This window comes from Bartonella sp. AP150HLJHH (assembly GCF_042196385.1).
Classification (GTDB): Bacteria; Pseudomonadota; Alphaproteobacteria; order Rhizobiales; family Rhizobiaceae; genus Bartonella.
In genome coordinates this window covers 57,672-115,342 of the sequence record NZ_JBHIQC010000004.1, presented here as the reverse complement: position 1 = coordinate 115,342, position 57,671 = coordinate 57,672, and the positions used below count along the sequence as shown (strand labels likewise).

Below are 57,671 nucleotides of genomic sequence, written 5' to 3'. Positions count from 1 at the left end.
GCAAGGTAATTTTCTAGCCAGTGAATATTATAATTACCATCAGCAACATCTTGATTATTAATAAGATCGCGAAAAAGAGGTAGTGTAGTTTTTATCCCATCGACGACAAATTCATCTAAAGCACGCCGTAAACGCATCATACATTCTAAACGGGTACGTCCATGAACAATTAGCTTTCCAATCATGCTATCATAGTAAGGAGGGATACGATAACCTGAATAAGCGCCTGAATCAACACGAATCCCTAAACCTCCAGGTGTATGAAAATGTGTAATGGTTCCAGGTGATGGCGTAAAGTTAATGGGATCTTCTGCATTAATACGGCATTCAATGGCATGACCAGAAAAACAGACTTCATCTTGTGTTACTGAAAGTTTACAGCCTGATGCAATATGGATTTGTTCGTGGACTAAATCTATACCTGTAATTGCTTCAGTTACAGGATGCTCGACTTGTAAACGTGTATTCATTTCAATAAAATAAAATTCGCCATTTTCATAAAGAAATTCAATAGTACCAGCTCCACGATATCTAAGTTGGGCACAGGCATTTGCAACAATATTTCCAATTTTTTTCCGTTCAGTTTCATTAAGTGCAGGTGACGTAGCTTCTTCCCATACTTTTTGATGCCGTCGTTGAAGTGAACAATCGCGTTCTCCTAAATGAATAGCATTTCCCGCACCATCACCTATGACTTGAATTTCAATATGACGGGGTTTTTCTAAATATTTTTCTATGTAAACAGCGTCATCACCAAAAGCAGCTTTCGCTTCTGAACGCGTTGTTTTGAGAGCTATAGAAAATTCTTGTTCAGAATGAACGACTTTCATACCACGTCCGCCACCACCGGCAGAAGCTTTTATAATAACTGGATAACCAATTTCACGAGCAGTGCGTAAAGCATCTGATTCTTCAGTGACTGCTCCATCTGAACCTGGAACTACAGGAATACCAAGTTTTTTGGCGGTTTTCTTTGCTTCGATTTTATCGCCCATGATGCGGATATGAGTAGCTGTTGGACCGATGAATGTAATATCATGGGCTTCTAGAACATCTGCAAATTTTGCATTTTCAGAAAGAAAGCCATAACCTGGATGAACAGCATCCGCTCCTGTAATTTCACAAGCAGCAATAATTTGCTGAATACTCAAATAAGAATCACGAGCGGGAGGAGGGCCAATACAAACACTTTCGTCAGCAAGACGAACATGCATTGCATCTGCATCAGCGGTAGAGTGAACAGCCACGGTTTTTATGCCAAGTTCTTTACATGCACGTAAAACGCGAAGAGCAATTTCTCCTCGATTAGCAATGAGGATTTTTCGAATCATGGTTGCCCCTCGCTTTATTCAACAATAATAAGTGGTTCACCAAATTCAACAGGTTGGCCATCTTTGACAAGAACAGTGGTTACCGTACCGGAGCGTGGTGATGAAATTTGATTCATTGTTTTCATGGCTTCAATAATAAGTAATGTCTCTCCTTCAGAAACATTTTGTCCTACTTCTACAAAAGGTTGTGCACCTGGTGAAGGTGCAAGATAAGCTGTTCCAACCATTGGAGAGGTTATTGTGTTTTTGGATTTATCTTCTTGGATAGATTGTATGGGAGATTCGGTTGTTGGGACCGGAGAAGATGTTACAGAAAAAGTAGGAGTAGAAACAGGAGCATAGATTGCTTGCTCAGAAGAAGTTAAGGTATTTTGGCGTGAGACACAAATACGAAGCTCCCCTTGTTCAACTTCAATGTTCGTTAAATTGGTATCATTCAAAATTTCAGCAAGATCACGAATAATTTTCGTATCAATTGCGGTTTTTGCCGAATCCATTTTTTTTGTTGCCATTTTATTTCTAACTCCTTGATCAATGAAGATCGTCATTATCTCATTTTATGACCGAATATCTCTAGATTAGGGATGAGATCTTTTGAGGCTTTAAAGATTTTTATTTCCTTTAAATCATTATAGTTTGCAATTTAAACTCGTATCTGCTTTACGTAAAATTGCACTTATAAGCCTGTTATCAAAAAAGAGAAAGCATAAAATTACCTCATTTACAGTATTCTTCCTAAAACGGATCAGGTATTCACTGTGTATTATCTATCGCTTGTTTTAGAATATCTTGTCTGGCTGCGCCGATGAATATTTTATCACCAATGATGTAAGAAGGTGTTCCCGTAATATGAAGTGCAGAGGCAATTTGAATGTTTTCTTTAAAAGCGTTTTGCAGAGTGGGATCTTTTATTGCATTATGTAGTTTTTTTTCATCTGCTCCTAATGAAACAGCTACTTTAATAGCTTTAGCTTCATTTGCACGACCCTGATACATTAAAAGCGTTTTGTGAAACTGAGGATATTTCTCTGGAAATTGTTTTCGAAATGCGTAGGCAACAGTATGGGCTGCCATAGAATCAGAGCTTAAAATTGGTAAGTCCTTGATAATAACCTTTAAATCTGGATATTCTTTTATCAAGTCTTCTATATTTGAATAGGAAATTTTACAATAACCACAGTTGTAATCAAAAAAATTGACAAGCACTCTTTTACCATTTGGGTTTCCCAAAACAGCGTCATGAGGAGAATGAAAAATCTCTTTTTCTAATGAATGAATGACAGAAGTTTGTTTTTGGTTTTCGTATTCATTCTGTTTTTCCAGCTTATCTTGAAGAATAAGCTGCATTTCAATCATAATTTCTGGATGAGTAAGAAGATACTCTCTGACGATTTGTTGAATATGATGAGAATCAGTATGTGGTATCATTTTTTCTTTAAGCTTAGATAAAAAGCTAGAATCTTCCAAAAGTTGTGATTTAAGCTTTTCTAAGCTTAAATCATTTACTGTTTTTGAGTGTGATGTTGCGTTTGATAAAGAAGGTAAAAAGATTAAAATACTCGACATAACTATGACTAAAATTTTTGAAAAAAGTGTTATTTTCGAGTTTTGAGAGTGATAATTCATTTGTATACCTTCACATTTTTTAGGGTGTCATTGAGTGAACTATATGAAAAGCGCTATCTATGTGCAATGAAGCGTTTAGTTATAGTGTATCTTTAAGAATGAGAAAAAACATCAATTTTTCTCTAAAAAGATTTCATATGATAAACCTTGGCTTGGTAAGGATTATGTTTTGTAAAAGATAAAAAAATTCTCTTTAATTTGTCAAATGTTGTTTTGATGTATAAGGGTATCAAAAGCTTTTTGTGCGTGTTTATTTTAGGAAAAAGTACGTTGATAATACAATGAAGAACATTTGTATTATTTTTTCCTGTTGCTTTATTGAGTACTGAGAAACAAAATTAAATAATGAAAAGTGAAATTATGAAAACCACAACACATTATGATCTGTTTATCATTGGAGGAGGGATAAACGGCTGTGGATTGGCAAGAGATGCAGCAGGACGCGGATTTAAAGTGGGATTGGCTGAAATGAACGATCTTGCATCTGGGACCTCAAGTGCGTCAACAAAGCTTATTCATGGTGGGCTTCGTTATCTTGAACACTATGAGTTCAAACTTGTTCGTGAAGCATTGAAAGAACGCGAGATTATTTTACGTATGGCTCCACATATTGTGCGTCCTTTGCGTTTTCTCCTTCCTTATCATAAAGAATTGCGCCCTGCTTGGATGTTGCGTTTTGGACTTTTTATTTATGATTATTTAGGGACTTGGAATCAGAAATTGTGGCGCAGTAAAACGATTAATTTTTCACAAAAATTTTGCTCTACACTGAAGAAAGAATATCAGAGAGGTTTTGAATATTCTGATGCAAGAGTAGATGATGCGCGTTTAGTTATTGGCAATGCTCGTGATGCAGAAAAGTGGGGAGCTGATATAAAAGTACGAACAGAAGTTCTCTCTTTAAAAAAAGAAGACAATAAATGGCGTATCTTTCTTCAAGACAAGTTAAGTAGCAAAGAATATAGTGTCACAGCTTCTTATGTCGCGAATATGACAGGTCCTTGGATTGATCATGTTTTAGCAAGCATATTAGATTGTAAAGAACATCCACCAGTACGGCTTGTTAGAGGTTCTCATATTTTAGTTCCCAAGCTTTATACTCATGATCGTGCTTATATTTTTCAAAATGGTGATGGGCGTATTATATTTGCTATTCCGTATCAAGAAGAGTTTACCTTACTTGGAACAACAGATTGTAATTATCAAGGAGATCCGGCTGACGTTCATATTACTGATACAGAAATTGATTATATTTGTGCAGCAGCCAGTGAATATTTCATACAACCAGTGTTGCCTGAAACGATTGTCTGGTCTTACTCTGGAGTTCGTCCACTCTATGATGATGGAGCTTCAAAAGCACAGGAAATTACGCGCGATTATGTTTTAAAAGAAATGGGAACAGGAACGACACCAAAGATACTTAATCTTTATGGTGGAAAGATTACAACTTATCGTAAGTTGGCTGAAGATGCGATGAAATTTGTTGAAAAAGAGCTTGGTAAAAAGGGAGCATCATGGACGGCTAAGGCAGTACTTCCAGGGGGTGATTTTCCCTATAACAAATTAGATACAATCGAAAATAGGATTGCTCTTTTAATGCCAGATTTAGATGCTTTTACACATCGCAGGCTTGCACGCTCCTACGGTACGGAAGCATTGGTGATCTTTGCACATGGTAAGGCAAATAAAGGAAAAAATTTTGGACATGGGCTTTATGAAGTAGAAGTAAAATGGTTGATGGAAAAAGAATGGGCTAAAGTATGTGAAGATGTGTTATGGCGTCGTTCAAAACTGGGGCTCCTATTTAATGAACAAGAGGTTGATACTCTTTCTTCCTATATGCAAAGCCAACAAGAGATTGAACAACGTTTATGATCATTTCATTTTACAGATTGTATCTGCAATATTGTAAAATATTTTCCTTCGAGAGATACTGATATTAGTTATAGATATTAAAAAGGCAATGGTTGTCTATACCCTGATTTTAGTTTTTTTTGCAAGAATCACAAAATGGCAAAATTAGATAGAATATTTAAGATGAAATTTGTCTATCTTATAAAGTGAAATCTAAGAATATTACCAAAAAGAACTCATTGATAAAAAATAATTTATAATTAGATTCGTGTGAAATAAGGTTTTTTTCTTCTTTAAGAGAAGATAAAAGCTACTTTCTGTATCGTTTATTTGCACAATGAGTTAAAAAAATCTAAAGAAAATTAAATCGATCATGAAAAATTCTATAATGTGTTAGTTTAGCATTTATTATCTTAAATGCTGTACTAAATCATGTAAGGGAAGAGGCTTGAAGAGCGTAATAAGAAGAACTTATAAATGAGTTTTTTATATTATAGTAAAAATCTTCTTTTTTCATGTTTATATACCTGAACACTAATCTATGAGAAATGCGATATTGTGTTGTGGCATGATTGATTGTAGTAAACCTTGATATCAATTGAAAATAATGAGCTGTTATTATACTCATGATAGTATAAGAGAATAAAATTTTCCGTAAACTAAAAGTAAGTATTTTTTTATGTATAAAGAGAGAGCTATAGGGACATGAGAGTAATACCCTCATGATATTTTACAACCTTCCATCGCCTATAAAATTTGCAGTAGCACCAATGTTGGACTGGACAGACCGACATTGTAGATTTTTTTATCGTCTTTTAACGAAAAAAGCTCTCCTTTATACGGAAATGATGGTAGCAGATGCTGTCATTCATGGTGTTCGCGAACAATTGTTGGCTTTTAGCGACAAAGAATGTCCAGTTGCATTACAATTAGGGGGCGCAGATCCGAAAAAGTTAGCAGAAGCTGCACGAATTGCTGAGGATTTTGGCTACAACGAAATAAATCTCAATGTTGGTTGCCCATCAAATCGTGTTCAAGCAGGTGTCTTTGGAGCTTGTTTGATGCTACATCCAGACATTGTGGCAAATGCCGTAGAAGCAATGAAACGAGAGGTTACTATACCTGTAACTGTCAAATGTCGGATTGGAGTGGACGAACAAGATGAAGAGTTAGCGTTAGATCTTTTGGCTAATCAGGTTTGGAATGCTGGATGTGATGCGCTTTGGATACATGCACGCAAGGCATGGCTACAAGGATTGAGTCCGAAAGAAAATCGCAATATTCCGCCCCTTAATTATGAAAGGGTTTACAAATTAAAACGTCAATATCCTCATAAATTCATTGGGATAAATGGTGGAATTAAATCGATTGATGAGATCAAAGAACACTTAACTTTCTGTGATGCTGTCATGGTTGGTCGCCAAGTTTATCATGATCCAACTTTGTTAAAACATATTGATTTTGAACTCTATGGTGAGTCGCAGAATAGTCTAAGTGAGAGTGATCTTATTGAGGTTATGTGTGATTATGCGGCTCGACATATTGCATCGGGGGGGCGGCTTTCTCATGTGACGCGTCACATGATTGGTTTATTTCATGGGCGGGGTGGGGCACGTCGATGGCGGCAAATACTATCAAATGATGCGACAAAACCAAACGCAGATATATGTACTTTAAAAGAAGCTTTTTATGCTCTCATTTAATAACAGTCAGACAATTAACATATATTAAAGTTGAGATCCTTTGCGTTTTGATTTCTTTGCGATAATTTTGATCCTTTTAATTTTATAAGTTTTTGAAAGTTTATAACTTTTATTATGAATAAGAATGTTAGAATTTATATATTAAACGGCATGCTGATTATACCTATTAAATAAAAAATAACTTAAGGGTATCACTGTAAAGGTAGTCATAAGATATTAATAACATTTTGAATCTTGCACGTTTGTTATTGGGGTAGAAAATAGAATATAGAAATTATTGCCTTCATAGTATTTAACTTTTTTAAAGCACTGTTAAAAAAACAATAAATTATTTATATCCTGTATATATGACGTGATTTTCATAAACATTGTAGATTTTAAAAGGTATCCTTATGATCGCTAGTCCATTTGATGATTTTCGTGCTTTGCTTACAAATTTACCTGTTGCTGATGAGTTTTCTATAATTTTGGCAAAAAAACGGCAAAAAAACTTAACAAAAGAGCAAGGAACATTGGGAAAACTAGGAGATATTGCTGTTTGGTATGCGGGGTGGAGGGGTACAGAAAAACCTATCGTAACGCGACCTTTGGTTGCTATTTTTTCTGGAAACCATGGTATTGTAGAGGAGAATATTACACCATTTCCACAATCTATGACACAAAAAATGGTAGAAAATTTTGCATCTGGTGGAGCTGCTATCAATCAAATTTGTATTGCGTATGATCTTGGATTAAAAATTTTTGATTTAGCATTGGAATATCCAACAATGAATATTACGAAGGATGCCGCAATGGATGAGCGGAGTGCGGCTGCTACAATGGCATTTGGAATGGAATCCATTGCGGGTGGGACAGATCTTTTATGTATTGGAGAAATGGGAATTGGAAACACAACAATAGCTTCAGCTTTATGCTTAGCATTGTTTGGAGGGGAAGTGGAAGAATGGACAGGAAATGGTATGGAATCAGAAGGTGATTTTTATCAGCGTAAAATTGCAGCGGTTAAGACAGCCATTTCTTTGCATAAGGATTATTTTAATGATCCTTTTGAGATAATGCGTCGCTTAGGAGGACGTGAGATTGCTGCTATGGTTGGTGCTATTTTAGCAGCAAGAATAGAAAAAATACCCGTTATTTTAGATGGTTTTGTGGCAACAGTAGCTGCAGCGGTTCTTTATAAAATGCATCCAAAAGCTCTTGATCATACCCTTGTTGGACATGTTTCTTCTGAGACAGCTCATCGTAAACTTTTAAAAAAAATTGGCAAAGAACCACTTCTAGATTTGGGGATGCGTCTTGGTGAAGGGACAGGAGCAGCTATGGCAGCTGGTATCGTCAAAGCCGCTGTTTTAACACATGCACAAATGGCAGTTTTGGAACAAGAAAGTTTGAATGCCTAAAAGATCATAAGACGGGTATAAAAAATCTTAAGAGCTTTGTTCATGCGTCTTGTCGTGTAATTTAATATAATTCAGCGGAAGTTCCGTTGTATATTTAATCTGTTCCATTGCGAAAGAAGATGAGACATCACGGATATCAATTTTAGAAATTAATTTTTTATAAAAAAGATCATAAGCTTCAATGTTGGGCACAACAACACGCAATAAATAGTCAATATCTCCGCTCATTCGATAAAATTCAATGACTTCACGGAATTCTTGCACAATTTTTGAAAAACGCTTAAACCATTCATGACTATGTGTATTTGTGCGAATAGACACAAAAACAGTGACGTGTGCGTTTACTTTTTCTGGAGAAAGAACAGCAACACGACGCTGAATGACGCCATCTTCTTCAAGTTTTTGAATTCTACGCCAGCAAGGAGTGGTCGAAAGTCCCACTTTTTTAGCAATATCAGCAACAGAAAGTGTCGCATTTTCTTGCAAAAGATGTAAAATTTTTCGGTCAAGACGATCCATATTTTTTCTCAATATTTTAATTTATAAAAATTTACGCACTAAACAACGCAGATATACAATAAGCTCATCGTTAAACCATGGGTTTTTCTGTAACCAAGAAGTATTTCGCCATGACGGATGAGGCAAAGGCATAACATTATAGCCTCGAGGTTGAGGAATGGAAAGAATATTTCTCCAATCACCAACAGTTGCAGAAACGGTTTTATGTTTTAATTCTGTAATGTGCCACTTTTGCGCATAACTGCCAATAGCAAGAACAAGCTTTATTTGAGGCATTGCCTGAAATATCTTTTCATGCCATATTTCTCGACATTCACGTCTTGGTGGTAAATCAGCTTTATTTTTGTCATAACCTGGAAAACAAAATCCCATAGGAACAATAGCAAAGAGAGATTTATTATAAAATTCTTCTTTCGTGACACCCAGCCAATTACGCAATTTTTCACCAGAGCGATCATTAAAAGGGATAGACGTTTCATGGACACGCAACCCTGGTGCTTGGCCTGCAATTGCAATCGAAGCAGTATCGGATAAATAAACGACAGGGTTTGGTTCATGAGGAAGAGGAGGAAAATAATGGGGTTGTTGGACGCAAACACGACAGGAATAGATCTCTTTTTCAAGTTTGATAATTGGGCTACATTGTTTCATTAGTAAATAAAATTAAAAAATATTTTTTTTATTCTGTGCGAGGATTTGCTTTGCGCCATTCTTTTGGTCGTTGAAAACTTGATGCCCATATTCCTTTCTTTTTCTTTCTAGCTTCTTGCTCTTCTTTGGGGTATTCATAATAATTTACAGCCCAACCATTATGTACAAGTGTTGCGTTGATATTGCTAACTTGTTTTGTTTTACATGTTGCAAGAATACGGCGATATTTATCTGTTTTTTTCCAGTGACATGTAACAGTTTGATTTTTTAATAGTTGTTCTAAATATTTTTTTGCCTCAAGCCCACAAGGGTAGCGCGCTTCCTTTTTTCCACAAAATTGGTGGAGTTCAGGAGCATCAATTCCAGCTAGTCGAATCTTAATTGAAGAAATCATAATGGTATCGCCATCAATGATTAATGCATTTCCTTCAACAGAGTTTTGAGAAGAAAATTTTTCTTTTTGAGGCAACCGCTGAGTTTTCTTAAAATAAGTTGACATAATGATAAGAATGCTAGCAGCGACAAAAATACTGAAACCGATAACTTTTAGATTAAAGCTTCTTAGATTAAAATGAGAAAAAGATTTTTTCATGAAATAAAGAAACTGCTAACATTATTATAACTCTATTTTAGTATTGTTTATAATTTTAGTATTGTTTATAATTGACCCGAGAAACTTTATTCATATGACGAAACAGTGTTTCGTTTTAATGACAAAATTTTCATTAGATATCACAATAATCAAATACTCATACAGAATATATGTAAGCAACTTAAATAATAAATCAACTTATCCAAATCCGTACAAAACATACAAAGTTTAAAGTAAACTTTTTAAACTTAAGGAAATAAAAAAACATCCCTCAAAAAATAACTTTGAAGAGCAATACTCCCACATTTCTTTTGGAGTATAAAATCTATCAATTTAATAATAATTTTATTTATTTAATTTTTGTTTCCTTAAATTCAACGTGCTTTTTTACAACTGGATCATATTTACGCTTGCTCATTTTATCTGTCATTGTACGGCTGTTTTTCTTTGTTACATAGAAAAAACCAGTATCTGCAGTTGATAAAAGCTTGATCTTAATGGTTGCTGCTTTAGCCATAATGTAAATACCCTATTTATACTGAAAAAATATTATTGCTGTCAAAACTTATTTCCGACATCATCAGATTTTCCGGCAACACTACGGATGTTCTCAAAAAAGTCAAGAGCTGATTAATTTTCTCATAAGTTGGACAAACACCAAAATGACATATAAACCGAAAAAAACAGCCATGGCTATTGAAAAACCAAAGGGTTTAAAGATATCCATGGATTTTCCGATAAAGGTCGGTCCGATGAGCATACCAATTCCATAACAAAAAATAAAAGCAGAATTAGCAGCAGCAAGTTCTTGCCCCTTGAGACGGGCTCCTAAATGTGCAAGACTAATTGTATAAAGGCTCGCTGATACACCACCCAGAAAAAACAAATCAAGCATCAGAATCCATGGATATTGAAGAATCCATGGTACTATAAAAGTTCCTATAAAACCTAGAATAGCGCAACTCATCAGCGGGTAGCGTCGATCTTTGGCGTAGTCGCTTATAATGCTGATAGGAATTAAGAGGAAAATATTCCCAAGTGCAAGGGTTGCCATAAAATGTGCTGCTTCATTCTCATTATAACCAATGGATAAACTAAAGGGTATTATAAGAGTTAATACGCCCATTTGAATGGCCCCGTAAACAAGGACCGCCATCATTGCACTTGGAACGTGAAAAAGATAACGAAAAAATGGCATATATTGATTTTTTTGAAATTCTGGACTTAATTTCCAAGCGGTAAGAATTGGTATAGTAGCAAGTATAATAAGGCTATATCCAACAGCAAAAGGAATAAATCCTTGTGTTCCCACTTTTGCTAGCAGCGTTAGACCTATTATAAACCCTAATCCTAAGACAATAGCATAAATAGAAAGGATCAAACCGCGTTTTTTTGGGGGAGCATAACTGTTGATCCAAAACTCTGATAGGATAAACATAACTGTCATGCTGAAATGTAATATAAACTTTAAAATAAACCAAATCCATATGGGATCAAAAAAATAGAATCCTAAAAAACTTAAAGATCCTATCGCCATCATAAGCAATATTGTTTGAGCGATTCCTAAGCATAAGGCAATTCGAGACGTAAAAATAGCTGCAATAATTGTGGCGATTCCACCAACTGTTCCACTATAGCCGATTGTACTGTTGGAAAGTCCTTTCTCTGCCATAAGAAGAGAGACAAGTTGTGTTCCCATTGCCAATGCTGTTCCAACAGTGCCAATGGTTGCAATAGCTGCAATAATTGCACGCAAAGAATTATTTTGAGAGTCAAAAGGTTTTTTTTTCATGAGAATGGCTTAAGGTACTCTTGTTTATTTAAACAATGAAAAGATGAGCTGAAATGAAAGGGAGCCAAAACTATCCTTTGCAGTTTCTCTCATTTCCTAAGTATAAAAAACTGCAAGATTTTTATATGGTTATTATAGACTTAACAATAAAATTTACCCTCTTGTATACTAAAGAAAGAAGATTGTACATATAAAATAATATAAATATTATATAATATAAGCCATTTCTTAAATTGAATTTATTATTCATATTATATTTAATGGAGGGCAAGAAGATTAATTTTTTCTTTTCCCATAAAAAGTATACTTTTGTTTTTTTAATTTGTTTTTATGGTAGGATGTCGGTGAAAATTTTATTGGACGAGGTTTTGTTAACAGTTCAAAGCATAAAGCGCCAGCAAAAGGTTGTACCGTTATAAGTTTTACTTCTACAACATCACTGAGCTGATAGCCTTTATGGCTACGCTGTCCTACAAGAACATGTTGTGCTTCATCAAAATGATAATAATCATTTTTAAGTGTAGAAATATGGACAAAACCATCTGTATTGAGTTTATCAAGTGAGATAAAAAGACCTGCTTTTGTAACTCCGGAAATGCGGCCTGTAAAAATACGACCGATTTTATTCGTTAAATAGTGAGCAACAAGCCGATCAATCGTTTCTCTTTCAGCCATCATTGCACGGCGTTCGTATAAAGAAACTTGCGTAGCAATTTCTGCAAGATTTTGTTCTTGTGTATCTGTTAATTGATCATTTCCTAATTTGAGAGCTTTAATGAGTGCTCGATGAATAATGAGATCAGCATAACGACGGATTGGTGATGTAAAATGTGTATAGTTCTGCAAATTCAAACCAAAATGGCCACTATTTTTAGGGTTGTACTCTGCTTGTGATTGTGAACGCAAAATAACTTGATTGACTAGTTCTTGTTGTTGAGTATGAGCGACCTTTTCTAAAATTCTATTAAGGCGCGCTGAGGTAAGTTCGCTTCCGCGGGAGAGTGGTATCCCCAAACTTTGAAGAAAGCTCCGAAGTATTTCTTGCTTAGCAAGAGAAGGTTTTTCATGAATACGATAAATGAGCGGCTGGTGATGTTGTTTTAATGTTTCAGAAGCTGCAATATTAGCTTGTATCATAAACTCTTCAATTAAACGATGCGCTTCTAATTGTGTTTCACTCACAACATCTTTTATGCATCCATTTTGATCAAGAATAATCTTTTTTTCTGCAATTTCTAATTCTAGTGGTTGGCGACGATTTCGCGCAGCTTTAAGGCATGCATAGGCTTCCCATAAGGGGTGCAAAATGCTCTCAAAAAGAGGGGTTATTTTTTCATTTATATTACCTTCAATTGCCAATTGTACTTCTTGATAAGAAAGTTTGGCTCTTACACGAATCATAGTACGATGAAAACTATGTTTTCGTTTATTACCGTTTGCATCAAAAATCATACGAACGGCTAAAGCTGGTCTTTCTTTTCCTTCACGCAGAGAACATAAATCATGAGAAAGGCGTTCAGGTAACATTGGCACAACGGTATCGGGAAAATAAACAGAATTTCCACGTTTCAATGCTTCTTTATCTAAAGCACTTCCTGTTTTGATATAATAAGAAACATCTGCAATGGCTACAATAATAATCCAACCATCATTATTTGCTGGATCCTTATCCTTGGTTGCATAAACTGCATCATCATGGTCTTTTGCATCTGGTGGATCAATTGTAATAAAGGGTAATTGTCGCCAATCTTCACGATTATCCATATTGGCAGCTTTGATATGTTTGGCTTGCTCAAGAACACTTTCAGGAAAAATATAAGGAATTCCTTTCGAAAGAAGCGCTATCATTGAGAGTGTTTTCTCACTCTTAATGTGCCCTAAAACATTCTTTATTTTTGCGCTCTTTAATCCGTAACCAGTATTTTTTTTTATTTCGACTTCAACGAGATCACCAATTTGAATCTTCATTTCTGGAGACATTTCAACAATGAGTTCATTGGTTTTGCGGTCTATAGGATCAAGGCGCCATTGATTATTTTCCAATTTTCGTACAATAGCAAATGCGCTTTTGGGAGATACATCAATTTTACGAATAATTCGTCCCGTATAAGGATGGCTTGAGCTTTCAGAATTTTTATTTCGAAAAACTTTTACAAGAATATGATCTCCAACACCAATATTACTTCCTGTTATGTGATGAAAAGAGTGTATTTCAATATTGGGCTTTGGAGAATCTTCCCATTCAAGAGGTTGTGCAATAAAACTTCCATCTTTATCACGTCCGCTAATTTTTACTAAAGAAACAGGGGGTAATTTTCCTTTGTTTATTGCTCTTTTGTGGTGTTTAGATATGAGATTTTGATCCTTTAACTCACGTAACATATCTCTAAGCCAGATACGAGAATCGCCTTTTAAGTTAAAAGCTTTAGCGATTTCTCGTTTACTTGAGTGGTTAGGATTCTCAATTATAAAGGAAAGGATTGCTTCCTTATTGGGAAAAGTTTTCCCCTTGAATGAAGAGAGATATTTTATGTTTTTTTCACCTTTAGCCAAAATTTATGTCTCTTTTATTTTTGCTTTTGTTTTAGAAGAAGCTCTTTTTGAAGTTGTTTTTTTACTCGATGCTTTAGCCGATATAAGTTCTAGTGCCTCTGGAAGTGTTACACTAATGGGATCTTTATCTTTTGGCAATGTTGCATTAATTTTACCCCAATTGACATAAGGACCATAACGCCCGTTGCGCACGGTAATGGTTCCTCCTTCGGGATGCTCTCCTAATGTTGCCAATGCTTCAGGTGTTGTTCTGCTTTGCCTGGTTTTGTTTTCTTGTTGTTCTGCTAATACTGTAACAGCGCGATTGATACCAATATCAAAAACTTCATCTGCATGAAGAAGGCGCGCAGATTTTCCATTATGGCTAAGATAGGGACCATATCGTCCAATCGTAGCCGTGATTGTTTTTCCGGTTTCAGGATGAATGCCAATTTCACGGGGAAGGGATAGTAAAGCCAAGGCTTTATCAAGGGTTACATTTTCTGCCTGCCATTCTTTTGGTAATCCTGCACGCTTAACTTCTTTGCTTTCACCAAGTTGAATATAGGGACCAAACCGGCCATTACGAAGAGAGATCTCTTTTCCTGTTTCAGGGTCAATACCAAGTATAACAGGTTCATCATTGCGTACAGCTTCATTCTCTTCTCCAGTATCTGTACCAAGTTGGTGTGTGTATTTACATTCGGGATAATTGGAACAGCCAACAAAAGCACCATAACGCCCAAGTTTTAATGATAATTGACCATTTTTACAAAGAGGACAGGAACGCACATCACTTCCATCTTCGCGTTCAGGAAAGGCGAGAGGTGCTAATGTTACATTTAAAGCATCAAGAACATTGGTTATACGGAGTTCTTGGATATTGCTAATAGATGCATTAAATCCATCCCAAAAATCTCGCAATACGTCTTTCCAAGAAAGTTTGCCATCAGAGATAAGATCCAGCTTTTCTTCAAGATCTGCTGTGAAACCATATTCTACATAGCGATTAAAAAAATTTTCAAGAAAGGCTGTAACAATACGTCCCTTGGCATCGGGAATAAGCTTTCGTTTATCAATGACAATATATCCACGGTCACACAATGTCGCTAATGTGGATGCATAAGTTGAAGGACGACCAATTCCTAACTCCTCAAGCTTTTTAATTAATGAAGCTTCAGAATAACGAGAAGGGGGCTCTGTGGTATGTTGTACAGATTCAACTTTTTCTTTTGTAAGTGCTTCACCAGTGTTTATTTGTGGTAAACGTGTTGTTTCATTTTCTTCATTATTTTCTTCGTCTCGTTGATCCGTGTAGACGGAAATAAAGCCATCAAAACGAACAACAGATCCTGTTGCCCGTAGATTTGCACGCTCTTCTCCTTGCTGTGCTTCAATTTCAACGGTTGTACGTTCAATGTCAGCAGAGCGCATTTGGCTGGCAATGGCACGCTTCCATATCAGATCATAGAGCTTTACTTGATCGCTATCGAGAAAATTACGGACTTGACTAGGATTGCGTTGAAAATCTGTTGGGCGGATCGCTTCATGTGCTTCCTGTGCATTTTTTGCCTTTGTTGAATAAAAACGTGGCTTTTCAGGAATATAGTCTTTTCCGAAAGTTTCATGAATAACTTTTCGTGCTGAATCAATAGCCTCTGGTGCTATCTGCACACCATCGGTACGCATATAAGTAATAAGCCCTGCCGTTTCACCATTAATTTCAATGCCTTCATAAAGCTTTTGGGCAATTTGCATAGTGCGAGAAGCTGAAAAACCTAGTTTTGAAGAAGCTGCTTGTTGTAGTGTAGAGGTCGTAAATGGAGGAAAAGGATTTCTCTTTGTAGGTTTTGCTTCAACACTGAGTGTATGATATTGCGCTTTCTCCAGCATAAAGCGAATTTGGTCTGCTTGTTCTTGAGATTGAATATCAAGCTTGCCTATTTTTCTTTGATTAAACATTGTCAATCTTGCTTGGAAACTATCATTTCGGATGGTTTTTAACTGTGTTGTAATGGACCAATAATCTTCTTTGATAAAATGTTCTATTTCTGATTCACGATCACAAATAATACGCAAAGCAACCGATTGAACGCGTCCTGCTGAACGCGCACCAGGGAGTTTACGCCATAAAACAGGTGAAAGTGTAAAACCAACGAGATAATCGAGAGCACGACGTGCAAGATAAGCATCGACAAGGGATGTATCAATATCACGTGGATTATTCATAGCATCAAGCACAGACTTTTTGGTGATGGCATTGAAGACAACTCTTTTAATAGGTTTATCTTTTAAAACTTTTTTTTGACGAAGAACATCCAGAATATGCCATGAAATAGCTTCCCCTTCACGATCAGGGTCTGTTGCTAATATAAGGCTATCAGCTTCTTTAACGGCTTTTGCTATTTCATTTAAACGTTTAGCGGCAGCAGAATCTATATCCCATTTCATAGAAAAATCTTGATCCGGTAAAACAGAACCATCTTTTGCAGGCAAATCACGAACATGTCCAAATGATGCGACAACTTTGTATTGAGACCCAAGATATTTATTAATTGTTTTTGCTTTTGCTGGAGATTCAACGATAACGATATTCATAATTTTACCCAAATATTGAAATAAAAATTTTTTTATAAACGCCTTTTACGCGAATAGCTAATGCCAATTGCTTAAGAGCACATAAAAAAATATTAGCCATATAAAAAACATGAATATTGTACAACTTATGATTGTTATTATTAGAGTACACCCTATATAGAATTACACGATTTATTTTCCACTGTTATTACAAAAACATACGGCGAAATACTAAGATAACGTCTATTGAGAGGTAGGAGGGGAAATGCTCAAGGATAGAGGATTATGTTTATAAATCATTTAAAAGTTATCCAATATATTACAGACATGTCAAAGCAAATGAATCAGATGGCACGTCAGGCGCACAGTCCGCTTTTAGCATTGCTTTTGGATATGGTTGCCAAAGAAGGGCAAAGCATTATTAATAGTGCTGAGGCTCTTGGGGAAGATCAAGATTCGACAATGACACACAACCACCAGAGTGTCGAATAAGCTTTCCAGCAAGGTCGAGTTCTACCAACAAGAGGTAGAGAGCTGGGAGTGAAACACCTGAGTGGATACTGAGTGTGTCTAAATCGATTGGCGTTGTTGAAAGAGCGGAGAGAACTGCTGCACGTGCTGCATCATCATCTGCTAAAGAGAGATCGCTGTTTTTTTCATCTGCTAAATTAAAATTCTCCTTTTCAAGTTGTAAAGAGGATGGTTCCTCAAAAAAATTGAGTTGCGAATTTGGAAGCGGTGAAATTAATGGCGTAAGTGTTTCTATAATGTCAGAAGGATGTGTGGTGAGTAGAGCACCGTCTTTGATAAGATTGTTTGTACCAACAGATCTTGGATCAAGTGGAGAACCGGGAATGGCAAAAATTAGCCGTCCCATTTCAGCTGCTTGACGTGCGGTAATTAAGGACCCTGAGCGCAGGGCTGCCTCTACAACCAAGAGACCAAGTGATAGAGCTGCAATAATACGGTTTCTTCTTGGAAAATCGATAGCACGCGGCTTCCAAGAAATGGGCATTTCGCTGATGATGGCTCCACCGTTGGCAATAATATCTTCATGCAACTTTTTATTTTCAGGAGGATAGATATGATCAATTCCTCCCGCCATGACTGCAACAGTTCCTGTTTTTAAACTTGCTTGATGCGCAACGCTATCAATTCCACGAGCGAGCCCAGAAATTGTTACAAAGTCTGCTTCTCCGAGAAAACGCCCAAATTGAGCCGTAAGCTTTTTTCCCGCAGCTGAAGCATTTCGAGAACCTATAATTCCAATAGAAGTTTTTTGAAAAATTGAAACATTACCTTTGATAGCAATAAGCGGCGGAGGGGCTTCTGTAACCTTAAGAAAAGCTGGATAATCTGGTTCTCCCATACCGATAAACCGAACACCTAATCTTTCAGCTTCTTGCATTTCTTTTTCTGCATCTTCTAAGCTTGCTATTTTAATAGATACAGAACCACCACCTTTTCTACTAAGCTCTGGCAGTGCTGCCAGAGCATTTTCTGCTGTTTTATAATGATCAATGAGATTGCGAAAACTAACAGCTCCAATATTTTCACTGCGCAATAACCGTAACCAGCTTAGACGTTGATGATCAGTAAGTAGGATTCCTTTATTTATCTCCGCTTTGCGTACCAATCTTACTTTCTTCCCCAATTAATAATCTACCGATATTTGTATAATGTTTTATGAACACAAATATGCTCATCGCAATCAGCATACAACAGAAATAAGAATCGGAAAAATAAAAAACAAATATCGGCGTGATCATAACAGCAACGAGTGCGGATAATGAAGAATAGCGTGTGAGGAGAAAAATCGCACTCCATACAATAATAAAAATAATTGCTGCGGGCCAGTAGGTCCCTAAGCAGACCCCTAGATAGGTAGCAACACCTTTGCCACCTTTAAATTTAAGCCATACGGGGAAAAGATGTCCTAAGAAAACAAAAAAGCCTGCTAGAGAAACAAGGATACTATTGTCTAGCGGATCACTAAAAAACTTTATAACGAAAACAACGATAGTTCCTTTCAACATATCACAAAGAAGTGTTAGAGCAGCAAGCTTTTTATTTCCTGTTCGTAAAACATTTGTTGCTCCAATATTGCCGGAACCGATTGTTCTTATATCACCAATTTTGAACAATTTCGTAAAAAGAAGCCCAAATGGAATCGAGCCAATGAGATAAGATACGAGGAAAATAAACCATGGAGTGGATTGAAAAAATATTTCTGCTTCATTCATTAAGAATCTCATTAAGTTTGTTGATCAAGTTTAAAAACGTTTTTCCCTTTCACAAAAGTCTGGATCACGCGTCCTTGAAAACGTGCATTCTCAAAAGGGGTATTTTTTGAACGTGAATAGAGCTTCTCTTTCGAAACAATCCATGGTTCTTCAAGATCAACCACAATAAGGTCTGCATGAGCCCCTTTTTTGAGTGTTCCTGCATTGAGTCCAAAGAGCTTTGCAGGCGCCGTTGACAAAAGTTCCGTTATCCGTAGAAGAGATAGGCTCTCATCATGATAAAGGCGTAAAGCTGCACTCAATAAGGTCTCCATACCAATAGCGCCAACTGCCGCGTCATTAAATGGTAAATGTTTTTTGTCGATACTCTGAGGATCATGAGAAGAGACAATAACATCTATAGTCCCATCCTTTATTGCTTCAATCATTGCTATACGGTCTTCTTCTGTACGCAATGGGGGCATTAAGCGAAAAGAGGTGCGATATTGTCCAATGTCATTTTCATTGAAAGATAAATGATTAATAGATACACCCGCTGAAATCTTCTCACTGCGTTTTTTACCTAAACGGAGTGCATCAACAGAGAGTGCTGTTGATATTTGAGCGGCGTGATAACGTGTTTGCGTTAATACTGCTAATCGCAGATCTCTTTCAAGTGGAATAACTTCTGCTTCGCGAGGGATGCCAGAAAGACCAAGCCAACTGGCAAGCAGTCCTTCATTCATCACACCTTGCCCTGTAAGATCTTTATCTTGCGTTTCATGTATCAATGGAACATCAAAATCACGTGCATAAGTCATTGCACGCCGTATAACAGATGAATTTTGAAGTGTTTTTTTTCCTTCACTAAAAGCAACGGCTCCTGCATCTTTGAGCAAACCAAATTCGGTTATTTCTTGTCCGTTGAAACCTTGTGTGATTGAAGCAACGGGATAAATATTGACCAATGACATTTCCTGTGCTGTATGCGTAATAAATTTAACGAGTGCTACATTATCAATAACTGGATGCGTGTTTGGCATCATAAGAAAGGAAGTAATACCACCTGTTGCGGCCGCGTAACTTGCTGATGTAATTGTTTCACAATGTTCATTCCCTAATTCTTCAACAAAAACGCGCGCATCAACAAGTCCAGGGAGAATTGCTTTGTTTTGTGCGTTAATAACTTCTGCTTCTTCAGGGAATCCCTGATTCAGAGCTTCTTTTCCAGCGGCTATAATTCGTCCATTTTTAACAATAACTGTACCAATTTCATCGATTGCGCGCGAAGGATCAATAATACGAGCATTCTGAAAAACAATTGGTTTTATCATTTTTTTTCTCCACTGATCTTTGTGCGTGAATCTAATAAAGCCTCCATGACAGCCATACGCACTGCAATTCCCATTTCTACTTGTGTCTGAATCATACTTTGTGGTCCATCTGCTATATCGGATGCAATCTCTACACCACGGTTTATTGGTCCAGGGTGCAGAATAATAGAATCATTTTTGGCATAGGCTAAATTTTCTTTATGTAAGCCAAAATAATGGAAATATTCACGCGTAGAAGGAATAAAAGAGCCTGTCATCCGTTCATGCTGTAAGCGCAACATCATGATAACGTCAGCATTTTTAAGACCTTCTTTCATCGTGTTAAAAACCTCAACACTCATATGAGCAATTTCTGCAGGTAAGAGTGTTGAGGGAGCAACAGCACGAACACGAGCACCCAAAGCATTGAGACACAGGATATTGGAACGGGCAACACGCGAGTGTAAGATATCTCCGCAAATCGCAACAGTTAATCCTTCAATACGACCTTTTGCCCTTTTAATGGTTAGAGCATCTAATAAAGCTTGGGTTGGATGTTCGTGGGCACCATCACCCGCATTAATAACACAACAATCAACTTTTTGCGCTAATAAAGCTGCCGCTCCTGCACTGTTATGGCGAAAAACCAGTATATCGGGCTTCATCGCATTGAGAGTTGTAGCAGTATCAAGTAATGTTTCTCCCTTTTTTACAGATGAGTTGCCGATCGCAAGACTCATCACGTGTGCACCTAGCCTTTTACCCGCTAATTCAAAAGAAGATTGTGTTCGCGTAGAGGCTTCAAAAAAGAGATTAATTTGAGTCCGTCCATGCAAAGTAGATTTTATTTTATCAATTTTGTTAGAAAGGATAATATTTGCTTCTGCACGATCAAGCAATGTATTAAGATCTTGTACACTCAGATCTTTAATAGCTAAAAGATGTTGATGAGGGAAAAGTGGGAAAAAATTATCTTGCATCATAGCATTCTTCTTTATCTCTCTCTAAACAGGTTAAACAAGCATTTGTTTGAATATGATAAATGTTTCTTAACTCTAAAAAGACAAATAGTCTATGATATGAATGATTTGAATGTAGGAATATACCTATGAGTGCTGTATCTGCGCAAAATACTCGTCGAAAAAATACATTTCTTAGCGATACGCTTATGTTTCGTATTGCTTCTACTTTGCCTAAGTTTTTGTTAGCAAGTTTTGAAGAAATAGGGGATTTTGCCGCGAGTCGAGAAGCATGGAAACTTTCTTGCTTAGCGAATCATTATAAGCCTTTACTATGCTATAATGATGAATGGGGGCAACCAACAGAAAGATTAGAGATCCATTCTTCCTATCAAGCTCTTCAACAATATTCTAGACAAGCAGGTTTGGTTACCTCGCTTTGGGAAAATACGAGCTCAGAAAATGGAGTACGCTATCAAGCGCGTGCGATTCGTTTAGCTTTATCTGCTGGTTTAGAAACAGGACATTTGAATGAAGTTATCATAACGAGTGCAGCTATTGCTGTTTTAATTAGTGATATCGAGCTCTTCAAAAAATGGCAAAATGTACTTTTATCACGCCAATATGATTCCTCATCAAAACCTATTCATCATAAAAAGGCTGCTTCTCTAACTTGTGCATTTGACGATATTGAAAAATACGCTTTCAATTTTCCAAGTGTTAAGAAAATTTCTTTCGATGAAAGTATGGAACGTGATCTATATCGTTTAAATGTTGTAAAAACCAACGTTATTAATCCTACCGCTGACGGATATCTTGTTAGTGCAGATTTAGATGGTCATTTAAGTTGTTTTTTTATTCCACGCATACAAGAAAATGGCGCATTAAATGGATCTATATCGATTCGTCATTTAATTCAGCGTTCTGGAGAACTTTTAACACCAGAGGGGGTTGTCGACTTCCAAGGCAGTTATGGCTGGCTTTTGGGAAATGCTGGAGAAGGGCTTAAAGTTATTAAAGATATCGAGACGATGATGCGTTTCGATCAATCTGTCATATCGGCAGGTGTTTTACGAGCGGCTCTTCAATTTGGTATGGATTTTTTCCGGAAAAAAATGCCCAATCAGCCTTTACCTCCACTGACAGAACGTATTTTTGCAGATATTGCATTAGATATAGCTGCCTCACAAGCATTGGTTTTACGTTTAGCGAGAGCATTTGACAATGCAGCAAATGACCGTTCTGAAGCAGCTTTTGCCCGCATTATGACACCTATTATTGCTTATCATGTAAGTCAATTGGTTGTGCCTATTATTGGTGAAATTATCGCACAACTTGGTATTGAAAGTTTTATAGAGAATAATCCATTATCACAAATGTTGCATAATGGGCCTGCGCGGATTGTGAGAAATAGTTCTGCTAATCAATTGGTAAAGGATGCCATTCTTATTGCTGAAAAAGCACCGGGATTGTTTCAGAAATTGTTGGAAAAAATTGCTCTTGATATTGGACCAGCAGGACCCCGAGCAATTGAAATTATTAAGTCAGCAGGTGATATGGCATCAGCAAATGAAGGTGCAGGAAGATTTTTTGTTGAACAAGTAGCTTATGCAGCAGCAGCAGCAGCATTACGTTCTACAGACATAGAACATGTTGCGAATGCCTATATGGAAAGCCGCCTTGGGGGACAATGGAGATCTTCTTACGGGATGCTCATTGCACGATATAATGCAGGGCATTTGCTCAATGTTCTCTATCCTTCCATATGATGAAAGTTTTGAATTCTATTGAGAGCACCTTGCAATATAAAAGCGGCGGCTGCTGAATCAATACGGCTTGCTCTTTTAGCGCGCGATACATTCATTTCTAAAAGAGACCGTTCCGCAGCAATTGTTGATAAACGTTCGTCCCAAAAAACAAATGGAATTTTTGTATAAGCTTTCATATTACTCACAAAAGCTCTGGTTGCTTGAACACGAGAGCCACTGCTTCCATTCATGTTAAGAGGTAAGCCAATGATAATAACGCCTACATTTTCACGGTCAAAAATTTTAATAAGTCTGTAAGCATCTTCTGTAAATTTTTTTCGCTGTAGTACAGGACGCGGATTTGAGACAGTCAGCCCCCTATCAGAAATCGCAATTCCGATAGTTTTTGTCCCTAAATCTAAGCCTGCTATTGTTTGTCTAGGCAAAAGATGTTTTATAACTTCATCTATATTAATAACAGTCATAAAGGTATAATACGTTTTTTAATGTTTCAGATCTATAGTTATATTCTTTATTCATGTTATCTAATATTCTTGCACTTACAAGTGCAGCCTTGTATAGCCAGAATAAAGATCAAATAAATAAACAAAAAAGCAGAAAGGCGTAAAGAGTATGTCTGTTGATCAAGAGACAGTCAAGCGGATAGCACATTTAGCAAGGATTGCCCTCCACGATGATGAGATAGAACCTGTGACAAAAAAATTCAATGCTATTTTAGGTTTTGTAGAGCAATTGAATGAAGTTGATGTCAGTGGAGTTGAGCCATTAACATCTGTGATGCCGATGACTCTACGAATGCGTGAAGATACTGTTACAGATGGCGATAAAGCAGAAGATATTGTAGCCAATGCCCCTGTTACAGAAGAAAATTTTTTTCTTGTCTCAAAAATTGTTGAGTAACTTTTTATATTTTTGAAATTTGAGAACCAATATGACTGATTTAACAACTCTCACAATTGCGCAAGCTCGTGATGCTTTAATAAAGAAAAATCTCAAAGCAACAGAATTAACGGAAGCTTATTTACAAGCAATAGAATCAGCTAATCCAGTTTTGAATGCTTATGTAACAATAACAGCAGAACAGGCAATGAAAATGGCTGCTGAATCAGACAGTCGCTTAGCGAAAGGGCAGGGAGGGCTTTTGGAAGGAATTCCCTTGGGGATTAAAGATCTTTTTGCAACCTATGGTGTTCATACTCAAGCCTGTTCAAATATCCTTGATGGTTTTAAACCGCACTATGAATCAACTGTCACGGCTAATTTATGGCAAGATGGTGCTGTGATGTTAGGAAAACTTAATATGGATGAGTTTGCTATGGGCTCATCCAACGAAACATCATATTATGGTCCCGTTATTAGTCCATGGAGAAAAAAAGGCTCAAATGAAAAACTCGTACCCGGTGGTTCTTCGGGAGGATCCGCAGCCGCTGTTGCTGCACAAATTTGTGCTGGTGCAACTGCAACCGATACAGGTGGCTCAATACGTCAACCAGCAGCTTTTACTGGAACTGTGGGAATAAAGCCAACTTATGGACGTTGTTCGCGATGGGGCGTTGTCGCGTTTGCTTCATCTCTTGATCAAGCTGGACCTGTTGCTAGAGATGTTCGTGATTGTGCTATCTTACTCAGATCAATGGCCTCTTTTGATGAAAAAGATTCTACTTCCGTCAATTTACCAGTTCCTGATTATGAAAGTTATCTTGGTCAATCAATCAAAGGAATGAAAATCGGTATTCCAAAAGAATATCATGTGGATGGAATGTCTCCAGAAATTATTGAGCTTTGGCAAAAAGGAATAAATTGGTTAAAAGAAGCAGGTGCTGAGATTAAAGATATTTCTTTGCCCCATACAAAATATGCTCTACCTTCTTATTACATTATAGCTCCTGCAGAAGCCTCTTCTAATTTAGCGCGTTATGATGGTGTGCGTTTTGGTTTGCGCATGCCTGGGAAAGACATCATTGAGATGTATGAAAATACGCGTTCTGTTGGTTTTGGTGATGAAGTCAAGCGGCGTATTTTGGTGGGAACTTATGTCCTTTCATCTGGTTATTATGATGCCTGTTATCTAAGAGCTCAAAAAGTAAGAACACTCGTAAAACGTGATTTTGATCAATGTTTTGCTTCAGGCATTGATGCTATTTTGACACCAGCAACACCAACACCTGCTTTTGGTATTGCTGATGAAAAAATAAAAACTGATGCTGTAGCAATGTATCTTAATGATATTTTTACGGTACCAGTCAATATGGCTGGTTTACCAGGAATTTCTGTTCCTGCTGGTCTGTCATCAAATGGTTTACCTCTAGGATTGCAATTGATTGGTAAACCTTTTTCTGAAGAAGTCATTTTTCAGATAGCGCATATTATTGAACAAGAAGCAGGAATATTCAGTGCAGAAAAATGGTGGATGTAATAGTCAAAATTCACAAAGGAGCATTTCTCATCCTTAATGAGAAATGCTTTTTTTAAAGGTGGAGGGAATGAGCTCTATTTCCTTAATTCGTAGTCTTACCCACCAAGATAGGCTTCTTTAACACGCGAATCAGAGAGCATAGTTTTTCCTTCACCGTGAAATAAAATATGTCCTACCTCTAAAATATAAGCATAGTCAGCTATGGAAAGTGCAGCAAATGCATTTTGTTCAATAAGAAGAACAGTTTTTCCCATATCATTAATTTTTCGAATAATAGAAAAAATTTCTCGAACGAGAAGTGGTGCTAACCCCAACGAGGGTTCATCTAATATGACCATATCAGGATTGCTCATGAGTGCACGGCCCACAGCAACCATCTGTTGTTCACCACCTGACATTGTTCCTCCCAACTGTTTTGCTCTTTCACGTAGGCGCGGAAAAAGGTCAAATATCCATTCAATATCACGGGAAATTCCCTGCTTATCGTGACGAATATAAGCACCTAGATGAAGATTCTCTAAAACAGTGAGATGGGGCATGATACGTCGTCCTTCAGGGCTTAGAGCAATCCCTAATCGCAAAATCTCTTCTGGTGATTTTTTTATAATAGATTTGCCATTATAGGTAATTTCTCCATAAACAGAGCGATTAAGCCCTGTAATAGAACGTACAATACTGCTTTTTCCTGCACCATTGGCTCCAATTAAAGTGACAATACTGCCCCGCTTTATGGACATAGAAAGATTTTGGACAGCTTTAATGGCGCCATAATGAACATAAAGATTTTTTATTTTAAGAATATCCATAAACATCTCCGCCAAGATAAGCTTCAATAACTTTAGGGTTATTACGAATTTCATCTGGTGTACCACTGGCAATGCAACAGCCATATTCCATAACCAAAATATGTTGGCAAAGCCCCATAACCACTTTCATATCGTGCTCAATAAGAAGAATTGTAAGATCAAAGTCTTTTTGCACTTTTGCTATGAATTTTCTAAGATCTTCACTTTCTTGTGGATTCATGCCAGCAACAGGTTCATCAAGAAGAAGCAATTTGGGCTTTGTGGCTAACGCACGCGCAATTTCTAGACGTCGTTGCACACCATAAGGTAAAGCTGTTGCCGATTGATTGGCAAGATGATCAAGTTGTAGCTGTTCAAGGAGCTCCAAGGAATTTTTATAAACTTCCTTCTTTTCTTTTATTGCTTTTGAAAAAAAGAGAGCTGAAAAAAACCAAGGATATTTTTGTCGAACATGCGCTCCTACCATAACATTCTGCAAAACCGTTAACCCTGAGAAAAGACGAATATTTTGAAATGTTCTGGCAATATGGCTTCTACAGATAATATAAGGAGACGCTCCAGAAATTTTTTTCTCATCAAAAAGAATGATGCCGCTTGTAGGAGCATAAAATCCAGAAATCATATTGAAAACTGTTGTTTTTCCAGCACCATTGGGACCAATTAATCCAGTAATACTTCCTCGTTTAATTGCCATATTAACATTATTTACAGCAACTAATCCGCCAAAACGCATTACAATATTATTGAGTGAAAGGATATTGTCGTTCATAGCTTTCCCTCAGTATTAGAAAGCTTTTTGCGTGTCAAAAAGCTATAAATTCCATTCCATGAAAATTCTCGTTGTCCCATTAACCCTTTTCTCCAAAACAAGATAATTACCAGCAATAAAAGAGAAAAAACAACCATACGAAGCCCTGGGGTTTCTGGAATATGTATAAAACCTAAGTCAAATGGACTTTCAATAATACGAAGCCATTCAAGCATGACTGTAATAATAATGCTGCCAATAATACTCCCTGTAATTGAACCGAGACCACCAGCAACAACAATCATTAAAATATTAAAAGTCAGAAGAAAATTAAACATTTTGGGATCAATGGTTGAAATAAGAGCCGCCATTAATGCGCCACCTATACCTGCAAAAAATGCTCCAACAGTAAAGGAAAAACTACGGTAGAAAAAAGCATTTATTCCCATAGTTTTCGCAGCTATTTCATCATCACGAATAGCACGTAATACGTTACCAGTATTACTTTGCAGTAAGAGGACAATAAAGAGAACTGTAAATGCTAGCCAACCATAGTTCCACCATAATGTTGCATTTTGAGGTATTCCTTTGATTCCCAAAGAGCCATTTGTGAGCGATGTTGCGTTCGTAATGACAATGCGAATAATTTCCGCAAAACCTAATGTTGCAATTCCAAGATAATCGCCACCAAGACGCAATATTGGTAAAGCAATTAATAAACCTACAACAGCAGCACACAAACCACTTATAACAACAGCGATAAAAAAAGGTAACTGTAAATGATATAATGGTTCAGCAATAGGCTCAAGAATCCACATCATTTCTTTTTGTTCAGGGGAAAGAAGTAAAATTGCGCAAACATAAGCACCAATAGCCATAAATCCAGCATGTCCAAGAGAAAACATACCTGTGAAACCATAAATCAAATTAAGCGAAATTGCCAATATCGCATTAATAGCAATCAGATTGATGATACGAAGCGTATAGTCATTAAAATGGCTATCAGCATAAAATAAAAAACCTATGAGAACTAAAACACTTATACACGATAAAACAGTTGTCGCTGACTTTGCCATTAGATTTTCTCCTGATTTCTTTTACCCATTAATCCTGTGGGCAATATCAATAGAATCAGAATCAATAAAATGAAAGCGAAGGCATCTCGATATCCAGATAGCGCGGGGAAAAATGCGATAATCATAATTTCAATAAACCCTAATAATAATCCTCCCAACATTGCACCTGGTATCGAACCAATACCTCCGATAACAGCAGCGATAAATGCTTTAAGACCAGGAAGAACACCCATATAAGGCTGAATTTGAGGATAACGTAAAGACCACATAATGCCAGCTATGGCGGCAAGAGCTGAGCCTATTCCAAATGTAAGCGCAATAACTTTATTGACAGACACACCCATCAAACGTGTTGTTTCAATATCATGGGAGATTGCGCGCATAGCAAGACCCGGTTTTGTTTTATGGATAATCCATAACAGTAATAAAATAAGAATTAATGACACAAAGGGAACGATCAGAGACATGGGAGCAATTCTGATGATACCATCTGCTCCTGATCCTAGATGCCATAAAAATGGTGTTACAAGAAAGTCTGGCTGTTGTACACCTTTCGGAACACCACTAAAGAGTACAGTAGCAAGATTTTCAATAAAAAAAGAAACACCAATTGCACCGATAAGTGCCGAAATACGCGGAGCATGGCGTAGAGGTTTATAAGCAAATTGATCAACAGCAACACCCACAGCACTTGTAATAAAAATGGAAAAACAAAGAGCTAAAACCCAAATCGGTGTAAAGTCTTGCGGGGAAATTTTAAAATAATAAACAAATCCTAGCGCAAGAATTAAAAAAGCAGCAATCCAATAAATTGGAGGACGCCTTTTAAAGCCTATAAAGACCGAATAATAAACAAGAGCAGCAAGGAACAAAAGAAGAAAAGCTGCCCACGCAGGCATAAAGCCAATTGTGGAAAAGAAAACAAAGTATGCTCCCAGCATAAAGATATCACCGTGAGCAAAATTAATGAGTCTCAGTATACCGTAGACCATGGTGTAGCCAATAGCAATAAGCCCATAAAGAGATCCCAATGCCAGTGCATTAAAAAAGTACTGGATGAACATTTCAGTGCTCATCTCTCATCCTTCCACATTTGTTAATTTACATAGGACAATAAGAAATTTCTAAGTTTTTGGTTGAGAAAAAAATCCTCAACCAATTCTTGCATTTTAGTAAGTAAAACTTTTTAATTAAAAAGCAGGTTTAACTTCTTCTAAATAAACACGTTTTCCATCCTGTATTTTAATGATACCAATAGGAATTTTAGGGTTATGATTTTCATCCATTGACATATCCCCAAAGGGGGTAGGAAAATCTTTTAATTGGCTAAGTGCGATAGTAATTTTTTCACGATCAGTGCTACCAGCATTTTCAATAGCCTTCATGAACATCATATAACTCGTGTATCCCAAAACAGAATTGATATTTGGCTCTTTGTCTGGGTAAGCTTTTTTCCATTCTTTTGTGAATTCTTGCGCAGCTACTGACATATTTGGCATATCCTCACTATAGGGAAGTGTCGTATGTAAGAAACCTTCTGCAGCTTTTCCTGCAATCGTAATGGTTTCTGGATTATCCATAGCATCTCCCCCCATAATTTGAAACTTCGCCCCTAATTCTCGTGCTTGTTTCATGATGATAGCACCTTCAGAAAAGTAAGATGGAATGAATAAGATATCAGGTTTCTGGGCGATAATTTGCGTGAGAACAGCTGAAAAGTCCTGATCTCCAGAATTATAATTTAAATTTGAGATAACTTCACCACCTAATTTTTTGAAAGCACGCGTAAAATAACTTGCAAGACCAATGGCATAATCGCTTGAAATATCTTTAAGGATAGCAGCTTTTTTTGCGTGTAAAGTTTGGCTTACATAAGTTGCGATTCCTACTCCTTGATAGGAATCAATAAAGCAAGCACGAAAGTAATATTTTTTACCCTGTGTAACAAGGGGACTTGTTGAGGACGTTGCAATGGTTGGAGTCTTTGCCTTTTCAGATATTTCACCACCTGCTAACGAAAGTGAAGAACCATAGCTACCAATGATTCCACTCACTTTTTCACTTGCTGTTAAACGCATAACAGCATTAGCCGCTTCTACTTTATCAGATTTATTATCAATAATAACAAGTTCCACTTTACGTCCTAAAATTTCTGGAACTTTTTTATGGGCTAATTCTATACCTCTAATTTCAAGCTGACCTCCAAATGCATTTTGACCACTTAATGGAAGATAAACACCAATCTTAATAGGTTCACTCGCATAAACATTTGCTGTAAATGCCATAAATGCTGCGATTATCGTAAGGATTTTCTTCAATTGCATTGCGCATTTTCCTTAATTGAATTGTCGTTTTTCCACCTTATATTGAACTTCTTCATCATGCAAGTTACACATTAATCAAAATATCATTATGTAAAAAAACTTTTATATGACCTCTTTTGTAGGGCACTCCTTGTAAGGTATGTAAAGTGTACAATCAAATAGTTTTATAAATATTCATGTTGATATTCTCTGACATTAACATAGAAGATACGACAATGTGGGGAAATCTTATCTTGGGGCTTGCGTGTTGATACAAGAGCAATGTTTACTTAAACCTAGAGAATCAATATCGTACAATTTACAAGCTACAGGATCACGTTATTATGACGAGTAAGGATGCATTAAAGGATTGTTCCCCATCTGAGGATAGTATAGGTGCTTGTGGGGAGATTATCGAAATCAGTGGTGTCATTAAGTGGTTTGATGGTAGTAAGGGGTATGGATTTATTGTACCTGATTTACCTCATTTTCCAGATATATTATTGCATGTTACGGTAATGCGAAGGGATGGTTTTCAAACAGCTTTAGAGGGAGCTAAAGTCATTTGTGCTGTGGAAAAAACTGAACGAGGGTTAAAGTGCGTTCAGGTGAAATCCATAGATTGTTCTTCAGCAATTCATCCATCAGAAGTTCCTGCCCGTACCCATGTTGTTGTTACTCCAGAAAGTGGACTAGAACGAGCAATTGTTAAATGGTTTAATCGTGACAAAGGATACGGTTTTCTTAGCCGAGGGCAAGGAACAGAAGATATTTTTATTCATATGGAAACATTGCGCCGTTTTGGTTTAGCAGAGCTTCGTTCCGGCCAAGTTGTTCTTGTACGTTTTGGTAAAGGAGAAAAAGGTTTAATGACAGCAGAGATTTATCCGGACATAGGCATTCCTTTAGCTACGCATTGAATTTCACGAGTGAAATCAGTGTGTTTTCTATATTTTTAAAGATGGTTATTCCGTAAATTGCTATAGAGGTAGATTTTTAAAGAAAATATGGCTCTCGTTAATCCATAAACCAAATGAAGAAAATTTCGCATATTACGTTGAAAAAAACTAGAAAATAACAAGGAAGCAATCCTCTTGTTTTTTGACTTTTAAACTCTGGTACTTTTTATTTTAGAAACAAAATTTAAAATTTTTCTGTGGTGGAGACAAGAATGTTAAAGCCTTTTAAAAAGGGGCATATTGTTTTATTGGTGATGCTTTTTATGTTAGATATGCGTGTTGTTGTAGCAAAGGAGCCCATAGAGATTCCTGTGCATCCGGTTCCTTTAGAAATACATACAAAGCAAGGTCCGGTTTTTTATAAGGTAGAGATTGCTTTTACGCCATCTCAAGCAGCAGCTGGTTTAATGTATCGAACTGATTTTCCACGCGATCGTGCAATGCTCTTTAAGCAGCTAAAAAGTTCTCGATCGGGAGATGAGCAGAAAATTTTTATGTGGATGGCAAATACGCCTTTACCTTTAGATATGATTTTCTTAAACTCTGAGGGAATTATTGTATCGATTATTGAAAATACTTCTCCACTTTCAACAAATACCATTTCATCAGAAGTTCCTGCAGCTTTTGCACTTGAAATTAACGCTGGTGAAGTTTCTAAAAAAAAGATACAAAAAGGACAACGTGTTATTCATCCTGTACTTTGTGGAAAGTGCAATAAAAAATGACCGCTGAAGATATTCGTTTTTTTGAATATAATGGTTTGCGATTTGCTTATCGAGAAGAAGGGCAGGGCGCGCCTATTTTGTTGATCCATGGTTTTGGATCTTCTGCACGGGTGAATTGGTATGCAACGGGTTGGTTTCGTATTCTCACTGAAGCAGGATATCGTGTTATTGCTCTTGATAATCGCGGTCACGGAGATTCAGTTAAAAGTTATGATCCTATCTTTTATACACCTCAAGCTATGGCTGGCGACGCAGTAAAGTTACTGCAGCATTTAGAGTTATCTAAAGCCCATGTTATGGGATATTCTATGGGGGCTCGTATTAGTGCTTTCATGGCTCTTTTGCATCCAACATATGTACACAGTGTTATTTTTGGTGGTTTAGGTATTGGTATGGTGACGGGAGCAGGAAATTGGGAGCCTGTTGCTGAGGCCCTTTTAGCAGAAGATATTTCCACTATTACCAATACGCGCGGTTTAATGTTCCGTAAATTTGCAGATCAAACGAAAAGCGATAGGCGTGCTCTTGCTGCTTGTATCATTACATCAAAACAGGAGTTAACGGCGTCTGAAGTTTACAAAATCAAACAACCAGCACTTGTTGCCGTTGGTTCATTAGATGAAATTGGCGGTGATGCAGAGCCATTGGCAGCCTTGTTGCCTTGTGGTGAAGCTTTATCAATTCCTGATCGAGATCATATGCTTGCTGTAGGCGATAAAGTTTATAAAAAAGGCGTTATCGATTTTCTTTCTCGTTATCCTATAAAATAAGAACTCTTCATAGCTTTTAGAATTTACAGAAATACCCAATATTTTTATTTCGTATAAATTGAAAAAAGCTTATTAAAAAATCTTTTTGTTGTGACGTAAGTTTTTATAAAAAATGAAAAGAAAAATAAACTCTTATTAGCTTATTTTGTATATTTTCCAGAGACGTAATTCTTCTAAGATTAGATAATTATACTTTAAAGGTTATTAAAAAGAATTATTTTCGAATGATGTAATAAATATTTTTTGCTAAAAAATGTAGTTTTAAATAAAAAAATATTTTTATTTATATTTTTTATAAAATAAACAAAATTATAAATTATTGATCAATTTATTCTTACGAATATGCATTTTAAATACAGAGGCTAAAATTGGAGATAAAGTAAAATTATTAAAAATATACAGTTTTTTTGCCATTTTTTAATCTATACGGGTATATTTAATAATGATAGACTCCTTTTGTAAACGTTCTTTATGAATGTATAAAGAACGTTGTGAATATATGTAATATTAAGTAAATATTCAGATTATGCTTTTTTACTGACTTTACAGAATCATAAGAGTGTCTTATTTGCACGACACGCAATTATTTTAATCGTTTCAAAAAAACAGGAGAGCATAGTGAATGCTGATGAAATAAAAAAACTTGATAATTATTTTAAAAATATATTCCAAAACTCAGCATTGCAAGTCAGAGCACGGCCTAAAAAGAGTGATTCTTGTGAGGTTTATATGGGAGATGAGTTTTTAGGCATTATCTATCGAGATGAAGATGAAGATGAGCTCTCCTATAATTTCTCAATGGCTATATTAGATATTGATTTAGAAAATTGATTCGTTATTCATAGTTGAATGAAGTCTTTTTTATCCCATAAGATTTATATAAGTTTTAACGCTTTAAAACTCGTATGGTTATTTCGTGCAATAATAAGATGGTCATGGATAATAATGCCTAATGCATTTGCTGCATCTTTTAATCTATATGTCATTGTTATATCTGCATTAGAGGGTGTGGAATCGCCAGAAGGGTGATTGTGGACTAAGATAAGTCCTGATGCGGATAACTCTAAAGCTCGAGAAATAACTTCACGAGGATAAACAGGGGTATGATCAATGGTTCCAGTTTGTTGCACCTCATCAGCAAGTAAGCCGTTTTTCTTATCAAGAAACAAAATACGAAATTGTTCACGTGTTTCGTGAGCCATAACAGCTTTACAATAAGCTAACACTTTATCCCATGATGAAAAAATATCGCGCTTAAACAATTGCGCACGAGCAAGACGTCCAGCAACATCTGAAATAATTTTTAAATCAACTGCAGTGGCGGGACCACATCCTGGAATTTCTTGAAGTCGGTGAATATCCGCTCCCAACACATCAGCTAATGAACCAAAACGTGCTATCAAATTTTTAGCTATGGGTTTTGTGTTTGCACGGGGTATTGTGCGAAAAAGCAATAATTCAAGATATTCATAATCTTCAATTGCATTTCCTTTTGACTTTAAATAGCGCTTCCGAAGACGTTCACGATGGCCTTGATAATGTTTATGAAGCTGTGCGTTTTTCTGAGGCTCTTCACTTTTTCTTTCTGATACTGGGGTGAGTGGAAAACTCGATGTTAATGCAAAGTGATTACTTTGAGTACCTTCTTTTTGATTTAATTTTTTAGCCATAACATCTCTACATTGCGTTAGGTATGGGAATTTGGAATATAAAAAATATTTTTAGGAGATTGTGTAAATATTTCATACCCTTCATTTGTAACACCAATTGTATGTTCATATTGTGCTGTCAGAGAGCGGTCACGGGTAACAGCAGTCCAACCGTCAGATAAAATCTTAACTTGTGGTTTACCAAGGTTAATCATAGGCTCAATTGTAAACATCATACCTTGTTTTAATTCAATTCCTTCTCCAGGATTTCCATAATGGAGGATATTGGGAGCATCATGAAAAAGTTGGCCGATACCATGTCCGCAAAAATCTCTCACAATTGAACAGCGTTCAGATTCTGCATACTGTTGAATGGCTGCTCCAATATCACCTGTCGTTGCTCCAGGCTTAACGACAGCGATTCCTTGCATAAGACTTTCATAGGTTATTTTTAGCAAGCGTTCTGCTGCACGCCTAATTTTTCCAACAGGATACATTCGGCTTGAATCCCCATGCCAACCATCAAGGATAAAGGTTACATCAACATTTACAATATCACCTTCTTGCAAAGGTCTTTTATTGGGAATGCCATGGCAGACAACGTGATTGATAGATGTACAGCATGAATGGCTGTATCCATGATAATTTAGATCAGCAGGAAGTGCTCCTCGCTTAGCTCCAAAAATAAATACAAAATCATCTATTTCTTGCGTAGTAACGCCCGGCTTAATAATATCTGTAAGCGCATCAAGGCATTCTGCAGCAATACGACCAACTTCACGCATTTTAGCAAAAGCATAATCATCGAAAATGCGGATTTTTCCATTAAATTTTAAAGGGATTTTATTATATTCGATATACTCAGTCATTGTTTCTTCTATTTTCTATTTTTACTCTCTGAATCGGAAAAATGCCTTCTACACTTACATGACACTTTACAGCATAACATTCTACTCCTGATTTTAATGCTAAATCAAACTTACGTCCATAGAGTGGATCAAGATCATGACAAATTGTAAAAGCTGAGCAATCTTCTCGTTGAATAATATAAAGCATAGCAGCTCGTTTTCCTTGTTGTACAACTCCTATGAGCTCATCAAGGTGACGTGCACCACGTTTTGTTTCGCTATCAGGAAATTCTGCTAATCCTTTCTGACGAATAAAATGAACATTTTTGACTTCTAGGTAACAATCAGGAAGAATGTCATCACGTAAAAGAAAGTCAATTCGTGATTGTGTCCCATAGCGTTGTTCTTTTAAAATTGTTTTATATCCATTTAATTCTGGTAGTAATCCGTTTTGAATTGCTTCTAACGCAAGTTTATTGGGTAAAGACGTATTAATGCCAACCAAAGTATTATCGGCTTCAATAATTTCTAATTGATAGGCATATTTTCGTTTGATGTTGTTATGATAAGAAAGCCAAATATTGGTATTGAAAGCTGTTAATCCAAGCATTGATCCTGTATTAGGTACAGACACGGTGAGGACATGCTGATCATCTTGTTGAACATCCGCAAGGAAACGTTTATAACGACGGATAAGCTTTGCAGGAAAAAGTTTGGGAATAAAGTGCATATCCCTTTTTTAGGATTTATGATTTCATAATTCAACTGAGATTATGATTTATAGGGGCTGTTCCCTATTAAAAAAGATAAAATTGATGTAAAAAACGCTACGATATCTTATATAAATTGTTATAAATTCCATCGTTCACTTTAATGGCTTTTAAAATTTATTATTAGGTTTAGAAACTATTATCTTTGAATGAAAAGATAGATTATCTATAATTTATTATTAAACAGCATTAGAGTATTGTGAAAAAGGTTTCGTAAAAATAGTGGAGAGGGAGATAGTTTAAGTGAAACTAGGTAAAATTGATGGCAGGAACGAATAGGAATCGTGAAAATTTAACAAATGGTCCCATTATTATTTTAGTTGAACCGCAGCTTCCTGAAAACATTGGTATGGTCGCAAGGGCAATGGCAAATTTTGGACTTTCTAAGCTTCGATTAGTCAATCCTCGAGAAATGTTTCCAAATGAAAAAGCTAGAGCTGCTGCAAGTAAAGCTGATCATGTCATTAACAATGCTGTGATTTTTAACACATTGCGTGATTCAATTGCAGATTTACACTATGTTTTTGCCACAACAGCACGTGAAAGATGTGGATTTAAAACTGTAAAAAGTGCTGTCGAAGCAGCAAGCGTATTACGTCAGCGTGAAAGTATCGGACATAAGACTGGGATTGTCTTTGGAAGAGAGAGATGGGGACTAGAAAATGATGAAATCAGCCTTGTTGATGAAATTATTACTTTTCCAGTTAATCCTGCTTTTGCGTCACTTAATATTGCGCAAGCGGTTCTTTTAATGTCTTACGAATGGATGAAAACTGGTTTAGAGAATGTCAGCGATACGGCATTTCGTGCAGCAGAGATGGAACCTGCAAATAAAACAATATTCCATGGTTTTTTATCTCAGTTAGAAGAGGCTTTGAATATCCGTGGGTATTTTAGACCACCAGAACGTAAAGAAGTAATGCTTGCAAATTTGCGCTCTGTTTTTACGCGCGCTAACTTTAGTGAACCTGAGGTTCGTTTATTGCGAGGCATTATATCTTCTTTGGATCATTTTTCGCCACAATATCCACGAGGGAGTAGAGCACCGGAAGAGCGTGATCGTAAAAAAATTAAAAATAAGTGTGAAAACTAATGGATGAACGACCTGTTCTTTTTTTTGATAGCGGTATTGGTGGTTTAACAGTATTCAGGGAAGCGCGTATTCTTATCCCTGACATGCAATTTATCTATGTTGCTGATGATGCAGGATTTCCTTATGGAAATTGGAAAGAAAATATTTTGAAAGAGCGTATTTTGAAGATTTTTAAAAATCTTTTAACACGTTACAATCCAGCTTTATGTGTGATTGCTTGCAACACTGTTTCTACACTGATGATAGCAGATTTACGACAGAATTTTCCTCATGTCCCTTTTGTAGGAACGGTTCCTGCAATTAAATCAGCTGCTGAACAAACAAAATCTGGTTTTATTTCCGTATTAGCGACTCCTGGAACAGTTAAACGTGCTTATACAAATGAATTAATTAACTCTTTTGCTGGACAGTGTCATGTTCAGCTTGTGGGAAGTAAAAAGCTAGCTGGACTTGCTGAAGATTATTTACGGGGAAAATCTATCGATTCAGAAGAGTTAAGAAAAGAAATCCTGCCATGTTTTGTGGAAAAAAATGGACAATATACGGATGTTATTGTTTTAGCCTGCACACATTATCCTTTTTTGATTAATTTCTTTCGTGATCATGCTTTATGGTCCGTTGAGTGGATTGATCCGGCAAAAGCGATCGCCAAACATATCAGATCTTTATTACCATTGTCGGGAAAGATACACCATCAATATATAAAGAAATATCAAGATTTTGCGTTATTGACATCGAAAAATATCACTTCTTTAACGGAGAATTTGTTTAAAGGATTTGGCTTAAAACTCATGAAAGGAGTTGACTTTGGGTTACGAGACCAATAATGATGATCTAGCTATTTTTTCAAGAAAATAGCATTAATTGACGTGTCCCGTGGATAACTTTGCATATTGATATGTTAAGGTATTCTGTCAGTCTTTAGTATTTAAAGGCAGAGGAGGGCGCGTTTCCTTGGGGTCTTAAGATCTCGTGTTTTATTTTATAAGGAAATGCGATGAGTAAACGCGAAACAACAAAGTATAAAATTGACCGTCGTATGGGAGAAAATATTTGGGGGCGTCCAAAATCTCCTGTCAATCGTCGTGATTATGGTCCAGGTCAGCATGGACAGCGTCGTAAAGGAAAACTTTCTGACTATGGGGTTCAGTTGCGCGCTAAACAGAAATTGAAAGGGTTTTATGGAGATATTTCAGAAAAACAATTTCATAAAACCTATGAAGAGGCAGCTCGTCGACGTGGCGATACTGGCGAAAATCTTATCGGTCTGTTAGAATCACGTTTGGATGCTGTTGTTTATCGTGCAAAATTCGTACCTACGATTTTTGCTTCTCGCCAATTTATCAATCACGGTCATGTTAATGTCAATGGGCGGCGCACAAACATTCAATCTTATCGTTGTAAACCCGGTGATGTTATTGAGGTTCGGGAAAAATCGAAACAACTTGTTTTAGTGTTAGAATCAGTGCAATTGGCAGAACGTGATGTCCCTGATTATATTGAAGCAGATCATAAACAGATGAAAGCAACATTTACACGTATTCCTGCTTTTGCAGATGTTCCTTATGCTGTGCAAATGGAACCTAATCTGGTTGTTGAATTTTATTCTCGATAATTTTTCTGTAAGAGAAATTGTTTCTCTCTTCTATTATGATAACTTCAAAATATTGTGTTATTCTTACAATATTTGAAGTTAATAAGTTCTTTTTGTAAATGGTTCTATATTAAGTTTATTGCTATGTTTTATAGTCATAAATTTGTATAGTTCCATTTCTTTTTTGTGTATCTAATTTATAAATTCAAAAAACATAAATATAAGCTTGCTTTAATATTTGTTTTTATCTTTGCAAAACGAACCGTTTATTGTGCAGGATATGGTATTATGAATGATGTTTCAGTTGAATATCAGGCAATAGAAGAAAACAAAGGGAGAGATGATCCTTTAATAAGCGAAGCAGATAATTGTCATCCAATGTTTCGTGTTGCTCCTTCAAGCGTAGAATTTAATAAATTGCGCAAACGGCTTTTACGTCATATGCGACAAGCTTTGGATGATTTTTCTATGCTCTCTACAGGGAAAAAATGGCTTGTTGCTTTATCGGGTGGAAAAGACTCTTATGGTTTATTAGCGCTTCTTTTAGACTTAAAGTGGCGAGGTCTTTTATCCGTTGAAATTCTAGCCTGTAATCTTGATCAAGGGCAACCAGGATTTCCTAAGCATATTCTTCCAGACTTTTTAAGTTCTTATAAAATTCCATATCGTATTGAATATCAGGATACTTATTCCATTGTTACAGATAAATTGGCAGAGTCGCAGACATATTGTTCACTTTGTTCTCGATTGCGACGTGGTAATCTCTATCGTATTGCACGTGAAGAGGAATGTTCTGCATTAGTTTTAGGTCATCATCGTGATGATGTTTTAGAAACATTTTTTATGAATTTGTTTCACGGTGGCCGATTAGCTGCCATGCCTGGAAAACTTAAAAATGATGAAGGAGATCTTTTTGTATTACGTCCTCTTGTTTATGCTGCTGAGGAAGATATGGAAAAATTTTCTCAAGAAATGCAATTTCCAATTATTCCTTGTAATCTTTGCGGTAGTCAAGATGGATTACAACGTAATGCAATGAAAGAAATGCTGAAAAATATAGAAAGACAAATGCCAGGACGTAAAGATACGATGATTCGCGCTTTAACAAATGTACGCCCAAGTCATTTGCTTGATAAGAAATTCTTTGATTTTAAAACGTGTTAATAAAAATTAGATATTTTTAAAATAAGTTTAAAGAGTTTAAGATAAGAGACTTATTTATAATGATAATTTATTTTTTTTCATTTAAATATCGTCAGATTGTTTTGTTTCAAATTCTCTTATATTGCTTCCATAAAAAACATCCGTTTGCATATCACAAAGGAAATTCTTGTGTGCATAAAACACTCTTGAAAAAAGTTTCCTTTCACTAACCAATGACTGTCGTAATATGAAAAATGGGAAAATAGTAAGGTTGTCGATTTGCTCTTTTGTTAATTAAAAATGGTGAGCCTTGTGGATTTTATTCTTTTGCGCCGCCGTCACCGCCATTTAAAGCTCATTTAAGGCATTAAATTAAGAGAATATATAACTGCTTGGTATTTTGGGAGTGTATAGCAAACATTCAGAGTAAGGATTGCTCGTAAATTCTCATGAAGTAAGTCACATGATCGGTTCTTGTTATGAAAAGTCGCTTTTTTATAAACCAATGCTGATAGAAATCTTCATCATTGAGGACAGGGAAGGAGTTAAATTTTAAACTGCTATACCATAAAGGTCATAGGCATCCGATTGTTCGATTTTAACGGTGACAAATTCACCAACACGCAGTGGGCGTCGTGATGATATATGGACAACACCATCTATTTCTGGAGCATCGTACTGACTACGTCCTTTGGCAACTTTTCCTTGACTTTCATCGATAAGCACTCGGAGTCTTTTTCCAATTTTTTTCTTTAAAAGATGTGTAGAAATTTGTTGTTGTTTTGCCATAAAACGATGCCAGCGGTTTTCTTTCACCTCTTCAGGAATATTTTCTAATCCCAAATCATTTGCGGCAGCTCCTTTTACTTCTTCATATTTAAAGCACCCCGCGCGTTCAATTTTTGCTTCTTCTAGCCATTCTAGAAGTATATTAAAATCTTCATTCGTTTCACCAGGAAAACCAACGATAAATGTTGATCGCAAAGTAAGATCTGGACATATTTTCCGCCATTTTTCAATTCTACGGTTTGTTTTTTCCATAAGTGCGGGACGCTTCATGTGACGCAAAACAGTTGGTGATGCATGCTGAAAAGGTATATCCAGATAAGGAAGAATTTTTTTTGCAGCCATAAGTTCGATAACTTCATCAACATGGGGATAAGGATAAACGTAATGCATACGTACCCAAATACCCATATCGCCTAGTTCGCGACAAAGATCAAAGAATTTAGTTTTGATTGTACGATCTTTCCAAGAATTTTCGAGATATTTAAGATCAACACCATAAGCACTCGTATCCTGTGAAATAACCAAAAGTTCTTTTACACCCGCTTGCACGAGTTTTTCAGCTTCACGAAGAACATCGCTGATGGGACGTGAAGTGAGATCACCACGCAAAGTAGGGATGATACAAAAACTACACCGATTAGAGCATCCTTCAGAAATCTTTAAGTAGGCGTAATGGCGAGGTGTTAAACGAATACCTTGGGGAGGAACTAAATCAAGAAAAGGATCATGAACAGGAGGAATTGCTGTATGAACAGCTTCTATAACGCTTTCATAAGCTTGCGGTTTTGTAATAGCCAATACATTAGGATATGTTTGGCGAATAGCATCAGGATCAGCACCAAGACACCCTGTTACAATAACTTTTCCATTTTTTTTAAGAGCTTCATCAATATTGGCTAATGATTCTCTCCTTGCCGAGTCAAGAAAACCACAGGTATTCACAATAACGACATCAGCTCCTTGATGTTGACGTGAAATCTCATACCCTTCAGAGCGAAGGCGTGTAATAATTCGCTCAGAATCTACGAGTGCTTTTGGGCATCCGAGGGAGACAAAACTAATACGAGGTGCTACCATGATGATCCTACAATTACTATGAATGATTGAGTTGCGCTTTTATTAATTTAAAAATAATGTTCTTTATTTTTATACCTATGCAATACAATCTGTTACAAAGTTATTTGATTTTTTTCTACAAAATTTTATGTGTTTTTATGCATGCATACAATTTTGTCTTATTATATCGTAAAATTCCGTTATTGAGGATGATGATATAAGACAGCTTCCTTCAAAGCATTTAAGTTCTTTTCAAAGTACGTGGTGAATATTTTAAAACTTACTTGTCAAGCCTTGCATTAAGTGAAGAACATGGAGGGAAGGGAAAGTGAAACCCGCTCGATAAGGATCTGGATTGTTTATAAACCGAATTGGGGGCATCCTTTGGCTGTGGAGAAGAAGTCAATTGCGTGTGGCACAATAAAAAAAATACTCAATAGCTTCTTACTGCGATATCTATCGCGTACTATAAGGTTTATTTTTTAATATTTGCGAATAAGTCCGGTAAGTTTTCCTTGTATTTCTATACGCTCGGATTCGTATGTCCGTACTTCATAATGAGGATTTGCGGCTTCTAATGCAATAGAAGCTCCTTTGCGTCGATAACGTTTTAATGTGGCTTCTTTTTTATCAATAAACGCAACAATAATTTCACCTGTTATTGCTGTATTTTGACGTTTTACAATGATCGTATCTTTATCAAAGATACCAGCCTCCATCATAGAATCATCTTTAACTTCTAATGCGTAGTGCTCACCTGTATTAACCATATCGAGTGGAAGAGAAAGGCTGTTTATTTGTTGCAGTATAGCAGAGGCGGGTACGCTTGCAGAAATACGTCCCATAATAGGAATGGTGATATTTTTTTTTTCTTCTTCATCAAAGGGACTCAAGCTTTTTGATATTTCCCTTTTATTTCTTTCTATTATACTGGGAGAAATTTTACGTGCTAAAGAAAGGTTAAATGTTATTTTCTCAGGAAGTCGAATCACCTCCACAGCACGAGCACGATTGGGCAAACGACGTATAAAACCTCTTTGTTCTAAGGCTATAATGAGCTTATGAATACCAGACTTTGAAGAAAGCTCTAATGCATTTTTCATTTCTTCAAAAGAAGGAGGAACACCAGTTTCTTTTATATGGTTATGAATAAACAAGAGTAGCTCATACTGTTTACATGTTAGCATTCAATATTCCAATCAAAATAATAAAAATTAGTAAAGTAAAAATACATGTATATATAACACTTTTACAATTTTTATCGCCAAATCAAAATTATTTTCTTTGTTTTTGATCTTATCGTTTAATAAAGCAATATTTTTATTTATAGATATATTTAAATTATTATTTATATAGCTATATAGCTACATTAATATTAAATAATGTATAAAATACTTTATAGTTCTGACTGAATTATATAACACCAAATTTTATGACCAGTATTATCCTTTTCTTCTAAAAATATATCTACATGTTTTGTAATTTCTGATATAAAAAAGTTAAATAGAAGGCATTCTATATATTTAGAACTCTCTATGGGTATTTAAAATCATTTTACATACTGCATATTATTTCTGCTTTTTTATTCTTAGTAAAATTATCTACAGCTCTAATAGTGAGCACAATTTATAGTCATTCGGGATATTTTCAATGAGACTAAATTTTGCTTCATATCTACTTTATTCTATAGGATAAATTGGCTTTCGTTATATATTCATTATGCATAAATAAAATTATACTCTCAAAATGCCATTGTTGCTCATTGTTCCATTTTCAGGTCTAACGTGTCAACTGCTATATACTATTTTCATGAACCCTAATGTTACGATAAATTTTGATTATTGAAAGGAGGCATAAAAGGTATTTTCATTTCTTTTTTATAGTTTTATTCTCTCACTTATATTGGTCAAGAAAATGCTTTTTATTGTTTCAATATAAAAAAGATTTGAAATGAGATAAGCTTACAGTATTTGAGACTTCTCACTCAAGTGAAAAATAATAAATTATTATAAATCAATATATTATCTTATAAAGCTGTATTCATATTTGAAAATTAAACACTAAAATATAAAGATATAAAAATAATATTATAATAAAAGGTATTTTTTCTTCTCTACCCATTATGCTCAACAACCCATGTGAGGGGAAGGGGGTATTGCTCATAATTTTAACGCTTCGAATCTATGCAATATTTTGCAGTGAAATTTTTCCTTTATTGAAACTTCAAAAAGAAGATTAAAGAGTACTTATACAATGATGAAGTAAAGGGGCGAAAACGGAAAATTATTGATAACTGAAGAAAATAATAATATTTTTTCCAAAAGGTGTTGACCAAATGGAAAGTCAACCGTATGTTCCCTTCACTTTCTGCAAACTAGATAGCTTGTGTGAGAGCGCGTAGCTCAGCTGGTAGAGCAACTGACTTTTAATCAGTAGGTCCAGGGTTCGAATCCCTGCGCGCTCACCAAATTTAAATTAATATCAATAGGCTATAAAAAATTTAAGAATCTTTCTTGTTTTTATTCTTTTTGAAGTTTTTTGTTGATTCTATAACCTGTCATTTTCTATCAGCTGTTTTGAAATAGAGCGATGCTATGCTGTCTCCTGTCCAACAAAAAAGAGCTTTAAGATTACGATAGGATTGTACCTGCGTTGGCAGCACATGTGGTTTCTAATTTTCTCAATCTATAGGTTGATTTTTTAATACCCACTGCATTACATGATTCGCAAAACAAGTTGCTAAAATCATCACTTATTCACACTTTATATTATGAAATGACTTTTCTATAAGATGTTGATTTATTTAATTTTTACTCTTTTTAACATCTACTATAGTACATTTATTTCTTATGAAGATCATAAAAAGGTTAACAATACGTTAATTTCTTGATAGAAGGGGCCAATTCAAGAGTGGTATATGCGCGAGGGGAATCATTTAAAAACGTAAATTCTTCCGTTGCGTACAAAGAGCGTGACGTGGTTTTTACAGTAGTACTTAACAGAAATAAGTGGACTGAATAGATGCCTTCAAATAGAAAAAAGAAATTTACTTTTATGATTAAACCAACACTTCAATTGTTTTCTATGATCGTCATTTCTCAGTCACTGGTATCTTGTTGCGCAAGCCAAACTATGAATTTTTCAATAAAAGATTCCTATCATAATAAACCAATTAACGTAAACACTTCTGTACTACCTCAACAAGTATCTAATAAGAAGAATCAATCGGAAGAAAAAAAGCGTGGACGAGCGATTGTTGGTAAACCTTATCAAATAAAAGGAAAGTGGTATTATCCTCAAAGTGATCCAACTTATAAACGTGTTGGCGAAGCATCATGGTATGGTTCAGATTTTCATGGACGTTTAACTGCCAACGGTGAAATTTATGACATGAATCTTTTGACTGCTGCTCATCCTACAATGCCTTTACCTAGCTATGCTCGTGTTACTAATTTGAAAAATGGGTCTTCAATCGTTGTTAGAGTGAATGATCGCGGACCTTTTATGAAAGACAGAATCATTGATTTATCAAGGCAAGCTGCGGCAATATTGGGGTATGTAGATAGGGGGGTCGCAGATGTTAAAGTAGAATATATTGCTGAAGCACCTGTTGGCTATTATGATGCTGCATATTTAATGTCCTCTTATACTCCTGGAAATGCTGCCCCATATTCATTAGCGTCGGAAAATGTTGCGAAAAAAAGAGAAACTGTTTTGTTAAAAGAGCAGCGCAATACAAGGAACAAAAAAGAATTAGCTAAAGCAGCTGCTGTTGAACAAGAACAACGTAATAAAACTGTTGCAGTTAAATTGCCAGAAATTGGTCCTATCATGGTTGATAAGCCGATACCATTCGATCAAGTTGCTTCTATAAATAAGCTAAACAAAAAAACAAAGGTTAATTGGCTACAACTGTTTTAAGAAAAAATGCATTGATTTTTTATCTATATAATTTTCTAGTAAAAAAGGTAAGAAATTACGGATTTAGTGTAGGATTTTTATCTTAAAGCGCTTTGTCCTTTTCAAAAAGCGTGGTTGGGTTCTATTATTATAAATTCAGTACGGCCTTTCCACTCCATTGCTGGTCTATTCGTCGTTTTATGATATTGCTTGCTTAATAAAGCGTGTACTTTTCTTGCTGTAATAGCTTTTGCTAGACGAAGGTAAATTATTGTGTCAGTCTGTTTGTGTAATCTCTAAAACAACTTGTACAATCGATTTGAGATGAATAAAAAGCTTAACAAGTAAAAAAATATTTTCTTTTGATTCGGCCTTGCATCTTACTAAAGTATCTACGGTAATATCTTATGAAAAGATTATGCATTATCTCATGCTTTTGTTTATCATGTTCTTTAATGGAGTAAGTTCCCTCACGAAAAACAGAGCGTCTCAAACAAAATACACTTACATTGCCAATTCATGGACTTATTTAAAAGAGACATACTTTAACACGCTACAAGCCTATTTTGCGACAGCGCCTGTGAATGGTATAACTGTTAACGCCTTTAGACATCAGCATCTTTACTCTTATGAAGATATAAATCGACACCATCATACACTTTGCAAGCCCCCAATGTTTTGTGCGATAATTCTTAACACTTGAGAGGTTTATAAGAAGTATTTTTACTCTCTTTTTTAATAATTTTTATCCATATACGAACCCTACTTATGACCCGTAAGTAAGCGATTTTTAATGAATTCAATATGAGAAGAGGGGATGAGAGAATCTTACAGTATTTTGAGTTAGCTTCAATTTTAAAATGATAATTTATCATAACAAATCAAAATACTATCAATAAAAATAGGAAAAAATCTTTTGTCTCTCATACATTTAAAATGTTAAATTGAACCTACATGGAAGATAAAAAACGTGTCATATTATTTTTTCTAAAGCTAAATGAAAATAAAATCTTTTTATGAGTTGTAAATAATTCCTCAATTTTCAGAAATCAAAAAGTTTTTTCCTATATAAGATTCTTTATGTTGATCTTTGGGATGGGAGGAGCAGCTATGTATACAGCATTAAGGATCTTATTGATATTATGGGGAGTATTGGCATTTGATACGTGGGGGAGAGCACAAGATTTTCAAACTCCCGCATCACAACTGTTATTACTCGATGATGATACAGAGACAATACTTTATGAAAAACAAAGTGATATTCCTTTTTTTCCTGCTTCATTAGTAAAATTGATGACAGCAGAAGTTGTATTTCATCAATTAAAAAAAGGATTATTAAAAAGTACGCAGAAATTCAAGGTCAGTGAAAATGCTTGGCGCAAAGGTGGAGCACCTTCCGGTACAACCACTATGTTTGCAAAGATAAAGACAGAAATCAGTGTTTCTGATCTTTTACGTGGTTTAATTATTGTGAATGGAAATGATGCTGCTATTATTCTTGCTGAAGGAATATCAGGACATGAAGATCATTTTGTAAAACTGATGAATCAGCGCGCAAAAATAATCGGATTATCTCAGAGTCATTTTGTTAATGCTACAGGGCTACCGGAAGAGGGACAATTTGTAACTGTGCGTGATATGATTATATTAGCACGTCATATTGTTCAGGAATATCCGGATTATTATGCACTTTATTGTGAGCCTCATTTTACATGGAATAATATTTTTCAACGTAATAAAAACCCTCTTATTTCTAAGGAAATTGGTGTAGAAGGATTTGGTTTTGGCTACAGTGAAAAAGAAGGTTTTTCAATGGTTGCCACCATTTCTAAAAATCATCGACGGCTTTTTTTAGCAATCAATGGTTTGCAAGATGGTAAAAAATATACAAAAGAAATAGAACGCATTCTTCAATGGGGGATGACGGCATTTGATCTCAAAACAATTTTCACAAAAGAAGAAACGGTTGGTCGTGCTTCTGTTTACGGTGGTAAGAAAAATTTTGTTCCACTCATTGTTAAAACACCGATAAGTTTTATGCTTTCCAATGAAAAAGAAGTTAATGTTAAAGCAAAAATTAAATATCATGGTCCATTGAAAGCCCCCATCGTTTCAGGGCAATCCGTTGGCGTTATTCAAATTCTAGAAGATAATAAGGTTCTTTTGGAAAAACCAGTTTTTGCTGAAGTGAATGTTCAGAAAGGAAGTTTCTTTACAAAAGTAAAAGATGCATTCTATGAAATAACAATTGGATGGTTACGGAAATATTTGTAGTTACGCGCTAATAAGGTTAAGGTCATACGTGTCAGGTTATTTTATTACATTCGAAGGAGGGGAGGGGGTAGGAAAAACGGTGCAGATTTCTTTACTTGCTGAGTCTCTCTCTCACCAAGGTTATGATGTTGTTACAACACGAGAACCAGGAGGAACGCCAGGAGCAGAAGCAATCCGGCATATTTTGTTGTCGGGGCAGGCGCGACAGTATGGACCGTTGATTGAAGCTGTTTTGTTTACAGCTGCACGTGTCGACCATTTTCATGAAGTTATTGCACCTTCTTTGCAAAAAGGTAAAATCGTTTTATGTGACCGCTTTATTGATTCTACACGCGTTTATCAAGGACTCAATAATAGAGTCAGTTCTTCTCTTCTTTCTGTTTTAGAGTGTATTGCGCTCAATGGTATTTTGCCTCATTTAACATTTTTATTAGATATGCCAGCAATGTGTAGTATGAAGCGTGCAAATTTGCGAAGAAAAAAAACAGAAGAAATTGATTATTTTGAAAAAGATCAGTTGGAAATTCAAGAACAAAGACGTCAGGCTTTTCTTCAATTGGCCAAACAAGAACCCCATAGATTTCGAGTCATTGATGCCACTGGCTCAGTGGAAGCTATTGCTCATCAAATAAAAAATATTTGTCATCAGGTATTGTTGGATCAGCTTTCATGAGTAATTTAAATACCTTACGCCAATATGATGATATTGATACAATTTTATCACCATCCCAGAACAATGTTATCTTTGGTCATGAGGATGTGCGTCATTTTTTGACACAAATGCTTAAAGAAGAGCGTTTGCATCATGCATTATTATTTGAAGGAGAATACGGGATTGGAAAGGCTACATTAGCCTTTCATCTTGCTTGGAACATTTTAAGTTTTCAACAGAGTTCTTTCTTCAAACCCGATCCTTATTCTACCCCATGGCGCCAAATTACACAAGGAAGTCACCCTGGTCTTTTGTATATTTCACGTCGATTTGATGTGAAAACGCAAAAGTTTAAAACAGGAATACTCGTTGATGATATCCGTGATATTATGCATTTTTTAAGTCGAACATCGCAAGATAATGGATGGCGTATTGTTATTATTGATTCTGCAGATGATATGAATAGAAATGCAGCAAATGCAATTCTCAAAATACTTGAAGAACCACCTACAAAAACGTTATTTGTTATTATCGCACATTCTTCAGGAAAATTGCTTCCAACAATCCATTCACGGTGTCAAAAAATTTCTTTTCGTCCGTTGAATAACGATGAAATGAAAAAAGTTATTATACATATTTTCGCCGATCAGGATTTACCTGATGAAAAAACAATTGAAATGATTATTAAAAAATCTAAAGGAAGCCCTCGAAAAGCCGCTTTACTTATTTGCCATGGCGGTCTTGAAATTATTAAAACAATTGATGCTCTCCTAGAGAAACCTGTTTGTAACGCAACAATTGTACATACTCTTGCACAAACATTTTCATCTGCTTCTTCTACATTCCAATTTCAACAATTTTGTGATGAAATTCTTAATAAAATTCAAAAAAAAGCTATCATGCTCGTTGAAAAGGGAGACTTATTTCTCTCAAAAAAATATGCGGAAAAATGGCAGGAGATTCATCAAGAAATAGAGGAAATACAACTGTTTAATCTCGATAAAAAGCAGTTTGTTATTAACTTACTTTTTAAAGTTCATAAGATCATTCATGAGAATTAGTTTTTCCGTGACAATGCGATGAACAAGCGTTATGTCATTATATCTTCTATTTATAGCGTTTTACAACGAGTATGACATGCGTGACACATATTACATAACAACTCCCATTTTTTATCCTAATGGTGCTCCACATATTGGACATGCTTATAGTGCCATTGCAAGCGATGTTTTAGCCCGCTTTCAACGGTTAAACGGAAAAAATGTATTTTTTCTTTCTGGTACAGATGAGCATGGTCTCAAGATGCAACAAACCGCAGCTGCATTAGGCATGACACCTCAGCAACTTGCAGATCGTAATAGTGCGGTGTTTCAAAAAATGCTTGCAGTATTAAATTGTTCTAACGATGATTTTATCCGTACGACAGAAGAACGCCATTATCAAGCTTGTCAAGAAATTTGGAAAAAGATGGAAGCAAATGGCGATATTTATCTCGGTCGTTATACGGGGTGGTATTCGGTTCGCCAAGAAGCCTATTATGAAGAAAAAGATACGGAAATTGGAGCAGACAACATCCGTCGTGAGAAAGAATTAGGCTCTCCAGTTGAATGGAATGAAGAAGAAAGTTATTTTTTTAGACTTTCTCATTATGAAAAGGCTCTTCTTGAATATTATGAAAAACATCCTGATTTTATTGCTCCATTTGAGCGGCGTAATGAAATTATAAGTTTTATCAAATCAGGTTTAAAAGATATCTCTATTTCACGCGCAAGTTTTAACTGGGGAATTGCTGTTCCTGAGAATCCAAAGCACGTGATGTATGTCTGGGTTGATGCGCTTACAAATTATCTATCAGCAATAGGTTTTTTCAATGAAAATTCAAAAAAACGTGATTTTTGGCCTGCAAATACGCATATTATTGGTAAGGATATTATTCGTTTTCATGCAGTCTATTGGCCGGCATTTTTAATGTCTGCTGGAATTGAATTGCCTAAAAATATTTTTGCACATGGTTTTTTACTTAATCGTGGTGCAAAAATGTCAAAATCTATTGGAAATGTCGTTGATCCTTTTGAAATGGTTGATCATTATGGTCTTGATCAGGTCCGTTATTTCCTTCTCCGTGAAGTGCCATTCGGACAAGATGGTAGTTATAGTCATGAAAGCCTTGTGAACCGTATTAATGCTGATCTTGCTAACGATCTTGGTAATTTAGCACAGCGCTGTTTGTCTATGATTGCCAAAAATTGTAATGCACAAGTCCCGAAACCAGCTTCATTTTTAGCTCAAGATAAACAGCTTTTAGAACAATCTCTTCAAGTACTTGAAACTGTACACCAAGCTATGTCTTCTTATAGTATGCATTTAGCACTTTCAGCTATTTTTTCAATTGTAGCAGATGCCAATCGCTATTTTGCCAACGAACAACCTTGGAGTTTACGTAAAAACGATCGAGAACGATTTTCTACAGTTCTTTATATAACTGTAGAAATCTTGCGGAGAATAGGAATTATGCTTTTGCCTTTCATACCCCAATCAGCAGCGAAACTTCTTGATAGCCTTGCGGTTGCTGAAGATGATCGGTTATTGTATCATATAAGTCATTCAAAAATTCAAGAAGGGCTTGATCTTCCACCACCAGAACCAATTTTTCCTCGTTATATCTTGAAGAAAGAAGATACTCATCATGTTGATTGATACACATTGTCATCTTGATTTTGAAGACTTTTCACAAGATTTGGATAATGTTATCCAACGGGCTTTAGATGCTGACGTTAAACGTATGATAACAATTTCAACCCATGTTCATAAGTTAGATAAACTGTTAGCCATTGCGCAAAGCTATGATCAAGTCTTTTGTTCCGTTGGAACACACCCCAATCATGCGCATGAAGAACAAAATATTACAGCGGAAGAGCTTATACAGCTCTCGAATCACCCTAAAATTGTTGCGTTTGGGGAAGGGGGGCTTGATTATCATTATGATTATTCTACTCCAGAAGAGCAAAAGAAAGTTTTTCATGAACATATCATTGCTTCTCGAGAAACACAGATTCCTCTTGTTATACATTCACGCAATGCCGATATCGATATGGAGAAAATATTACGTGAACAGATAAAAGAAGGAGCTTTTCCCTTTATCCTTCATTGTTATTCGTCTGGAATGCAACTTGCTCGTGCTGGAATTGAACTTGGTGGTTATATTTCTTTTTCAGGTATTCTTACTTTTAAAAACGCACTTGAAATCCGTGAAATAGCAAAAATTGTGCCCCATGAGCATTTGTTAGTGGAAACAGATGCTCCATTCTTAGCACCTAGTCCCCATCGGGGAAAAACAAATGAACCATCTTTTGTATGTTATACAGCAGCTGTTTTGGCTGAAACAATTGGCTTAAGCATTGAAGAAATAGCTCAAATAACAACGCGTAATGCTTTTCGTTTATTTAGCAAAATGAAATAAGGCAAAAGATATGTGTGATCAATACCGATTTACAATATTAGGTTGTGGTCCTTCTCCAGGAGTGCCAAGACCTAATGGTGATTGGGGAACATGTGATCCGAATAACCCTAAAAATAAACGCTACAGAAGTTCTTTATTAGTTGAACGTATTAAACCTTCTGGAGACAAAACAACGATCGTTATTGATACAGGTCCAGATTTTCGCTCACAAATGATCGATGCGCGTGTAAGCCATCTTGATGCTGCTCTTTACACGCATTCTCATGCAGACCATATCCACGGTATTGATGATTTACGCAGCTATGCACTTGCACAAAAATGTTTAATAGATATCTATGCGGACAGATTTACACTAGAGCATCTCAAAAGTGCTTTCGGATATTGTTTTCAAACTCCAGAAGATTCATCTTATTCTCCCATTTTAAAAGAGCATCTTATCAATGAAGATAGCCAATTTATTATTCAGGGGCAGGGCGGAGAAATAAGCGTCAATACACATTTACAACACCACGGAAACATTCATTCCTTAGGTTTTCGGATTGGGAATGTTGCCTATTGTACGGATGTTAGTGAATTTCCTGAAAAAACTTTATCCAAATTAATGGATTTGGATGTTCTCATCATTGAAGCTCTTCAATTTAAATCCCATCCGAGTCATTTTTCTGTTGATCAAGCATTACAGTGGATAGAATATTTAAAGCCGAAACAAGCAATACTCACACATATGGACAGATCGCTGGATTACAATAAGGTTATAAATTACGTTCCATCCTATGTAAAACCTGCATATCAAGGTCTTACTTTCGAAACAACTGCATAAGCTTATTCATACAATATTTTACGTTAAATAAAGTTTTTTGAAGATTATCCTTTATTTTGTTTTATTTTTGACATAAATATCACTTTTTTATGTTTAAAATGAGGTTTTTATGTATAAGAATTTTAAGCGGGGTGTATGTATTGCCGTTTTAGCAGTTTCCTTGACAGCATGTGGGGGGCGTTTAGAAAAAAATATTGCAACGACAACATTACATGATGGATCAATGAGTTGCACCGATATTCAACGGGAGTTTTTTGCTAATAAACGACAGATTAATGATACAATTAGAGAGCGTTCTACAGCAAGAAATAAAAATGTAGCTTTAGCAGCGGCAGGTGTTGTATTTTTACCTGCTCTGTTTTTTATGGATCCTAAATCCAGTGAAAGCAATGAAATTTCGGCTTTAAATAATCGTAATGCTGTTTTGAGTGATCTTGCACGTATGAAACGTTGTAAAATAGTACAGTAATTTTTCTTATTTATCATATGTAATTTCATTTTTTGGTCTTTAAGGAATATACCTTAAAGACCAAATTTTATTTTAAAAGTAAATTGTATGATATAAATATGATGATGTTTTAAAGGAGGGTTTTCTTTTTGGATAAAGGATTTATCTTCTGCATCATATTATCGCATAATATATATTATGGAACTTTATAGAAAAGTGAAGCTTTAAAATGAGCTACTTAAGTTAGCTAAGATCGAAAATCGAGCCTGTTATTCTGGCTCGAAAATTTCAATTACAATGTTTTTTTATTTTTTACTCTTTTAAAAAAAATAATTACAATTTGTAGTACTATAAAAGCTAAAAACAATATTCCATGAAATAATGGTACAAATGGCTGATAAATAAAATCGGAATAATATATTGTTATTACTTCAATCAACGCTGCAATACACCACACAATGATACCCCATAGTGAATACATCCAAAGTCCAACTAAGGCAATAGGATAGAGAATGGCCAATATAGCTGATGCAAATTGCCACTGCCAAGGCATAAGATCAAAACGCCATAGAATACCTGGAAAAACCCCAACAAGGCGTATCCAATAACAAATACCTAGAACTAAGCAAATAAATGCTAAAAACCGTAAGTAACAGTTATAGATTAAATTGATTTTTGAAATCTGTTTGTGAGAATTATTTTTCACAATAATAACTCTTGTTCAACAGGTTGGAAGTAAGAATCTACCATTTCATCTGTCACATTTGAAAGTTTATCTGGTTGCCATTGAGGTCTTTTATCCTTATCGATTAACATAGCACGTATACCTTCATAAAAATCATGTGAATGAATCATATGATACGCTATGCGGTTTTCAATTTTCATACAATCTTCCAACGTTTGAGATGAACTTTGTTTCATTTGTTTCCAGATAACTTTTAAACTTGTCGGAGAACGTGACTGCAAAATATCATAACATTCTTTAGCAAATAAAACATCTTCATTGCTTTTTTTATGTAGCAACTCGAGACATTCTTCTAAGGTATGGGCACTAAAACAAGTGTTAATAATACAACGTATTTCATGACTTGTTTCATAGTCTTTTGTAATTGCTCGCTCGTTTAAAGCTAAAGTAGGATCTCCTTGCTCAATAACAGCTTTTCTAATCATATCGAATTCAGTTTCAGCAACGGCGTGTGTTGCTAATCCTAAATTTAAGCAATCTCCCCACTTTATACGTGCGCCCGTTAATGCAAGATAGATACCAAAATGATTGGGAAGAGATGGTAAGAAAAAACTTGCACCTACATCTGGGAAAAATCCAATCGCACCTTCTGGCATAGCAAAAACTGTATTTTCTGTAACAATTCGATGCGAGCCATAGAGAGAAATACCTACCCCTCCTCCCATCCAAATACCGTTTAAGAAAGAAATATAGGGCTTTGAAAAATGTTTGATATAAGCATTTAAACTATATTCATTTCTAAAGTATTGACAAGCAGCAGCACTTTTCCCCATATGATAGATTTCTACAACATCTCCACCAGCACAAAAAGCACGCCCTTCCCCTTCAATTAAGACACAAGAAACATTATCATCTGTTTCCCATGTTCTGAGAGCTTTTTTTAAAGCTGAAACCATTCGTTGATTAAGAGCGTTTAATGCTGAAGGACGTGTGAGCTTTATAATACCAGCACGCCCTTCTTTCGTAAAAGAAATATCATCATCTGCTCCAAAATTAATTTGCATCTCACACCCTTCTTAAAACAATTATTTCATTGTTTTTTTATACTTTTTGCCCCAAGTTTAGGAAATATTTGCATGATTGCGCCAATACAATATATATAAATTCCTGTTACCGAAATTCCTATTTTAACCCAATAGGGAGCCTCTAGTTGATAAAAGAAGGCAGAAACACCAAAAAAACACCATAAGAGAAAAATGGGAAAATTAATTCTACGTAAACGAAGGACTCTTACTGGATGAATAAAATAAATTGGCAAAAAAGATATAATCGCCGATAGAACAATAATAATAAAAGTAATCCACTCTCCTGGTCTGACGACAAAAAGCGTAAAAATCATCATATTCCAAACAACAGGAAATCCTTTAAAAAAGTTTTCTTTAGTTTTCATACTAGTATCTGCATAATAAATAGCAGATGAAATAACAATAATTGCACTCAATGAAAATGATAACCCTACCCCCATGAAACCACTTTGATAGAGTGCAAAGGCAGGAATTAAGACATAAGTCACGTAATCAATAATATTATCTAACAGCTCTCCAGACCATGTTGGAAGAACGTATTTAACATCAAGTTTGCGTGCAATTGGTCCATCTATACCATCAACGAGAAGAGCAAGCCCAAGCCAACAGAACATAGCTGTCCATTCTTTTTGAGAGGCTGATATAAGAGAAAGAAACGCTAAAAATGATCCCGAAGCTGTTAGTAAATGAACGGAAAAGGCCTTTGCTTGTGGCATTGTTACTTTTTTATGGCGTAATAATTTAGCATTTGTTTTGATTTTCTTTGTTAATTTACGTTTCAAGGTTTTCTTATCCTCGTTTTTAAAGTCTTCAACCATCTATCAATACGCCATTTTTTAACGATGATATAACTCAGCATTTAAAAAAATCATAAAAAGGTTACTTTTTTATATCGCATTATTTATTACATACTATAATAATAGAAGAGCTTCATATAATAAAAAGAGAGAGATCATTTGGAAATGTTAAAATATTTTCTCAATGAATAAAGGTTCAAATCGTTGTGATATTTGAAAAGGAAGAGTATAAAGATATTGCTGTTATTGGTGCAGGTCCTGTCGGAATGTTAGCCGCGCTGAGTCTTGCACAGAAGGGGCTTTCTGTTTTTCTTGTTGGGCCCCCTGCTCATACAGATGAGTTACGGACAACGGCTCTTATGATGCCCGCGATACGGACGCTTCAAAAACTCAATATTTGGGATAATCTTCAAAAACATGCAGCTGCTTTATCGTCCATGAGAATTATAGATATAACTTCTAGAATTGTGCATGCTCCTACGGTGCATTTTTCTTCTACTGAAATTGGCGAAAAAGCTTTTGGCTATAATATACCTAATGTAAAATTGAACAGTGCTTTAGTCGACGCTGTTACACATACACCCAATATTACAAGATTTGTTTCTGCAGCCAAATCTGTTCATCACACAAAAAACCATGTATGCATTACTCTTGCTGATCATCGAATTATTCAAGCACCACTTGTTGTTGCAGCTGATGGACGTCACTCTCTTACACGTGCCGCAGCAGGGATAAGTGTCAAACAGTGGAATTATCCACAAAAAGCACTTGTTCTCAACTTTTCTCATGAGTTTTCTCATCAAAATACATCAACTGAATTTCATACAGAACACGGTCCATTTACACAGATTCCACTACCAGGACGAAGATCTAGTCTTGTATGGGTTGTTCATCCTTCCCGCGCTGAGGAATTATTAAATATAGAACCAAAAACAATTGCAAAAATGATCGAAAACCAAATGCAATCAATGCTTGGAAAGCTAAGCTTAGAAACATCAATTCAAGCATGGCCGCTTTTCGGACTTCTTTCTCATCATTTTGCTGCTAATCGAACAATTTTAGTGGGTGAAGCCGCTCATGTTTTTCCCCCTATTGGGGCACAGGGATTGAATTTAGGATTCCGTGATGTCCAAACTTTAATTGATATTTTACCCAATAAAATATCCAATTCTAACTCTGAAATGATTGTTGCACATTATAACAAATGCCGCAAACCAGATATATTAATCCGAAGTGGAGCTGTTCATGCGCTGAACTCTGCTCTACTTTCTCATATGTTGCCTGTTCATATCATACGAAGCATTGGGCTTGGTTTGTTGCATAGTTTCCCACCATTACGTAATTTATTTATGCGCGAAGGAATGTATCCCGGTTATGGATTTAAGGAAATTATGCAAATATTTCCAACAAAATCATCAAAACAGCTCTACTAAGCAATAATGGATAATAACGTAAAATAATAAATTGCATTTTGCAATCATATCTATTACTGATATAAAAAATATTTTTGTTCTTTATAAGAAGTAACAAATTATATTAAAATAATTAATTATATTTATTTGATTTATTTATAATAATAACATGTGTAATTAATATAACTGTAAATTATTTTTTATTAAAAATTATTATATATATTTAGTATGTTGATATGAAATAAGAGAAAACTGAATTATATACTACAAATTAAATTATAAAGATATCTTCTAAATCATAGCTGTTAAATTTAGAAATATAAATAAAATGAAAAATAATACCGTTTTGAAAAAGTTATTTTATAAAATTAATTTTAATAAGAAAATAAATAATAAAAAAACAGTTTTATTTAATCAATATATTTTTAAAAATTTTTATTGTTAAGTATAATATTAAAAATAAAATCATCTTTGGAACCTGTTAGTAACACAGAGGTTAATGAAATGTTGTTTCAACAAATGGTAACAAGATGACACTAAATAATTTTTTGAA

52 protein-coding genes, 1 tRNA gene and 2 pseudogenes (2 of these 55 cut by a window edge) are annotated in these 57,671 nt (G+C 35.6%); 26 read left to right on the top strand and 29 right to left on the bottom strand.

What is annotated here, in order from left to right:
• From accC to ACFING_RS03400, 3 genes are all read right to left on the bottom strand, one after another.
• On the bottom strand, positions 1–1,331 hold the 5' portion of the coding sequence (gene accC / locus ACFING_RS03410; RefSeq protein WP_375629892.1) for an acetyl-CoA carboxylase biotin carboxylase subunit. The gene continues 28 nt to the left of window position 1, outside the view; only the first 1,331 of its 1,359 coding nucleotides appear in the window; the start codon lies at positions 1,329–1,331; the stop codon falls past the left edge of the window.
• A 14-nt stretch (positions 1,332–1,345) separates the two neighbouring features.
• Positions 1,346–1,843: an acetyl-CoA carboxylase biotin carboxyl carrier protein gene (gene accB / locus ACFING_RS03405; RefSeq protein ID WP_273787930.1), complete on the bottom strand. Its 498-nt coding sequence runs from the start codon at positions 1,841–1,843 to the stop codon at positions 1,346–1,348.
• Positions 1,844–2,084: 241 nt separating this feature from the next.
• On the bottom strand, positions 2,085–2,957 hold the full coding sequence (locus ACFING_RS03400; RefSeq protein ID WP_375629889.1) for a DsbA family protein: 873 nt from the start codon (positions 2,955–2,957) through the stop codon (positions 2,085–2,087).
• A gap of 345 nt (positions 2,958–3,302) precedes the next feature.
• On the opposite strand from ACFING_RS03400, the gene glpD reads away from it, so the two are divergent.
• The 3 genes from glpD to cobT all read left to right on the top strand — a co-directional run bounded on the left by glpD (position 3,303) and on the right by cobT (position 7,914).
• Positions 3,303–4,832 carry a glycerol-3-phosphate dehydrogenase gene (gene glpD / locus ACFING_RS03395; protein WP_375629886.1) on the top strand — a complete coding sequence of 510 codons (1,530 nt, stop codon included), beginning with the start codon at positions 3,303–3,305 and terminating at the stop codon, positions 4,830–4,832.
• A 701-nt stretch (positions 4,833–5,533) separates the two neighbouring features.
• Positions 5,534–6,514, top strand: a complete 981-nt coding sequence (gene dusA, locus ACFING_RS03390) for a tRNA dihydrouridine(20/20a) synthase DusA (RefSeq protein ID WP_375629884.1) — start codon at positions 5,534–5,536, stop codon at positions 6,512–6,514.
• A gap of 392 nt (positions 6,515–6,906) precedes the next feature.
• Positions 6,907–7,914: a nicotinate-nucleotide--dimethylbenzimidazole phosphoribosyltransferase gene (gene cobT, locus ACFING_RS03385; protein WP_375621284.1), complete on the top strand. Its 1,008-nt coding sequence runs from the start codon at positions 6,907–6,909 to the stop codon at positions 7,912–7,914.
• A 27-nt stretch (positions 7,915–7,941) separates the two neighbouring features.
• Here cobT and ACFING_RS03380 read toward each other — a convergent pair whose 3' ends face one another.
• From ACFING_RS03380 to topA, 7 genes are all read right to left on the bottom strand, one after another.
• Positions 7,942–8,433: an Lrp/AsnC family transcriptional regulator gene (locus tag ACFING_RS03380; RefSeq protein ID WP_375608344.1), complete on the bottom strand. Its 492-nt coding sequence runs from the start codon at positions 8,431–8,433 to the stop codon at positions 7,942–7,944.
• Between the two features lie 21 nt (positions 8,434–8,454).
• Positions 8,455–9,084: a uracil-DNA glycosylase family protein gene (locus tag ACFING_RS03375; protein WP_375613408.1), complete on the bottom strand. Its 630-nt coding sequence runs from the start codon at positions 9,082–9,084 to the stop codon at positions 8,455–8,457.
• Between the two features lie 28 nt (positions 9,085–9,112).
• The gene (locus ACFING_RS03370) at positions 9,113–9,676 is read right to left on the bottom strand and encodes a thermonuclease family protein (RefSeq protein WP_375628149.1); all 564 of its coding nucleotides are present in this window, start codon (positions 9,674–9,676) and stop codon (positions 9,113–9,115) included.
• A 349-nt stretch (positions 9,677–10,025) separates the two neighbouring features.
• Entirely contained in the window at positions 10,026–10,193 is a 168-nt protein-coding gene (gene rpmG, locus ACFING_RS03365) for a 50S ribosomal protein L33 (RefSeq protein ID WP_004864083.1), read from the bottom strand.
• 102 nt (positions 10,194–10,295) lie between these two features.
• Positions 10,296–11,468: an MFS transporter gene (locus ACFING_RS03360; protein WP_273791015.1), complete on the bottom strand. Its 1,173-nt coding sequence runs from the start codon at positions 11,466–11,468 to the stop codon at positions 10,296–10,298.
• A gap of 276 nt (positions 11,469–11,744) precedes the next feature.
• The gene (gene rnr / locus ACFING_RS03355) at positions 11,745–14,021 is read right to left on the bottom strand and encodes a ribonuclease R (protein WP_375613410.1); all 2,277 of its coding nucleotides are present in this window, start codon (positions 14,019–14,021) and stop codon (positions 11,745–11,747) included.
• Between the two features lie 3 nt (positions 14,022–14,024).
• Positions 14,025–16,598: a type I DNA topoisomerase gene (gene topA / locus ACFING_RS03350; protein ID WP_375621281.1), complete on the bottom strand. Its 2,574-nt coding sequence runs from the start codon at positions 16,596–16,598 to the stop codon at positions 14,025–14,027.
• A gap of 264 nt (positions 16,599–16,862) precedes the next feature.
• On the opposite strand from topA, the gene ACFING_RS03345 reads away from it, so the two are divergent.
• Positions 16,863–17,069, top strand: coding sequence for a hypothetical protein (locus ACFING_RS03345; RefSeq protein WP_005773510.1), 207 nt, complete (start codon positions 16,863–16,865; stop codon positions 17,067–17,069).
• On the opposite strand, the gene dprA is transcribed toward ACFING_RS03345, so the two are convergent.
• The 4 genes from dprA to ACFING_RS03325 are packed head-to-tail and all read right to left on the bottom strand — an operon-like array spanning position 16,999 to position 21,095.
• The gene (gene dprA / locus ACFING_RS03340; RefSeq protein WP_375629880.1) at positions 16,999–18,231 is read right to left on the bottom strand and encodes a DNA-processing protein DprA; all 1,233 of its coding nucleotides are present in this window, start codon (positions 18,229–18,231) and stop codon (positions 16,999–17,001) included. The genes ACFING_RS03345 and dprA overlap by 71 nt on opposite strands.
• Positions 18,188–18,820, bottom strand: coding sequence for a glycerol-3-phosphate 1-O-acyltransferase PlsY (gene plsY, locus ACFING_RS03335; protein WP_375629877.1), 633 nt, complete (start codon positions 18,818–18,820; stop codon positions 18,188–18,190). Before plsY ends, dprA begins: the two co-directional genes overlap by 44 nt.
• Before the next feature lie 11 nt (positions 18,821–18,831).
• On the bottom strand, positions 18,832–20,133 hold the full coding sequence (locus tag ACFING_RS03330; RefSeq protein WP_375629874.1) for a dihydroorotase: 1,302 nt from the start codon (positions 20,131–20,133) through the stop codon (positions 18,832–18,834).
• Positions 20,130–21,095: an aspartate carbamoyltransferase catalytic subunit gene (locus tag ACFING_RS03325; RefSeq protein ID WP_375621278.1), complete on the bottom strand. Its 966-nt coding sequence runs from the start codon at positions 21,093–21,095 to the stop codon at positions 20,130–20,132. Before ACFING_RS03325 ends, ACFING_RS03330 begins: the two co-directional genes overlap by 4 nt.
• A gap of 125 nt (positions 21,096–21,220) precedes the next feature.
• Here ACFING_RS03325 and ACFING_RS03320 point away from each other — a divergent pair, with 125 nt between their 5' ends.
• Complete coding sequence (locus ACFING_RS03320; RefSeq protein ID WP_375621277.1) at positions 21,221–22,840, top strand: acyl-CoA dehydrogenase family protein; 1,620 nt, start codon at positions 21,221–21,223, stop codon at positions 22,838–22,840.
• On the opposite strand, the gene ruvX is transcribed toward ACFING_RS03320, so the two are convergent.
• Entirely contained in the window at positions 22,825–23,304 is a 480-nt protein-coding gene (gene ruvX / locus ACFING_RS03315) for a Holliday junction resolvase RuvX (RefSeq protein WP_375629871.1), read from the bottom strand. The genes ACFING_RS03320 and ruvX overlap by 16 nt on opposite strands.
• 148 nt (positions 23,305–23,452) lie before the next feature.
• Between ruvX and gatC the strand changes: the two genes are divergently transcribed.
• Together gatC and gatA are read left to right on the top strand one after the other, a co-directional pair.
• The gene (gene gatC, locus ACFING_RS03310; RefSeq protein WP_375621275.1) at positions 23,453–23,740 is read left to right on the top strand and encodes an Asp-tRNA(Asn)/Glu-tRNA(Gln) amidotransferase subunit GatC; all 288 of its coding nucleotides are present in this window, start codon (positions 23,453–23,455) and stop codon (positions 23,738–23,740) included.
• Positions 23,741–23,771: 31 nt separating this feature from the next.
• Positions 23,772–25,256 (top strand): Asp-tRNA(Asn)/Glu-tRNA(Gln) amidotransferase subunit GatA, encoded by a 1,485-nt coding sequence (gatA, locus tag ACFING_RS03305; RefSeq protein ID WP_375629868.1) that lies wholly within the window; start codon positions 23,772–23,774, stop codon positions 25,254–25,256.
• A 95-nt stretch (positions 25,257–25,351) separates the two neighbouring features.
• On the opposite strand, the gene ACFING_RS03300 is transcribed toward gatA, so the two are convergent.
• The 5 genes from ACFING_RS03300 to ACFING_RS03280 all read right to left on the bottom strand — a co-directional run bounded on the left by ACFING_RS03300 (position 25,352) and on the right by ACFING_RS03280 (position 30,210).
• Positions 25,352–26,062: an ABC transporter ATP-binding protein gene (locus tag ACFING_RS03300; protein ID WP_273791026.1), complete on the bottom strand. Its 711-nt coding sequence runs from the start codon at positions 26,060–26,062 to the stop codon at positions 25,352–25,354.
• Positions 26,049–26,831 (bottom strand): ABC transporter ATP-binding protein, encoded by a 783-nt coding sequence (locus ACFING_RS03295; protein ID WP_375629865.1) that lies wholly within the window; start codon positions 26,829–26,831, stop codon positions 26,049–26,051. Before ACFING_RS03295 ends, ACFING_RS03300 begins: the two co-directional genes overlap by 14 nt.
• Positions 26,828–27,886, bottom strand: a complete 1,059-nt coding sequence (locus tag ACFING_RS03290) for a branched-chain amino acid ABC transporter permease (protein WP_375629862.1) — start codon at positions 27,884–27,886, stop codon at positions 26,828–26,830. The genes ACFING_RS03295 and ACFING_RS03290 overlap by 4 nt, the downstream gene beginning before the upstream one ends.
• On the bottom strand, positions 27,886–28,962 hold the full coding sequence (locus ACFING_RS03285) for a branched-chain amino acid ABC transporter permease (protein ID WP_375621271.1): 1,077 nt from the start codon (positions 28,960–28,962) through the stop codon (positions 27,886–27,888). Before ACFING_RS03285 ends, ACFING_RS03290 begins: the two co-directional genes overlap by 1 nt.
• A 114-nt stretch (positions 28,963–29,076) precedes the next feature.
• Positions 29,077–30,210 (bottom strand): ABC transporter substrate-binding protein, encoded by a 1,134-nt coding sequence (locus tag ACFING_RS03280; RefSeq protein ID WP_273791030.1) that lies wholly within the window; start codon positions 30,208–30,210, stop codon positions 29,077–29,079.
• Between the two features lie 323 nt (positions 30,211–30,533).
• Between ACFING_RS03280 and ACFING_RS03275 the strand changes: the two genes are divergently transcribed.
• The 4 genes from ACFING_RS03275 to ACFING_RS03260 all read left to right on the top strand — a co-directional run bounded on the left by ACFING_RS03275 (position 30,534) and on the right by ACFING_RS03260 (position 33,474).
• Complete coding sequence (locus ACFING_RS03275; protein ID WP_273791031.1) at positions 30,534–31,109, top strand: cold-shock protein; 576 nt, start codon at positions 30,534–30,536, stop codon at positions 31,107–31,109.
• A 251-nt stretch (positions 31,110–31,360) separates the two neighbouring features.
• Positions 31,361–31,873, top strand: a complete 513-nt coding sequence (locus ACFING_RS03270; RefSeq protein WP_375621269.1) for a DUF192 domain-containing protein — start codon at positions 31,361–31,363, stop codon at positions 31,871–31,873.
• On the top strand, positions 31,870–32,643 hold the full coding sequence (locus tag ACFING_RS03265; RefSeq protein WP_375611926.1) for an alpha/beta fold hydrolase: 774 nt from the start codon (positions 31,870–31,872) through the stop codon (positions 32,641–32,643). Before ACFING_RS03270 ends, ACFING_RS03265 begins: the two co-directional genes overlap by 4 nt.
• A gap of 618 nt (positions 32,644–33,261) precedes the next feature.
• Positions 33,262–33,474, top strand: a complete 213-nt coding sequence (locus ACFING_RS03260) for a DUF3126 family protein (protein WP_375621268.1) — start codon at positions 33,262–33,264, stop codon at positions 33,472–33,474.
• Positions 33,475–33,518: 44 nt separating this feature from the next.
• Here the strand turns inward: ACFING_RS03260 and radC are convergent, their stop codons facing one another.
• Genes radC through sfsA form a run of 3 tightly spaced genes read right to left on the bottom strand, consistent with a single transcriptional unit; the run spans position 33,519 to position 35,870 of the window.
• Positions 33,519–34,313, bottom strand: coding sequence for a DNA repair protein RadC (gene radC / locus ACFING_RS03255; RefSeq protein ID WP_375621267.1), 795 nt, complete (start codon positions 34,311–34,313; stop codon positions 33,519–33,521).
• A gap of 17 nt (positions 34,314–34,330) precedes the next feature.
• Entirely contained in the window at positions 34,331–35,161 is an 831-nt protein-coding gene (gene map / locus ACFING_RS03250) for a type I methionyl aminopeptidase (protein ID WP_375629859.1), read from the bottom strand.
• A complete protein-coding gene (gene sfsA / locus ACFING_RS03245) occupies positions 35,154–35,870 on the bottom strand; it encodes a DNA/RNA nuclease SfsA (protein WP_375611922.1) in 717 nt (238 codons plus the stop codon). The genes map and sfsA overlap by 8 nt, the downstream gene beginning before the upstream one ends.
• A 302-nt stretch (positions 35,871–36,172) precedes the next feature.
• Here sfsA and ACFING_RS03240 point away from each other — a divergent pair.
• The 4 genes and pseudogenes from ACFING_RS03240 to ttcA all read left to right on the top strand — a co-directional run bounded on the left by ACFING_RS03240 (position 36,173) and on the right by ttcA (position 39,761).
• Positions 36,173–37,010: pseudogene (locus ACFING_RS03240) on the top strand (RNA methyltransferase).
• Positions 37,003–37,830: a glutamate racemase gene (murI, locus tag ACFING_RS03235; protein WP_375629857.1), complete on the top strand. Its 828-nt coding sequence runs from the start codon at positions 37,003–37,005 to the stop codon at positions 37,828–37,830. Before ACFING_RS03240 ends, murI begins: the two are co-directional and overlap by 8 nt.
• Before the next feature lie 170 nt (positions 37,831–38,000).
• Positions 38,001–38,618, top strand: a complete 618-nt coding sequence (rpsD, locus tag ACFING_RS03230; protein WP_273722651.1) for a 30S ribosomal protein S4 — start codon at positions 38,001–38,003, stop codon at positions 38,616–38,618.
• 267 nt (positions 38,619–38,885) lie between these two features.
• A complete protein-coding gene (gene ttcA, locus ACFING_RS03225; RefSeq protein WP_375629854.1) occupies positions 38,886–39,761 on the top strand; it encodes a tRNA 2-thiocytidine(32) synthetase TtcA in 876 nt (291 codons plus the stop codon).
• 531 nt (positions 39,762–40,292) lie between these two features.
• Here ttcA and rimO read toward each other — a convergent pair.
• Complete coding sequence (gene rimO / locus ACFING_RS03220) at positions 40,293–41,606, bottom strand: 30S ribosomal protein S12 methylthiotransferase RimO (RefSeq protein ID WP_375629851.1); 1,314 nt, start codon at positions 41,604–41,606, stop codon at positions 40,293–40,295.
• Between the two features lie 461 nt (positions 41,607–42,067).
• Positions 42,068–42,772: a transcriptional repressor LexA gene (gene lexA, locus ACFING_RS03215; RefSeq protein WP_375611918.1), complete on the bottom strand. Its 705-nt coding sequence runs from the start codon at positions 42,770–42,772 to the stop codon at positions 42,068–42,070.
• Positions 42,773–43,976: 1,204 nt separating this feature from the next.
• Here lexA and ACFING_RS03210 point away from each other — a divergent pair.
• A tRNA-Lys gene (locus tag ACFING_RS03210) sits at positions 43,977–44,052 on the top strand.
• A gap of 90 nt (positions 44,053–44,142) precedes the next feature.
• Here the strand turns inward: ACFING_RS03210 and ACFING_RS03205 are convergent.
• A pseudogene (locus ACFING_RS03205) lies at positions 44,143–44,329 on the bottom strand (hypothetical protein); the annotation flags it as partial.
• A gap of 277 nt (positions 44,330–44,606) precedes the next feature.
• On the opposite strand from ACFING_RS03205, the gene ACFING_RS03200 reads away from it, so the two are divergent.
• The 8 genes from ACFING_RS03200 to ACFING_RS03165 all read left to right on the top strand — a co-directional run bounded on the left by ACFING_RS03200 (position 44,607) and on the right by ACFING_RS03165 (position 53,160).
• Positions 44,607–45,506 (top strand): septal ring lytic transglycosylase RlpA family protein, encoded by a 900-nt coding sequence (locus ACFING_RS03200; protein ID WP_375629847.1) that lies wholly within the window; start codon positions 44,607–44,609, stop codon positions 45,504–45,506.
• Positions 45,507–46,595: 1,089 nt separating this feature from the next.
• Positions 46,596–47,759 carry a D-alanyl-D-alanine carboxypeptidase family protein gene (locus tag ACFING_RS03195; RefSeq protein WP_375629844.1) on the top strand — a complete coding sequence of 388 codons (1,164 nt, stop codon included), beginning with the start codon at positions 46,596–46,598 and terminating at the stop codon, positions 47,757–47,759.
• A gap of 28 nt (positions 47,760–47,787) precedes the next feature.
• Positions 47,788–48,432, top strand: a complete 645-nt coding sequence (gene tmk, locus ACFING_RS03190) for a dTMP kinase (protein WP_375629841.1) — start codon at positions 47,788–47,790, stop codon at positions 48,430–48,432.
• Entirely contained in the window at positions 48,429–49,472 is a 1,044-nt protein-coding gene (locus tag ACFING_RS03185; protein WP_375621258.1) for a DNA polymerase III subunit delta', read from the top strand. Before tmk ends, ACFING_RS03185 begins: the two co-directional genes overlap by 4 nt.
• A 76-nt stretch (positions 49,473–49,548) precedes the next feature.
• Complete coding sequence (gene metG / locus ACFING_RS03180) at positions 49,549–51,108, top strand: methionine--tRNA ligase (RefSeq protein ID WP_375629838.1); 1,560 nt, start codon at positions 49,549–49,551, stop codon at positions 51,106–51,108.
• Positions 51,098–51,871 (top strand): TatD family hydrolase, encoded by a 774-nt coding sequence (locus ACFING_RS03175; RefSeq protein ID WP_375629835.1) that lies wholly within the window; start codon positions 51,098–51,100, stop codon positions 51,869–51,871. The genes metG and ACFING_RS03175 overlap by 11 nt, the downstream gene beginning before the upstream one ends.
• 10 nt (positions 51,872–51,881) lie before the next feature.
• Positions 51,882–52,691, top strand: a complete 810-nt coding sequence (locus tag ACFING_RS03170; protein ID WP_375621256.1) for an MBL fold metallo-hydrolase — start codon at positions 51,882–51,884, stop codon at positions 52,689–52,691.
• 109 nt (positions 52,692–52,800) lie between these two features.
• The gene (locus tag ACFING_RS03165) at positions 52,801–53,160 is read left to right on the top strand and encodes a hypothetical protein (RefSeq protein ID WP_375606871.1); all 360 of its coding nucleotides are present in this window, start codon (positions 52,801–52,803) and stop codon (positions 53,158–53,160) included.
• Positions 53,161–53,431: 271 nt separating this feature from the next.
• Here the strand turns inward: ACFING_RS03165 and ACFING_RS03160 are convergent, their stop codons facing one another.
• From ACFING_RS03160 to pcsA, 3 genes are read right to left on the bottom strand one after another with little or no spacing between them, the layout of a single operon-like run.
• Positions 53,432–53,845 (bottom strand): DUF6163 family protein, encoded by a 414-nt coding sequence (locus ACFING_RS03160; RefSeq protein WP_375629832.1) that lies wholly within the window; start codon positions 53,843–53,845, stop codon positions 53,432–53,434.
• On the bottom strand, positions 53,842–54,888 hold the full coding sequence (locus tag ACFING_RS03155) for an enoyl-CoA hydratase/isomerase family protein (protein WP_375621253.1): 1,047 nt from the start codon (positions 54,886–54,888) through the stop codon (positions 53,842–53,844). Before ACFING_RS03155 ends, ACFING_RS03160 begins: the two co-directional genes overlap by 4 nt.
• Positions 54,889–54,914: 26 nt before the next feature.
• Positions 54,915–55,727 carry a phosphatidylcholine synthase gene (gene pcsA / locus ACFING_RS03150; protein WP_375621252.1) on the bottom strand — a complete coding sequence of 271 codons (813 nt, stop codon included), beginning with the start codon at positions 55,725–55,727 and terminating at the stop codon, positions 54,915–54,917.
• 185 nt (positions 55,728–55,912) lie between these two features.
• Here pcsA and ACFING_RS03145 point away from each other — a divergent pair, with 185 nt between their 5' ends.
• Both ACFING_RS03145 and ACFING_RS03140 read left to right on the top strand, forming a co-directional pair.
• A complete protein-coding gene (locus ACFING_RS03145) occupies positions 55,913–57,139 on the top strand; it encodes a UbiH/UbiF family hydroxylase (RefSeq protein ID WP_375629829.1) in 1,227 nt (408 codons plus the stop codon).
• Between the two features lie 509 nt (positions 57,140–57,648).
• Positions 57,649–57,671 carry the start of a hypothetical protein gene (locus tag ACFING_RS03140; protein WP_375621250.1) on the top strand. It continues 322 nt past the right edge of the window, so 23 of the gene's 345 nt are visible here — the first part of the coding sequence; it begins with the start codon at positions 57,649–57,651; its stop codon lies off the right edge, out of view.

Coding starts and splice junctions, on each gene's coding strand:
- accB (WP_273787930.1), bottom strand. CDS start 1,843: ATGGCAACAAAAAAAATGGATTCGGCAAAAACCGCAATTGATACGAAA.
- ACFING_RS03400 (WP_375629889.1), bottom strand. CDS start 2,957: ATGAATTATCACTCTCAAAACTCGAAAATAACACTTTTTTCAAAAATT.
- glpD (WP_375629886.1), top strand. CDS start 3,303: ATGAAAAGTGAAATTATGAAAACCACAACACATTATGATCTGTTTATC.
- dusA (WP_375629884.1), top strand. CDS start 5,534: ATGATATTTTACAACCTTCCATCGCCTATAAAATTTGCAGTAGCACCA.
- cobT (WP_375621284.1), top strand. CDS start 6,907: ATGATCGCTAGTCCATTTGATGATTTTCGTGCTTTGCTTACAAATTTA.
- ACFING_RS03380 (WP_375608344.1), bottom strand. CDS start 8,433: ATGGATCGTCTTGACCGAAAAATTTTACATCTTTTGCAAGAAAATGCG.
- ACFING_RS03375 (WP_375613408.1), bottom strand. CDS start 9,084: ATGAAACAATGTAGCCCAATTATCAAACTTGAAAAAGAGATCTATTCC.
- ACFING_RS03370 (WP_375628149.1), bottom strand. CDS start 9,676: ATGAAAAAATCTTTTTCTCATTTTAATCTAAGAAGCTTTAATCTAAAA.
- rpmG (WP_004864083.1), bottom strand. CDS start 10,193: ATGGCTAAAGCAGCAACCATTAAGATCAAGCTTTTATCAACTGCAGAT.
- ACFING_RS03360 (WP_273791015.1), bottom strand. CDS start 11,468: ATGAAAAAAAAACCTTTTGACTCTCAAAATAATTCTTTGCGTGCAATT.
- topA (WP_375621281.1), bottom strand. CDS start 16,598: ATGAATATCGTTATCGTTGAATCTCCAGCAAAAGCAAAAACAATTAAT.
- ACFING_RS03345 (WP_005773510.1), top strand. CDS start 16,863: ATGTTTATAAATCATTTAAAAGTTATCCAATATATTACAGACATGTCA.
- plsY (WP_375629877.1), bottom strand. CDS start 18,820: ATGAATGAAGCAGAAATATTTTTTCAATCCACTCCATGGTTTATTTTC.
- ACFING_RS03330 (WP_375629874.1), bottom strand. CDS start 20,133: ATGATAAAACCAATTGTTTTTCAGAATGCTCGTATTATTGATCCTTCG.
- ACFING_RS03325 (WP_375621278.1), bottom strand. CDS start 21,095: ATGATGCAAGATAATTTTTTCCCACTTTTCCCTCATCAACATCTTTTA.
- ACFING_RS03320 (WP_375621277.1), top strand. CDS start 21,221: ATGAGTGCTGTATCTGCGCAAAATACTCGTCGAAAAAATACATTTCTT.
- ruvX (WP_375629871.1), bottom strand. CDS start 23,304: ATGACTGTTATTAATATAGATGAAGTTATAAAACATCTTTTGCCTAGA.
- gatC (WP_375621275.1), top strand. CDS start 23,453: ATGTCTGTTGATCAAGAGACAGTCAAGCGGATAGCACATTTAGCAAGG.
- gatA (WP_375629868.1), top strand. CDS start 23,772: ATGACTGATTTAACAACTCTCACAATTGCGCAAGCTCGTGATGCTTTA.
- ACFING_RS03300 (WP_273791026.1), bottom strand. CDS start 26,062: ATGGATATTCTTAAAATAAAAAATCTTTATGTTCATTATGGCGCCATT.
- ACFING_RS03295 (WP_375629865.1), bottom strand. CDS start 26,831: ATGAACGACAATATCCTTTCACTCAATAATATTGTAATGCGTTTTGGC.
- ACFING_RS03290 (WP_375629862.1), bottom strand. CDS start 27,886: ATGGCAAAGTCAGCGACAACTGTTTTATCGTGTATAAGTGTTTTAGTT.
- ACFING_RS03285 (WP_375621271.1), bottom strand. CDS start 28,962: ATGAGCACTGAAATGTTCATCCAGTACTTTTTTAATGCACTGGCATTG.
- ACFING_RS03280 (WP_273791030.1), bottom strand. CDS start 30,210: ATGCAATTGAAGAAAATCCTTACGATAATCGCAGCATTTATGGCATTT.
- ACFING_RS03275 (WP_273791031.1), top strand. CDS start 30,534: ATGACGAGTAAGGATGCATTAAAGGATTGTTCCCCATCTGAGGATAGT.
- ACFING_RS03270 (WP_375621269.1), top strand. CDS start 31,361: ATGTTAAAGCCTTTTAAAAAGGGGCATATTGTTTTATTGGTGATGCTT.
- ACFING_RS03265 (WP_375611926.1), top strand. CDS start 31,870: ATGACCGCTGAAGATATTCGTTTTTTTGAATATAATGGTTTGCGATTT.
- radC (WP_375621267.1), bottom strand. CDS start 34,313: ATGGCTAAAAAATTAAATCAAAAAGAAGGTACTCAAAGTAATCACTTT.
- map (WP_375629859.1), bottom strand. CDS start 35,161: ATGACTGAGTATATCGAATATAATAAAATCCCTTTAAAATTTAATGGA.
- sfsA (WP_375611922.1), bottom strand. CDS start 35,870: ATGCACTTTATTCCCAAACTTTTTCCTGCAAAGCTTATCCGTCGTTAT.
- murI (WP_375629857.1), top strand. CDS start 37,003: ATGGATGAACGACCTGTTCTTTTTTTTGATAGCGGTATTGGTGGTTTA.
- rpsD (WP_273722651.1), top strand. CDS start 38,001: ATGAGTAAACGCGAAACAACAAAGTATAAAATTGACCGTCGTATGGGA.
- ttcA (WP_375629854.1), top strand. CDS start 38,886: ATGAATGATGTTTCAGTTGAATATCAGGCAATAGAAGAAAACAAAGGG.
- rimO (WP_375629851.1), bottom strand. CDS start 41,606: ATGGTAGCACCTCGTATTAGTTTTGTCTCCCTCGGATGCCCAAAAGCA.
- lexA (WP_375611918.1), bottom strand. CDS start 42,772: ATGCTAACATGTAAACAGTATGAGCTACTCTTGTTTATTCATAACCAT.
- ACFING_RS03200 (WP_375629847.1), top strand. CDS start 44,607: ATGCCTTCAAATAGAAAAAAGAAATTTACTTTTATGATTAAACCAACA.
- ACFING_RS03195 (WP_375629844.1), top strand. CDS start 46,596: ATGTATACAGCATTAAGGATCTTATTGATATTATGGGGAGTATTGGCA.
- ACFING_RS03185 (WP_375621258.1), top strand. CDS start 48,429: ATGAGTAATTTAAATACCTTACGCCAATATGATGATATTGATACAATT.
- metG (WP_375629838.1), top strand. CDS start 49,549: ATGCGTGACACATATTACATAACAACTCCCATTTTTTATCCTAATGGT.
- ACFING_RS03175 (WP_375629835.1), top strand. CDS start 51,098: ATGTTGATTGATACACATTGTCATCTTGATTTTGAAGACTTTTCACAA.
- ACFING_RS03170 (WP_375621256.1), top strand. CDS start 51,882: ATGTGTGATCAATACCGATTTACAATATTAGGTTGTGGTCCTTCTCCA.
- ACFING_RS03165 (WP_375606871.1), top strand. CDS start 52,801: ATGTATAAGAATTTTAAGCGGGGTGTATGTATTGCCGTTTTAGCAGTT.
- ACFING_RS03155 (WP_375621253.1), bottom strand. CDS start 54,888: ATGCAAATTAATTTTGGAGCAGATGATGATATTTCTTTTACGAAAGAA.
- pcsA (WP_375621252.1), bottom strand. CDS start 55,727: ATGGTTGAAGACTTTAAAAACGAGGATAAGAAAACCTTGAAACGTAAA.